Origin of the sequence: Microbacterium capsulatum (assembly GCF_030865425.1) — a bacterium.
GTDB lineage: Bacteria > Actinomycetota > Actinomycetes > Actinomycetales > Microbacteriaceae > Microbacterium > Microbacterium capsulatum.
Genome location: NZ_JAVFCB010000002.1, coordinates 450701 through 506227 on the forward strand (window position 1 = coordinate 450701; position 55527 = coordinate 506227).

At 70.6% G+C, this 55527-nt stretch carries 59 protein-coding genes and 1 tRNA gene (2 of these 60 only partly in view); 33 read left to right on the top strand and 27 right to left on the bottom strand.

What is annotated here, in order from left to right; all coding sequences use genetic code 11:
• From rpsB to RBR11_RS05110, 9 genes are all read left to right on the top strand, one after another.
• A protein-coding gene (rpsB, locus tag RBR11_RS05070) for a 30S ribosomal protein S2 (RefSeq protein WP_308488213.1) crosses the window boundary here: on the top strand, positions 1–106 show its end. It extends 707 nt beyond the left edge of the window; only the last 106 of its 813 coding nucleotides appear in the window; the start codon falls outside the window, past its left edge; the stop codon is at positions 104–106.
• Between the two features lie 46 nt (positions 107–152).
• Entirely contained in the window at positions 153–980 is an 828-nt protein-coding gene (gene tsf, locus RBR11_RS05075) for a translation elongation factor Ts (RefSeq protein WP_308488214.1), read from the top strand.
• A 174-nt stretch (positions 981–1154) separates the two neighbouring features.
• Positions 1155–1874: a UMP kinase gene (pyrH, locus tag RBR11_RS05080; protein ID WP_308488215.1), complete on the top strand. Its 720-nt coding sequence runs from the start codon at positions 1155–1157 to the stop codon at positions 1872–1874.
• A 96-nt stretch (positions 1875–1970) separates the two neighbouring features.
• Entirely contained in the window at positions 1971–2525 is a 555-nt protein-coding gene (gene frr, locus RBR11_RS05085; RefSeq protein WP_308488216.1) for a ribosome recycling factor, read from the top strand.
• A gap of 8 nt (positions 2526–2533) precedes the next feature.
• Complete coding sequence (locus tag RBR11_RS05090) at positions 2534–3625, top strand: phosphatidate cytidylyltransferase (protein WP_308488217.1); 1092 nt, start codon at positions 2534–2536, stop codon at positions 3623–3625.
• On the top strand, positions 3622–4194 hold the full coding sequence (locus RBR11_RS05095; protein WP_308488218.1) for a DivIVA domain-containing protein: 573 nt from the start codon (positions 3622–3624) through the stop codon (positions 4192–4194). The genes RBR11_RS05090 and RBR11_RS05095 overlap by 4 nt, the downstream gene beginning before the upstream one ends.
• 229 nt (positions 4195–4423) lie before the next feature.
• On the top strand, positions 4424–4924 hold the full coding sequence (locus RBR11_RS05100) for an aggregation-promoting factor C-terminal-like domain-containing protein (protein ID WP_308488219.1): 501 nt from the start codon (positions 4424–4426) through the stop codon (positions 4922–4924).
• A 13-nt stretch (positions 4925–4937) separates the two neighbouring features.
• Entirely contained in the window at positions 4938–5222 is a 285-nt protein-coding gene (locus tag RBR11_RS05105; protein WP_308488220.1) for a hypothetical protein, read from the top strand.
• A 1-nt stretch (position 5223) separates the two neighbouring features.
• Entirely contained in the window at positions 5224–5937 is a 714-nt protein-coding gene (locus tag RBR11_RS05110; RefSeq protein ID WP_308488221.1) for an alpha/beta hydrolase, read from the top strand.
• Positions 5938–6027: 90 nt separating this feature from the next.
• Here the strand turns inward: RBR11_RS05110 and RBR11_RS05115 are convergent, their stop codons facing one another.
• Positions 6028–7089 carry an AI-2E family transporter gene (locus RBR11_RS05115; RefSeq protein ID WP_308488222.1) on the bottom strand — a complete coding sequence of 354 codons (1062 nt, stop codon included), beginning with the start codon at positions 7087–7089 and terminating at the stop codon, positions 6028–6030.
• A 166-nt stretch (positions 7090–7255) separates the two neighbouring features.
• Between RBR11_RS05115 and RBR11_RS05120 the strand changes: the two genes are divergently transcribed.
• From RBR11_RS05120 to RBR11_RS05130, 3 genes are all read left to right on the top strand, one after another.
• Positions 7256–9121 carry a DUF8094 domain-containing protein gene (locus tag RBR11_RS05120; RefSeq protein ID WP_308488223.1) on the top strand — a complete coding sequence of 622 codons (1866 nt, stop codon included), beginning with the start codon at positions 7256–7258 and terminating at the stop codon, positions 9119–9121.
• Between the two features lie 5 nt (positions 9122–9126).
• The gene (locus RBR11_RS05125) at positions 9127–10044 is read left to right on the top strand and encodes a tetratricopeptide repeat protein (protein WP_308488305.1); all 918 of its coding nucleotides are present in this window, start codon (positions 9127–9129) and stop codon (positions 10042–10044) included.
• Between the two features lie 124 nt (positions 10045–10168).
• Positions 10169–10846, top strand: coding sequence for a DsbA family oxidoreductase (locus tag RBR11_RS05130; RefSeq protein ID WP_308488224.1), 678 nt, complete (start codon positions 10169–10171; stop codon positions 10844–10846).
• Positions 10847–10958: 112 nt separating this feature from the next.
• Here RBR11_RS05130 and RBR11_RS05135 read toward each other — a convergent pair whose 3' ends face one another.
• Positions 10959–11450: a glutathione peroxidase gene (locus RBR11_RS05135; protein WP_308488225.1), complete on the bottom strand. Its 492-nt coding sequence runs from the start codon at positions 11448–11450 to the stop codon at positions 10959–10961.
• Positions 11451–11507: 57 nt separating this feature from the next.
• Here RBR11_RS05135 and dusB point away from each other — a divergent pair, with 57 nt between their 5' ends.
• The 5 genes from dusB to RBR11_RS05160 all read left to right on the top strand — a co-directional run bounded on the left by dusB (position 11508) and on the right by RBR11_RS05160 (position 17828).
• Entirely contained in the window at positions 11508–12662 is a 1155-nt protein-coding gene (gene dusB, locus RBR11_RS05140) for a tRNA dihydrouridine synthase DusB (protein ID WP_308488226.1), read from the top strand.
• Positions 12663–12699: 37 nt separating this feature from the next.
• Entirely contained in the window at positions 12700–14064 is a 1365-nt protein-coding gene (locus tag RBR11_RS05145; RefSeq protein WP_308488306.1) for a deoxyguanosinetriphosphate triphosphohydrolase, read from the top strand.
• Complete coding sequence (gene dnaG / locus RBR11_RS05150) at positions 14064–15938, top strand: DNA primase (RefSeq protein WP_308488227.1); 1875 nt, start codon at positions 14064–14066, stop codon at positions 15936–15938. Before RBR11_RS05145 ends, dnaG begins: the two co-directional genes overlap by 1 nt.
• Before the next feature lie 36 nt (positions 15939–15974).
• Positions 15975–16745: an ATP-binding cassette domain-containing protein gene (locus RBR11_RS05155; protein ID WP_308488228.1), complete on the top strand. Its 771-nt coding sequence runs from the start codon at positions 15975–15977 to the stop codon at positions 16743–16745.
• 285 nt (positions 16746–17030) lie between these two features.
• The gene (locus RBR11_RS05160; RefSeq protein ID WP_308488229.1) at positions 17031–17828 is read left to right on the top strand and encodes a tyrosine-type recombinase/integrase; all 798 of its coding nucleotides are present in this window, start codon (positions 17031–17033) and stop codon (positions 17826–17828) included.
• Between the two features lie 199 nt (positions 17829–18027).
• Here the strand turns inward: RBR11_RS05160 and RBR11_RS05165 are convergent, their stop codons facing one another.
• From RBR11_RS05165 to RBR11_RS05205, 9 genes are all read right to left on the bottom strand, one after another.
• The gene (locus tag RBR11_RS05165; protein ID WP_308488230.1) at positions 18028–18339 is read right to left on the bottom strand and encodes a hypothetical protein; all 312 of its coding nucleotides are present in this window, start codon (positions 18337–18339) and stop codon (positions 18028–18030) included.
• Between the two features lie 9 nt (positions 18340–18348).
• Positions 18349–18501, bottom strand: coding sequence for a hypothetical protein (locus RBR11_RS05170; RefSeq protein WP_308488231.1), 153 nt, complete (start codon positions 18499–18501; stop codon positions 18349–18351).
• Positions 18498–19424, bottom strand: a complete 927-nt coding sequence (locus tag RBR11_RS05175; protein WP_308488232.1) for a hypothetical protein — start codon at positions 19422–19424, stop codon at positions 18498–18500. Before RBR11_RS05175 ends, RBR11_RS05170 begins: the two co-directional genes overlap by 4 nt.
• The gene (locus RBR11_RS05180) at positions 19424–19681 is read right to left on the bottom strand and encodes a hypothetical protein (protein WP_308488233.1); all 258 of its coding nucleotides are present in this window, start codon (positions 19679–19681) and stop codon (positions 19424–19426) included. The genes RBR11_RS05175 and RBR11_RS05180 overlap by 1 nt, the downstream gene beginning before the upstream one ends.
• Before the next feature lie 14 nt (positions 19682–19695).
• Positions 19696–21780, bottom strand: coding sequence for a hypothetical protein (locus RBR11_RS05185; protein ID WP_308488234.1), 2085 nt, complete (start codon positions 21778–21780; stop codon positions 19696–19698).
• Between the two features lie 86 nt (positions 21781–21866).
• A complete protein-coding gene (locus tag RBR11_RS05190; RefSeq protein WP_308488235.1) occupies positions 21867–22028 on the bottom strand; it encodes a hypothetical protein in 162 nt (53 codons plus the stop codon).
• Between the two features lie 203 nt (positions 22029–22231).
• Positions 22232–22354, bottom strand: a complete 123-nt coding sequence (locus RBR11_RS05195; RefSeq protein ID WP_308488236.1) for a hypothetical protein — start codon at positions 22352–22354, stop codon at positions 22232–22234.
• A gap of 103 nt (positions 22355–22457) precedes the next feature.
• The gene (locus RBR11_RS05200) at positions 22458–22790 is read right to left on the bottom strand and encodes a hypothetical protein (protein WP_308488237.1); all 333 of its coding nucleotides are present in this window, start codon (positions 22788–22790) and stop codon (positions 22458–22460) included.
• Between the two features lie 92 nt (positions 22791–22882).
• On the bottom strand, positions 22883–23782 hold the full coding sequence (locus RBR11_RS05205; RefSeq protein WP_308488238.1) for a replication initiation factor domain-containing protein: 900 nt from the start codon (positions 23780–23782) through the stop codon (positions 22883–22885).
• 908 nt (positions 23783–24690) lie between these two features.
• On the opposite strand from RBR11_RS05205, the gene RBR11_RS18345 reads away from it, so the two are divergent.
• Positions 24691–24963: a helix-turn-helix domain-containing protein gene (locus tag RBR11_RS18345; protein WP_373889773.1), complete on the top strand. Its 273-nt coding sequence runs from the start codon at positions 24691–24693 to the stop codon at positions 24961–24963.
• Here RBR11_RS18345 and RBR11_RS05210 read toward each other — a convergent pair.
• From RBR11_RS05210 to def, 3 genes are all read right to left on the bottom strand, one after another.
• A tRNA-Asn gene (locus RBR11_RS05210) sits at positions 24925–24997 on the bottom strand. The two genes, RBR11_RS18345 and RBR11_RS05210, sit on opposite strands and share 39 nt — an antisense overlap.
• 104 nt (positions 24998–25101) lie before the next feature.
• A complete protein-coding gene (locus RBR11_RS05215) occupies positions 25102–25611 on the bottom strand; it encodes a septum formation family protein (protein ID WP_308488239.1) in 510 nt (169 codons plus the stop codon).
• A gap of 104 nt (positions 25612–25715) precedes the next feature.
• Positions 25716–26282: a peptide deformylase gene (def, locus tag RBR11_RS05220; protein ID WP_308488240.1), complete on the bottom strand. Its 567-nt coding sequence runs from the start codon at positions 26280–26282 to the stop codon at positions 25716–25718.
• Between the two features lie 43 nt (positions 26283–26325).
• Here def and RBR11_RS05225 point away from each other — a divergent pair, with 43 nt between their 5' ends.
• Positions 26326–27480 (top strand): DMT family transporter, encoded by a 1155-nt coding sequence (locus RBR11_RS05225; protein ID WP_308488241.1) that lies wholly within the window; start codon positions 26326–26328, stop codon positions 27478–27480.
• 8 nt (positions 27481–27488) lie between these two features.
• On the opposite strand, the gene pgl is transcribed toward RBR11_RS05225, so the two are convergent.
• Genes pgl through tkt form a run of 6 tightly spaced genes read right to left on the bottom strand, consistent with a single transcriptional unit; the run spans position 27489 to position 35640 of the window.
• Positions 27489–28268, bottom strand: coding sequence for a 6-phosphogluconolactonase (gene pgl / locus RBR11_RS05230; RefSeq protein ID WP_308488242.1), 780 nt, complete (start codon positions 28266–28268; stop codon positions 27489–27491).
• A 1-nt stretch (position 28269) separates the two neighbouring features.
• A complete protein-coding gene (locus tag RBR11_RS05235; protein ID WP_308488243.1) occupies positions 28270–29205 on the bottom strand; it encodes a glucose-6-phosphate dehydrogenase assembly protein OpcA in 936 nt (311 codons plus the stop codon).
• Positions 29202–30749 carry a glucose-6-phosphate dehydrogenase gene (gene zwf / locus RBR11_RS05240; RefSeq protein WP_308488244.1) on the bottom strand — a complete coding sequence of 516 codons (1548 nt, stop codon included), beginning with the start codon at positions 30747–30749 and terminating at the stop codon, positions 29202–29204. The genes RBR11_RS05235 and zwf overlap by 4 nt, the downstream gene beginning before the upstream one ends.
• Positions 30750–30785: 36 nt before the next feature.
• Positions 30786–32405 (bottom strand): glucose-6-phosphate isomerase, encoded by a 1620-nt coding sequence (locus tag RBR11_RS05245; RefSeq protein WP_308488245.1) that lies wholly within the window; start codon positions 32403–32405, stop codon positions 30786–30788.
• Positions 32402–33514 (bottom strand): transaldolase, encoded by a 1113-nt coding sequence (tal, locus tag RBR11_RS05250; RefSeq protein WP_308488246.1) that lies wholly within the window; start codon positions 33512–33514, stop codon positions 32402–32404. Before tal ends, RBR11_RS05245 begins: the two co-directional genes overlap by 4 nt.
• Positions 33515–33537: 23 nt before the next feature.
• The gene (gene tkt / locus RBR11_RS05255) at positions 33538–35640 is read right to left on the bottom strand and encodes a transketolase (RefSeq protein ID WP_308488247.1); all 2103 of its coding nucleotides are present in this window, start codon (positions 35638–35640) and stop codon (positions 33538–33540) included.
• A gap of 240 nt (positions 35641–35880) precedes the next feature.
• Here tkt and RBR11_RS05260 point away from each other — a divergent pair, with 240 nt between their 5' ends.
• Together RBR11_RS05260 and RBR11_RS05265 are read left to right on the top strand one after the other, a co-directional pair.
• Positions 35881–36813, top strand: a complete 933-nt coding sequence (locus tag RBR11_RS05260; protein WP_308488307.1) for a heme o synthase — start codon at positions 35881–35883, stop codon at positions 36811–36813.
• Positions 36814–37018: 205 nt separating this feature from the next.
• Positions 37019–37990 (top strand): helix-turn-helix transcriptional regulator, encoded by a 972-nt coding sequence (locus RBR11_RS05265; protein ID WP_308488248.1) that lies wholly within the window; start codon positions 37019–37021, stop codon positions 37988–37990.
• 18 nt (positions 37991–38008) lie between these two features.
• Here RBR11_RS05265 and RBR11_RS05270 read toward each other — a convergent pair whose 3' ends face one another.
• On the bottom strand, positions 38009–38953 hold the full coding sequence (locus tag RBR11_RS05270) for a COX15/CtaA family protein (protein WP_308488249.1): 945 nt from the start codon (positions 38951–38953) through the stop codon (positions 38009–38011).
• 258 nt (positions 38954–39211) lie between these two features.
• Here RBR11_RS05270 and sufB point away from each other — a divergent pair, with 258 nt between their 5' ends.
• The 7 genes from sufB to RBR11_RS05305 all read left to right on the top strand — a co-directional run bounded on the left by sufB (position 39212) and on the right by RBR11_RS05305 (position 46012).
• Positions 39212–40630 (top strand): Fe-S cluster assembly protein SufB, encoded by a 1419-nt coding sequence (gene sufB, locus RBR11_RS05275; protein ID WP_308488250.1) that lies wholly within the window; start codon positions 39212–39214, stop codon positions 40628–40630.
• Positions 40631–41836, top strand: coding sequence for a Fe-S cluster assembly protein SufD (sufD, locus tag RBR11_RS05280; RefSeq protein ID WP_308488251.1), 1206 nt, complete (start codon positions 40631–40633; stop codon positions 41834–41836).
• Positions 41833–42168 (top strand): non-heme iron oxygenase ferredoxin subunit, encoded by a 336-nt coding sequence (locus tag RBR11_RS05285; RefSeq protein ID WP_308488252.1) that lies wholly within the window; start codon positions 41833–41835, stop codon positions 42166–42168. The genes sufD and RBR11_RS05285 overlap by 4 nt, the downstream gene beginning before the upstream one ends.
• Positions 42169–42215: 47 nt before the next feature.
• Entirely contained in the window at positions 42216–42986 is a 771-nt protein-coding gene (sufC, locus tag RBR11_RS05290) for a Fe-S cluster assembly ATPase SufC (protein ID WP_308488253.1), read from the top strand.
• Between the two features lie 9 nt (positions 42987–42995).
• The gene (locus RBR11_RS05295) at positions 42996–43325 is read left to right on the top strand and encodes a metal-sulfur cluster assembly factor (protein WP_159575921.1); all 330 of its coding nucleotides are present in this window, start codon (positions 42996–42998) and stop codon (positions 43323–43325) included.
• 168 nt (positions 43326–43493) lie between these two features.
• Positions 43494–44654 carry a MalY/PatB family protein gene (locus tag RBR11_RS05300; RefSeq protein ID WP_308488254.1) on the top strand — a complete coding sequence of 387 codons (1161 nt, stop codon included), beginning with the start codon at positions 43494–43496 and terminating at the stop codon, positions 44652–44654.
• Positions 44651–46012, top strand: a complete 1362-nt coding sequence (locus RBR11_RS05305) for an MFS transporter (RefSeq protein WP_308488255.1) — start codon at positions 44651–44653, stop codon at positions 46010–46012. Before RBR11_RS05300 ends, RBR11_RS05305 begins: the two co-directional genes overlap by 4 nt.
• On the opposite strand, the gene RBR11_RS05310 is transcribed toward RBR11_RS05305, so the two are convergent.
• The gene (locus tag RBR11_RS05310) at positions 45966–46529 is read right to left on the bottom strand and encodes a TetR family transcriptional regulator (RefSeq protein WP_308488256.1); all 564 of its coding nucleotides are present in this window, start codon (positions 46527–46529) and stop codon (positions 45966–45968) included. The two genes, RBR11_RS05305 and RBR11_RS05310, sit on opposite strands and share 47 nt — an antisense overlap.
• 79 nt (positions 46530–46608) lie before the next feature.
• On the opposite strand from RBR11_RS05310, the gene RBR11_RS05315 reads away from it, so the two are divergent.
• From RBR11_RS05315 to RBR11_RS05325, 3 genes are read left to right on the top strand one after another with little or no spacing between them, the layout of a single operon-like run.
• Complete coding sequence (locus RBR11_RS05315) at positions 46609–47220, top strand: biotin transporter BioY (RefSeq protein WP_308488257.1); 612 nt, start codon at positions 46609–46611, stop codon at positions 47218–47220.
• Positions 47217–47897, top strand: a complete 681-nt coding sequence (locus tag RBR11_RS05320) for an energy-coupling factor ABC transporter ATP-binding protein (RefSeq protein ID WP_308488258.1) — start codon at positions 47217–47219, stop codon at positions 47895–47897. Before RBR11_RS05315 ends, RBR11_RS05320 begins: the two co-directional genes overlap by 4 nt.
• A complete protein-coding gene (locus RBR11_RS05325; protein ID WP_308488259.1) occupies positions 47888–48487 on the top strand; it encodes an energy-coupling factor transporter transmembrane component T family protein in 600 nt (199 codons plus the stop codon). Before RBR11_RS05320 ends, RBR11_RS05325 begins: the two co-directional genes overlap by 10 nt.
• An 8-nt stretch (positions 48488–48495) precedes the next feature.
• On the opposite strand, the gene RBR11_RS05330 is transcribed toward RBR11_RS05325, so the two are convergent.
• Positions 48496–49905 carry a DUF3100 domain-containing protein gene (locus RBR11_RS05330; RefSeq protein WP_308488260.1) on the bottom strand — a complete coding sequence of 470 codons (1410 nt, stop codon included), beginning with the start codon at positions 49903–49905 and terminating at the stop codon, positions 48496–48498.
• 46 nt (positions 49906–49951) lie between these two features.
• Positions 49952–51172, bottom strand: coding sequence for an amidohydrolase (locus RBR11_RS05335; protein ID WP_308488261.1), 1221 nt, complete (start codon positions 51170–51172; stop codon positions 49952–49954).
• Positions 51173–51279: 107 nt separating this feature from the next.
• Here RBR11_RS05335 and RBR11_RS05340 point away from each other — a divergent pair, with 107 nt between their 5' ends.
• Together RBR11_RS05340 and RBR11_RS05345 are read left to right on the top strand one after the other, a co-directional pair.
• Positions 51280–52323 carry an Lrp/AsnC family transcriptional regulator gene (locus RBR11_RS05340; protein ID WP_308488262.1) on the top strand — a complete coding sequence of 348 codons (1044 nt, stop codon included), beginning with the start codon at positions 51280–51282 and terminating at the stop codon, positions 52321–52323.
• A gap of 93 nt (positions 52324–52416) precedes the next feature.
• On the top strand, positions 52417–54015 hold the full coding sequence (locus tag RBR11_RS05345) for an ABC-F family ATP-binding cassette domain-containing protein (protein ID WP_308488263.1): 1599 nt from the start codon (positions 52417–52419) through the stop codon (positions 54013–54015).
• Positions 54016–54127: 112 nt separating this feature from the next.
• Here RBR11_RS05345 and RBR11_RS05350 read toward each other — a convergent pair whose 3' ends face one another.
• The 3 genes in view from RBR11_RS05350 to RBR11_RS05360 are tightly spaced (each overlapping or abutting the next) and all read right to left on the bottom strand, a layout consistent with a single transcriptional unit that may run on beyond the window.
• Positions 54128–54955, bottom strand: a complete 828-nt coding sequence (locus RBR11_RS05350; protein ID WP_308488264.1) for an SURF1 family cytochrome oxidase biogenesis protein — start codon at positions 54953–54955, stop codon at positions 54128–54130.
• Positions 54952–55170, bottom strand: a complete 219-nt coding sequence (locus RBR11_RS05355; RefSeq protein WP_308488265.1) for a hypothetical protein — start codon at positions 55168–55170, stop codon at positions 54952–54954. The genes RBR11_RS05350 and RBR11_RS05355 overlap by 4 nt, the downstream gene beginning before the upstream one ends.
• Positions 55167–55527: the 3' portion of a DUF3099 domain-containing protein gene (locus RBR11_RS05360; RefSeq protein ID WP_308488266.1), read on the bottom strand. 2 nt of this gene lie beyond the right edge of the window; only the last 361 of its 363 coding nucleotides appear in the window; only part of the start codon is in view: it crosses the right edge, with 1 base visible at position 55527; its stop codon occupies positions 55167–55169. The genes RBR11_RS05355 and RBR11_RS05360 overlap by 4 nt, the downstream gene beginning before the upstream one ends.

The window sequence follows — 55527 nt, forward strand, 5'->3', positions numbered from 1 at the left end:
CGCGGAGCCGCTCGCCGAGTGGGAGCAGGAGCTGCTCGAGACCGGCGCGACCGCTGAGGCTGCCGCCGAGGTCGTCGAGGCTCCGGCCACCGCCGACGCCGAGTAATTCCGCAATCACCACGCACACACACGAAGCAAGGAGCCAGCACAACATGGCCAACTTCACCATCGCCGACATCAAGGCGCTGCGTGAGCAGCTCGGCACGGGAATGGTCGACACCAAGAAGGCGCTCGAGGAGGCCGGCGGCGACGTCGAGAAGGCCACCGAGATCCTGCGTCTGAAGGGCGCCAAGGGCAACGCCAAGCGCGCCGACCGCTCCACCAGCGAGGGCCTCGTCGTCGCTCGTGAGCACGACGGTGGCGTCACCCTGATCGAGCTCGTCTGCGAGACCGACTTCGTCGCCAAGAACGAGCGCTTCATCGCCCTCGCCGAGAAGGTCGCGGACGCCGCGGCCGCCGTCTCGGCCGACGACGTCGCCGCCGTGCTGGCCGCCCCCGCGGGCGACCAGACCGTCGAGCAGCTGATCTCGGACGAGGCCGCCATCATCGGCGAGAAGGTCGAGCTGCGTCGCGTGGCCACGATCTCCGGCGAGCGGACCGAGGTCTACCTCCACCGCACCAGCAAGGACCTGCCGCCGCAGATCGGCGTCGTCGTCGCCTACACGGGTGACGACGCGGACACCGCGCGCAGCATCGCCCAGCACATCTCGTTCGCGAACCCGTCCTACCTCACCCGTGAGGACGTCCCGACGGCCGACGTCGAGAAGGAGCGCGAGATCGTCACCGAGATCTCCCGCAACGAGGGCAAGCCGGAGGCCGCCCTGCCGAAGATCGTCGAGGGCCGCGTGTCCGCGTTCTTCAAGCAGGTCGCGCTTCTCGAGCAGGACTACGCCAAGGACAACAAGCTGTCCGTGGGCCAGGTCGCGAAGGACGCCGGCATCACGGTGACCGGCTTCGCGCGCTTCAAGGTCGGCGCGTAACAGCATCGAAGGGGTTCGGATCCGCCAGGATCCGGACCCCTTCGTCATGCCCCGGGAGCTCCCGTGCGAGTGCACGGCGCATCGCCCGGAGTCTTCCGTGCTGCGCACGGTGCATCGCTCATATTCTTCCGTGCTGCGCACGGTAGTTTGTTCACGGATGAGAGGAACCACCCCATGACCGAACGACAGAGCAAGCGGCGTCGCGTCGTCCTCAAGCTCTCCGGCGAGGCGTTCGGCGGCGGCCAGCTGGGGGTCAACCCCGACGTCGTCAGCCAGATCGCGCGCGAGATCGCCGCGGCCACGGATCGGGTCGAGATCGCCGTCGTCGTCGGCGGCGGAAACTTCTTCCGCGGCGCCGAGCTCAGCCAGCGCGGCATGGACCGCGGCCGCGCCGACTACATGGGCATGCTCGGCACCGTCATGAACGCGCTCGCGCTGCAGGACTTCCTGGAGCAGGCCGGCGCCGAGCCGCGCGTGCAGTCCGCGATCGCGATGACCCAGGTCGCCGAGCCGTACCTGCCGCTGCGTGCCGAGCGGCACATGGAGAAGAGCCGGGTCGTCATCTTCGGCGCCGGCGCCGGCTTGCCGTACTTCTCCACCGACACGGTGGCCGCCCAGCGCGCGCTGGAGATCGGCGCGGACGAGGTGCTCGTCGCCAAGAACGGCGTCGACGCGATCTACACCGCCGACCCGCACAAGGATGCGACCGCGGAGCGGATCGAGCAGGTCACCTTCCAGGACGCGCTGGTGCGAGGGCTGAAGGTCGTCGACTCCACCGCGTTCAGCCTGTGCATGGACAACGGCATGGACATGCGCGTGTTCGGCATGGAGCCCGCCGGCAACATCACGAAGGCGCTGCTCGGGGAGCCCATCGGCACCCGCGTCACCGCCTGAACGCCCGCGATCCCCGGTCCGGTGCACCGCCCGGACCGGGGATCGCAGCGCCTCCCCGATAGACTGAGACGAATCCCACTGACGATAGGAGCCACCGTGATCGCGGATGTCCTCACCGACACCACCTCCCGCATGCAGCGCGCCGTCGAGGCCGCCAAGGAGGACTTCAGCACGGTGCGCACCGGTCGCGCCAACCCGCAGATGTTCCAGAAGATCCTGGTCGACTACTACGGCACACCGACCCCGCTCGCGCAGCTCGCCTCGCTGGCCAACCCGGAGGCGCGCACCCTGCTCGTCACCCCCTACGACAAGACCGCGCTGAAGGCGATCGAGGCCGCGATCCGCGACATGCCGAACCTCGGGGCGAACCCGTCCAACGACGGCAACATCATCCGCGTCACGATGCCGGAGCTCACCGCGGACCGCCGCAAGGAGTACGTGAAGCTGGTCAAGTCCAAGGGCGAGGACGCGAAGGTCCACGTCCGCGGCATCCGCCGCAAGGCGAAGGACGAGCTCGACGCGCTCAAGAGCGACCTCGGCGAGGACGAGATCGCCCGCGGCGAGAAGGAGCTCGACGCCCTCACGCGCCAGCACGTCGACCTCATCGACGACGCCGTGAAGCGCAAAGAGGCCGAGCTCCTCGAGGTCTGAGGTTCCCCATGAGCACCCCTGGAGGGGATGACGAGCCGCGGATCCCCCCGCGCCCGCCACTTCCGCCGCGCACCCGCAGCGACCAGCGCCAGCGCGCCGGCGAGAACCCGCCACCGAGCAGCGGCGAGAGCGTGCCGCCGCGCACCGGCGACAACCTGCACGCGCAGTGGCAGGCGAGGAAGGCGGAGATCGAGACGCACGTCTCGCACGCACGCGATCAGATCGATCAGGCCAACGAGCGGATCATCCAGCGCACCGGACGCAATCTGGTGCTCGCGGTCGGCGTCGGACTTCTCTTCGGCGCGGTCGTGGTCTCGTCCCTCGTGCTGGCCAAGTGGTCGTTCGCGCTGATCGCGGTCGCGATCGTCGAGCTCGCGATCTGGGAGCTCGTGCTCGCACTGCGGGCCGGCGGGCGCAAGGTCGACCTCTGGCCGCAGCTCGTCGTCGGTGCGGCCCTCGTGGCCGGCGGCTACTTCGCGGATCCGTGGCTGACCTGGGTGATGCTGTTCGTCGCGGTGTTCGCCGTCGTCGTCTGGCGCACCTTCGGGCAGATGGTGGCGCGCGACGGCCGCATCTACGGCGACGTGCTGACGGACGTGCTGGCGGGCGGCTTCGTACAGGTCTACGTCGCCTTCCTCGGCGCGATCATCCTGATGCTGCTGCGCCAGCCCCGCGGCGAGTGGTGGGTCCTCGGCTTCATCATCGTCGTCGTGGTGACCGACACGGCCGCCTACGCCTCAGGGCTACTCTTCGGCCGTGGCGGGCGGCACCCGATGGCGCCGCGGGTGAGCCCCAAGAAGACGTGGGAGGGCTTCGCCGGTGCGGTGGTCGGCTCTCTCGCGGCGGGAGCGCTCATCGGCCAGTTCATGCTCGAGATCCCGTGGTGGGCCGGCTTGATCTTCGGCGCGGTGCTCGTCGCGTCGGCGACGCTCGGCGACCTCGGCGAATCCCTCCTCAAGCGCGACCTCGGCATCAAGGACATGAGCTCGTGGCTGCCCGGTCACGGCGGACTGCTCGACCGGCTCGACAGCATCCTGCCCTCGTCCGTGTTCGCGCTCGCCCTGTTCCACATCCTCACCCCCCTGGCGGGAGCACGATGACCTCTGCAGACCGGACCCGCGAAGACGCGGCGCCGAGCTTCCCGATCGCCCGGCGGCGTGCGAAGGGGTACCAGCGCGCCGCGGTGGACGCCTTCCTGAACAGTGCGCGCGGCGCCTTCGAGGAGGGCGCCAGGGGCATCGGCGCCGCGGACATCCGATCCGCGTCGTTCCCGCTGGTGCGGGGCGGCTACGAGATCGCGGCGGTCGACGCCGCGCTCGCCCGCGTCGAAGAGGCCTTCGCGCAGCGCGAGCGGGCGAGCGCCGTCGCGGCACGGGGCGCGTCGGCCTGGGTCGGCAGGGCGCGCACCGACGCGCAGCTGATCCTCGATCACCTGAGCCGTCCGCGCGGGCACAGGTTCGCGCGCACCGGCCTGCTCACGTTCGGCTACCGGATCGACGAGGTGGATCACGTCGCCTCCCGGATCGTGCGCTTCCTGCGCGACGGCGACGCGCTGAGCGTCGACCAGGTGCGTCAGACCGCGTTCCGGATGCAGCGCCGCGGCTACCGCGAGGAGCAGGTCGACGCGCTGCTGGACGCGACGATCGAGGTGCTGCTCGCCATCCGGTGAGCGTTTCTCATGGTCATTTCAGGTTCGTCTGGCTAAACTCAGAGCCATTGTGACTCCCGATAACGATTTGATTTCGGCGCGCACCCGAGGCGCCGCTCAAAAGGAATCAGCAGCCGGTACCCGTCGCGCGACGTCGCGGCACCCCCGGCGTCGCGCCGCTTCGGCGGTCCTCGCGGGCCTCGCGGTCGTCGGATTCTCCGTCGCGATCGTGGCTCCGGCCGGTTACGCGATGACGCGTCCGGTCGCCGCGGCCGCACCGGCGAACACGGCCTACTCGCTCGCCGCCCGCGACGCGCAGAACATCACCGTCTCGGTGCAGGGCGTCACGCCGCAGGCCCAGGCGCGCGACGTGTTCGAGGTCTACGTCAAGCCGAAGCCGGTCCCGCCGCCCGTGGTGGCGTCGTCCGACAGCTCGTCCGGCGGGTCCTCCGGGCCGCTGTTCTACACCGGCGGCGGCGCTCCGGCGCAGTGGATGGCCGCGGCCGGCATCGCCCCCGGTGACTGGGGCTACGTCGACTACATCGTCAGCCGCGAGAGCGGCTGGAACCCGAACGCGACCAACCGCAGTTCCGGCGCGTGCGGCCTGGTCCAGGCGCTGCCCTGCTCCAAGGTCCCCGGCAACGGCTACGACCCCGTCGACAACCTGCGCTGGGGCACCGGCTACGCCGTCGGCCGCTATGGCAGCTGGGCCGGCGCGCAGGCGTTCTGGGCCTCGCACAACTGGTGGTGAGTCGCACCCCCTCATGCCACGCTCGCACCGCCGACGTCCGGAGCGCCCCCGCGAGGACTCCCTGGACCGCCTGATCGCGGGGTGGAAGCGCACCGAGATGCGCGGCGGAGTGGAGTGGTACGTGCAGCCGCTGACGGCAGCCCAGGCGCAGAAGGAGTACACCTGCCCGGGCTGCTCCGGCCTCGTCCTGCCGGGCACGGCGCACCTGGTCGTCTGGCGCGCGGACGGCGTGCTCGGTGACGCCGCGGATCTCGCCGGGCGCCGGCACTGGCACAACGGCTGCTGGAAGAGGAACTGACATGGAGATCCGCGGACCCCGTGAACTGCCCGCACGACGCGAGGACGTCGAGCTGCGCACCGAGGACGGGCTGCGCCTGGTCGGCGAGCTCGCCCTGCCCGAGTCGCGCCCGCCTGTCGCGACCGTCGTCACGCTGCATCCGCTGCCCACGCACGGCGGCTTCATGGACTCGCACATCCTGCGAAAGGCCGCGTGCCGCCTTCCGGCCCTCGCCGACCTCGCCGTGCTCCGCTTCAACACCCGCGGCACGGCCTCGCCCCGCGGCAGGAGCGACGGATCCTTCGACGGCGGCGCGGCGGAGCGGCACGACGTCGCCGCGGCGATGGACCTCGTCCGCGAACGCGGCCTGCCGCGCCCGTGGCTCGTCGGCTGGTCCTTCGGCACCGAGCTCGCGCTGAAGTACGGGCGCGAGCACGACATCGAGGGCGTGATCCTGCTCTCGCCGCCGCTGCACCGCGCGACGGACGAGGAGGTCGCGGCGTGGGCCCAGGACCACCGCCGGGTGGTCGTGCTCGTGCCGGAGCTCGACGACTACCTGCGCCCCGCGGAGGCGGCGGAGCGCTTCGCCGCGATCCCTGACGCGCAGGTCATCGCCGTCGACGGGGGCAGGCACCTGTGGGTGGGGGAGAGCCAGACCCGCCGCGTGATGGACGAGATCGTCGCCGCCGTGAACCCGGCCGCCCTTCCACTGCCGCGGGAGTGGCCCCCGGCCTGAGGAAGGACCGCGGGTTTCGTCTCGCTGCGCTCGCTCAACCTTGCCGCGAAGCCGCATCAACGCCGCTTCGCGGCATTGCTCCGGCTCGTGTCAACGCTCGTTCATGCGCGGGATCAGCACCTGCCGGTAGATGATCAGCACGCTCGCGGCGACCGGGATCGCGATCAGCGCGCCCAGCAGCCCCAGCAGCGCTCCGCCGGCGAGGGCCGCGATGACGACCACGCCGCCGGGCACCGACACCGCGCGATTCATCACGCGCGGGGAGATGATGTACGCCTCGACCTGCATGTAGACGAGGTAGTAGATCCCGGCGATCAGCGCGGTCAGCGGGGACCCGAGCCCGGGGACGAGGCAGAGCAGCACGATGATCGTCGAGCCGGTCAGCGTGCCGACCAGGGGGATCAGCGAGAAGAAGAACGCGATGACGGCGAGCACGATCGGGAACGGCGCCCGGATGATCGACAGCAGGATGAGGCTCAGCACCCCGTTGATGACGCCCAGGGAGACCTGCCCCATCACGTAATAGCCCACGGAGGCGGTGATCTGCTCGGCGAGGTCGATGAACCGGTCCCGGCGGGACGCGGGGACCATCTGGTAGACGGCGCCCTTGAAGGACGGGATCGCGGCCGTGAAGTAGATCGTCAGGATCAGCACGATGAAGGCGCCCGCGATCCCCGCGAACAGCGCCCCGCCGATGACGAGCACGCCCTGCCCGATCGAGCTGCTGATGTCGCCGAGGTTCTTGTTCAGCCAGTCGCTGACGTAGCCGAACACCTTGTCGATCTCGATGTTGGGGAACAGCTGGGTGATCCAGTGCTTGAAGTCCTCGATGGCCTTGCCGCTGTTGATGATCGTGGTGACCTGCTGGATCAGCTGGGAGATCTGGCTGACCAGCGTCGGGATCACCATCAGCACGATCCCGGCGAACACGCCGAGCACCACGAGGATCGTCACGAGGACCGCCGCCCAGCGGGGCAGGCGCCGCCGGGTGAGCCAGCTCACCATCGGGTCGAGGCCGAGGCTGAGGAACAGTGCGGTCCCGACGTACAGCAGGATCGTGGACAGCGACTGCACGGCCTGGATGAGCAGGATCCCCAGTCCCACGCCGAGCGTCGCCACGAGGGCGGTGCGGAACGGGTTGTGCAGCTTCATGACGGAATCAGCGTAGCCGGACGAGGCGGCGGGGCAGCTGTGCACCGCCGCTGTCGCCGGGTTGGCACCGTGTGCCCTCGTGGCGGACTTTCAGCGACCTTCGCTAGTCTGAAACGTCGAGCGGAGATCCCGGGCGTCGGCCCGTGGATCGCGGAGGAGACATTTCGTGCGATTCGTATGGGCCGTCCTGGCCTTCGTGCTGGCGGCCGTCCTGATCGGGACAGGCATCGCGCAGCGAACCATCTTCCTCGGCCCGAAGGACGTCACCGCCGCGCTGAGCGTGAAGGCGCCGCAGCACTACACGATGATCGACGGCGCCGTGCTCCGCGTGCATCCCGGCGAGCAGACCCTGGTCGCGCACGGCGACGGCCAGATCGTGATCGCCCAGGCCCGCACCGCCGACCTCGAGGCCTGGCTCTCCGACAGCAGCTACAACCGGATCTCGCTCGCGAAGGACAAGACGCCGCAGGCGAAGGTCGTCCAGCCGAAGACCACGAGCGGCGACGCCGCGAAGACGCCGGACCGCAACCCGGCCGGCTCCGACCTGTGGCTGGACAGCGTCACCGACAAGAACGCCGCGATCGACCGCATGCAGATCCCGGACGGGGTGAGCGTGCTGGTGGCCTCGGACGGCAAGTCCGACGCGCCTCAGGACATCGCGGTGTCCTGGCCGCTCGACACGGCGACCCCGTGGGCGGGTCCGCTGATGGTCGCCGGTGGTGCGTTCATGCTCCTCGGCATCGTCCTGTACATCCTCGCGATCCGGCACTCCCGCCGAGGTCGCGGACCGCGCCGCAAGGCGCCGCCGCCCCTGCCCGTGACAGAGCCGATCGACGTCGTCGGCCGCCGCGCCGTCGAGGAGGAGGCGTCCTCGCCCGCTCCGGAGCCGGTCGAGACGCCGGACGGATCCGGGCAGAACCCCGCCGCGGCGGAGCGCCGTGCGGCCGAGCGGCGTGCGTCCGCGCCGCGGCGACGTCGCGCCCTGCTCCTCGTGCCCGCGGTCGGCGTGGCCGCCGCACTGCTGAGCGGGTGCACGCCCGACATCTGGCCGCATCCCGCGGTGTCGCCCACTCCCAAGCCGACGACCACGCAGGCCGCCGAGGTGGGACAGCAGGCGCCCGCCGTCACCGACGCGCAGGCGGCGCGGATCCTCGGGAGCATCTCCGCGACCCTCGCCGACGCCGACAAGAAGCTCGACACGAACCTCGCCGGAACCCGCCTGGACGGCCCCGCACTCGACGCCCGCAAGACCGCCTACGCGGTCCGCGGGAGCGTCGGCGACTTCGCCCTGCCGGCGTCGATCCCGGCCGACAAGATCAAGATCCTCGTGCCGCAGGCGTACGACTCCTGGCCGCGCACGGTCCTGATGCTGGTGGATCATGGCGCCGATCAGAAGGTCGCGCCCCTGATCCTGACCATGACCCAGAAGGACCCGTGGTCGGAGTACAAGATCGGCTACGTCGCCGAGATGCAGGCGTCCGCGAAGCTGCCGGACATGGCCCCGGCCTGGCTCGGCGCGAAGCTCACCCCGCCGGACTCGCCGTTCCTCGTCGCCGAGCCGAAGAAGCTCGGGGCTGACTTCGCCGATGTCATCGACAACGGCGACAAGAGCAGCTCGTACAAGTTGTTCGACAAGACCGCGCTCGACTTCGTCAAGGCTGTCCAGGACAGCCGGGCGAGCGTGCAGAAGGCTCTGAAGGACGCCAACGCCGACTCGACGTCGTCGCTCTCGTTCGCCGCGTCCGCCGGGACCGCGGTTCCCGTGGCGATGTCCAGCATCGACAGCGGTGCCATCGTCTCCGTGACGGTGCAGGACTCGCAGACGATCAAGCCGACATCCGCCGACGCCGTCATCAAGCTCGACAAGAACCCGTCCGCGAAGGCACTGACCGGGGTGGACTCCTCGGCCAAGGGCTTCGTGTCGGTGTACGGCGTTCAGCTGTTCTTCTCCGTGCCGGCGCAGGGGTCGAACGCCAAGATCACGCTGCTGGCCGCGTCACAGCAGCTGCTGAGTGTTACGGAGATCAAGTGACCGAGATGTCCGCCGCGGCCCTGCGGGGCGCCGTCGACCTGTCCTCGCTGCGCAACCGCCCTGCGGCGCCCGCCGCCGACGCCCCCGCGCCGGACGGACGGGCGACCCCGCTCATCGTCGACGTCACCGATGCGACGTTCGGGCAGGTGCTCGAGCTGTCCCGCAGCGTCCCCGTCGTCGTCGACCTGTGGGCCGAGTGGTGCGGCCCGTGCAAGCAGCTCAGCCCGATCCTGGAGAAGGTCGTCACCGAGCTCGCCGGGCGCGTGGTGCTCGCGAAGGTCGATGTGGACGCCAACCCGCAGCTCTCCCAGGGCTTCCGTGCGCAGTCGATCCCGATGGTCGTGGCGCTCATCGCCGGCCAGCCCGTGCCGATGTTCACGGGCGCCGTGCCCGAGGAGCAGGTCCGCGAGGTGTTCGCGCAGCTGCTCGAGGTGGCCGCGCAGAACGGCGTGACCGGGACCATCCCGGTCGACGGGGCCGAGGAGCCGGCCGAGCCGGTGGAGAAACCCCTCCCTCCGCTGCACCAGGCCGCGTTCGACGCGATCGAGGCCGGCGACTACGCCGCCGCAATCAGCGCCTACGAGAAGGCCCTGGCGGAGAACCCGCGGGACGAGGACGCCCGGGCGGGCCTCGGCCAGGTGCGGCTCCTGCACCGCACGCAGGACCTCGACCTGAACGCGGCCCGCGCCGCGGCCGCCGCCGCGCCGACCGACGTCGACGCGCAGTTCGCGGTCGCCGACCTCGACGTCGCCGGAGGACACGTGGCCGACGCGTTCGAGCGCCTGCTCGACCTGTTCTCGGCCGTGGACGCCGACGCCAAGGGCCGGGTGCGCGAGCGGCTGGTCGAGCTTTTCGGGCTCGTCGGAGACGCCGATCCGCGCGTCGTGACGGCCCGCAAGCGCCTGGCCGCACTGCTGTTCTGAGGCGGCACGGATCCCACGGGACCCCGCGTTCTGCGTGCAGGACGCGGGGTCTCGCCGTTCCCGCCGCGTCCGCGAATCGGCGACGAGCGGAATAGCGTCCGGATCCATGCGGTTGACTGGAGATGTGAGCGAACCCATCTCGATCGACATCTGGTCCGACATCGCCTGCCCGTGGTGCTACATCGGCAAGCGCAATCTCGAGGCGGGCCTGGCTGCCACCGCGGAGGATGACGACGCTCCGCAGGTGAGGATCACGTTCCACTCCTTCGAGCTCTCGCCCGACACGCCGGTCGACTTCGACGGCGACGAGGCCGACTTCCTGATGGGCCACAAGGGCATGCCGCGCGCACAGGTAGAGCAGATGCTCGAGCGTGTGACGGACGTCGCACGGGGTGCGGGTCTCGAGTACCGGTTCGACCTGCTGCAGCACACGAACACCGTCAAGGCGCACGAGCTGCTGCATCACGCGAAGAGCCAGGGCCGCCAGCACGACATGGAGGAGCGGCTCATGTCCGCGTACTTCATCGAGGGGCGCCACGTCGGCCGGATCGACGATCTCGCCGACCTCGCCGCCGAGATCGGGCTCGACCGCGCCGACGCGCACGAGGCGCTGACCAGCGGCCGCCACCTCGGCGACGTCCGCCAGGACCAGGCGCAGGCGCAGGCGTACGGGATCCAGGGCGTGCCGTTCTTCGTGATCGACGGCCAGTACGGCGTGAGCGGCGCCCAGCCGCCCGAGGCGTTCGCGAACGTGCTCCGCGAGCTCTGGGCGCAGCGCGCCGCCGAGGTCGTCGAGGCCTGACGCGCGTGCCTGCGGCGTCCTGACCGCGAGACCGAACTTGCGGCGCGAGACCGTGCGCAGTTTCGCCGGTCTCGCGCCGTAGGTTCGGTTTCGCGGGGAGCAGTGTGCAGCGTCAGGCGAGCGCGTCCTCGATCGCGGAGACGATCTGCGGATCGTCGGGCACCTGACGGGAGCGGAAGCGCTGCACGGATCCGTCCGGCGCGACGAGGAACTTCTCGAAGTTCCATTCCACGCGGCCGGCCTTGCCGCGCCCGTCGACCGTCCGCGTGAGCACCTTGTACAGGTCGGCGGCGCCTTGCCCGTTGACCTTGATCTTGTCGTTGATCGGGAACGAGATGCCGTAGGTCGTCGAGCAGAACTCGAGGATCTGCTCCATGGATCCGGGTTCCTGGCCGAAGAACTGGTTGCAGGGGAACCCGACGACCGTGAGCCCGCGTTCGCCGAACCTCCGCTGCAGCTCCTCGAGCTGCTCGTACTGCGGCGTGAGTCCGCACTTCGAGGCGACGTTGACGACGAGCACGGGGCCGTCGCCGTAGTCGTCGAGCGTGCGGGTCGTGCCCTCGGCGTCGGCGAACGGGATCTGGCGGAGTGGGGTCTCAGACATATTCACAGCCTAGGCAGGGCGGGCGGAACCGGCTCCGGATCTGGGAGAATGGACAGGATGACTCTCGCCACCGCTCCCGCCCGCCCGCTGCAGATCGGGCCGCTCCGCATCGACGTCCCCGTCGTGCTCGCCCCGATGGCGGGCATCACGAACACCGCGTTCCGCCGCCTGTGCCGCGAGTACGGCGCCGGCCTGTACGTCAGCGAGATGATCACCTCGCGCGCCCTGGTCGAGCGCAACGCGATCACGATGCGCCTCATCCAGCACCACGAGAGCGAGACACCGCGCTCGATCCAGCTCTACGGGGTGGACCCGGCGACCATCGCCGAGGCGGTGCGCATCATCGTCGCCGAGGACCGCGCCGACCACATCGACCTGAACTTCGGCTGCCCGGTGCCGAAGGTCACCCGCAAGGGCGGGGGAGCGGCGCTGCCCTGGAAGATCGGCCTGTTCGCCGACATCGTCGACCGCGCCGTGAAGGCCGCGGGCGACGTGCCGCTCACGGTCAAGATGCGCAAGGGCATCAACAAGGACCACCTGACCTTCCTCGACGCCGGCCGCGCCGCGGAGGACGCGGGTGCGGCCGCGGTCGCGCTGCACGCGCGCACCGCCTCGGAGTACTACTCCGGCCACGCGGACTGGTCCGCGATCGGCGAGCTCAAGCAGGCCGTCACATCCATCCCGGTGCTCGGCAACGGAGACATCTGGTCGGCGGACGACGCGGCGCGGATGATGACGGAGACGGGCTGCGACGGCGTCGTGGTCGGCCGCGGCTGCCTGGGCCGCCCGTGGCTGTTCGGCGAGCTCGCGGGGGCCTTCGGCGACGAGAGCGCCGTGACGGTGGACGCCACCCTCGGCTTCGTGTCGGCCGCGTTCCGCCGGCACGCCGAGCTGCTCGCCGAGTTCTTCGAGGACGAGGACCGCGGCTGCAAGGACGTCCGCAAGCACGTCGCGTGGTACTTCAAGGGCTACCCGGTCGGCGGGGAGACGCGCGCCGCGCTCGCCCGCGTCTCGACCCTGCAGGAGATCGACGACCTGCTCGGCACGCTGGGCGACGCGCCCTACCCGGGGGCCCCGGCCGAGGGCCAGCGCGGCCGTGCAGGCACGCCGAAGCGCACGGCGCTGCCGGACGGCTGGCTGGACTCCCGCGATGTCGAAGCGTCCACGACGGACATGATGCGCGGCGCGGAGGTCGAGAACAGTGGCGGCTGACCCGTCGGCGGATTCCGAGGTCGGCCCGTCGGCTGCCGTGCGCGCCTTCGCGGACGGATACGGCGCGCACGATGCCGCCCGGTTCTTCTCCGAGACGCACCGCTCCGAACGCGACGACTTCGCCCGCGACCGCGCCCGCGTGCTGCACTCCGCAGCTCTCCGCCGCCTCGCCGCGAAGACCCAGGTGCTGAGCCCGGCGAGCACCGCCGACTTCGCGCGCAACCGTCTCACGCACTCGCTCGAGGTCGCGCAGGTCGGCCGTGAGCTCGCCGTGGCGCTCGGCGTGTCGGCCGACGTCGTGGACACCGCCTGCCTCAGCCACGACCTCGGCCACCCGCCGTTCGGGCACAACGGCGAGCGGGCGCTGAACGAGTGGGCCGAGCACATCGGCGGCTTCGAGGGCAACGCTCAGTCGCTGCGGATCCTGACCCGGCTCGAGGCGAAGGTGCTCGACGACGGCGACCGCTCGGTGGGCCTCAACCTCACCCGCGCGAGCCTCGACGCGACCTGCAAGTACCCGTGGACCGCGGACCACCCGCTGCCCGACCCGGGCGGCCGGCTCAAGTTCGGTGTGTACCCGGACGACGAGGACGTGTTCCGGTGGATGCGCGAGGGCGCCCCGGGACGGCTGCGCTGCATCGAGGCGGAGATCATGGACCTCTCCGACGACATCGCGTACTCCGTGCACGACTTCGAGGACGCGGTCGTGAACGGCTACCTCGACGTCGCCCGGCTCGCGGATCCCGCCGAGCACCACGCGCTCGTCGGACGGATCCAGCAGTGGGTCGGATACGACTTCACCCGGGAAGACCTCGCGGACGCGCTGTACCGGCTCACCCGGCAGCCGATGTGGCTGAGCTCCTTCGACCGCTCCCGGCGGGATCTCGCCCGGCTGAAGAACCTCACCAGCGACATGATCGGCCGGTTCGCCCGCGCCGCCGTCTCGGCCACCCGTGACGCCTACCCGGGGGCCAGCCTGGCCCGGTACAGCGCGCACGTCGTCGTGCCCCGGGTCATCGAGGCGGAGATCGCGGTGCTGAAGGGCATCATGGGCCAGGCGATCGTCACGATCGACGCCCGCCGCGGCGTCTACAAGGAGCAGCGCCGGGTGCTCAAGCGGCTCGCCGACGCGCTCTGGTCGACGGACGCGCTGTGGACCGCGGGCGCGGACGTGCTCGAGCCCGCGTTCGCCGCGGACTTCCACGACGCCGCGAACGACGCCGAGCGGGCCAGGGTCGTCGTGGACCAGGTCGCGAGTCTCACCGACCAGACCGCCGTCGACTGGCACAACCGGCTCGTCGGCGACATCGACCCCGCCGAGGTCGGGATCTGGTCGCCGCGGCACGCCAGGCCCGGCGCTCGCACGCACGCCCCGTCCTCCGTCGGCGCCGAGGCGCGCTGATGCCCCGGATCAGCCAGGCGGACGTCGACGAGGTCAAGTCGCGCACGAACATCGCGGACATCGTGGGGGAGCGGGTCTCCCTGAAGTCCGCCGGGGTCGGCTCGATGAAGGGGCTGTGCCCGTTCCACGACGAGAAGAGCCCGAGCTTCCACGTGCGGCCGCAGGTCGGCTACTACCACTGCTTCGGCTGCGGGGCCTCGGGCGACGTGTACTCCTTCCTGCGCGAGATGGACCACGTCAGCTTCACCGAGGCCGTGGAGCGGCTCGCGGCCCGGGTCGGCTATACGCTGCACTACGAGGACGGCGGGCCCGCCCCGGAGACGAGCGGACGCAGCCGCCTGTATGCGGCCAACACGGCCGCGGCCGAGTTCTTCCGGGGCCGGTTGCTGAGCCCCGAGGCAGAGTCGGCGCGGGCGTTCCTCGGCCAGCGCGGCTTCGACGCCGGCGCCGCCGCGCACTTCGGCGTCGGCTACGCGCCCCGCGGCTGGGACGGCATGCTCAAGGCGCTGACCGCGCAGGGCTTCACCCGCGACGAGCTGACCGCCGCCGGGCTCGTGTCGACCGGGCAGCGCGGCGTCTACGACCGGTTCCGGGGGCGCGTGGTCTGGCCGATCCGCGACGTCACCGGGCAGACGATCGGCTTCGGCGCGCGCAAGCTCTACGACGACGATCAGGGCCCGAAGTACCTGAACACGCCGGAGACGCCGATCTACAAGAAGGCCCAGGTCCTCTACGGCCTCGACCTCGCCAAGCGCGACATCTCCCGGGGGGACCCGAAGCGCGTGGTCGTCGTCGAGGGCTACACCGACGTCATGGCCTGCCACCTCGCCGGCGTCACCACCGCGATCGCCACCTGCGGCACGGCGTTCGGCGCCGAGCACATCAAGCTGCTGCGCCGGGTGATGGGCGACGACTCCGCCGCCGGCGAGGTCGTCTTCACGTTCGACGGCGACGAGGCGGGGCAGAAGGCGGCTCTGCGCGCGTTCACCGAGGACGACCGGTTCAACGCCCAGACGTTCGTCGCCGTGGCTCCGGACGGGCTGGATCCGTGCGACCTGCGCCTGCAGCGCGGCGATCAGGCGGTCCGCGGGCTGATGTCGACCAAGGTGCCGATGTTCGAGTTCGTCATCGACCGCAAGATCTCCTCGTTCGACCTCGGCACGGCCGAGGGGCGGGTCGGCGCCCTGCGCGCCGCGGCGCCGATCGTCGCGGAGATCCGGGACGCCCTGCTGCGCCCGGAGTACGAGCGGATCCTCGCCCGTCGCCTGGGCATGGACCCGACCGACGTACACGCCGAGGTGCGCCGCCACGAAGGCCGCCGTCGGCACGGCGAGTCCGAGCCGCGCGAACGCACGGCGGCCCCCGCAGCCGGCCCGGGCGCGCCTGCCGAGACGCCTGCCCTTCCGGCCGTCACCCTGGCGACGCTGCCCCGCTCGGGCGACGCCCCGCTCGAGCGCGACGCGCTGATGGGCGCCCTGCAGTACGGGCACCAGCTGGAGCCCGACCTGCTGCAGCGCGCCGTAAGCGTGCCGTTCGCCGTCCCGGCGCTGGACGCCGTCCGCGAGTCCATCGCGCAGATCGCCGACCGGCAGCGCCCGGGCTGGGCTCTGCAGGCCGTGGACGCGGTCAGGGAGCCGTATCGCTCGCTGGCCGGCGAGCTGCTCATGGCGGCCTTCCCGGCGCGGGACGAGCAGAGCGCGATGGCCTCCGCGACCGATCTCTGCCGACGGCTCATCGGCCGGGCGCTGAGCCGGGAGAAGAGTGAGCTGCTGGGTGCGATCCAGCGGGTTCCGCCCGACTCCGACGGAGGCCGCGCCCTGCGGATCCGGCTGCGCGACATCGATGCGGAACGGCAGCAGTTCATCGAGTCCTGATGCCCGACCGCGCTCGCGCAGGGCAGGATGGAACGCATGGCACGTGCAGCGGTTGAGGAGTCGGACGCGATCGTCTGCGAGGACATCGTGATCGACCGGATCGGACACTCCGGGCCGGTGCGGGCGATCGACGGCGTGACCTTCACGCTTCCGGCCGGCGAACTCATGTGCATCGCGGGCGCGACAGGGTCCGGCAAGTCGACGCTCGTCGGCGCCCTCGCCGGAGCCGCGGATCCGTCCATCCGGGTGGCCGGCGGCGCCGCCCGCGTATGCGGCATCCCGGTGCGCCACCCCGGCCGCCGGCTGCGCGAGCTCACCTACCGGACCGGCTACCTGCCGCAGAACGCCGGGGCGCTGCTCACGCCGCAGCTGACCGTGCAGGAGATCATCGCCGAGCCGATCCTGCAGCGCGAGCGGCGCGTGAACGTCAAGGCGCTGGCGATCCGGGTGGCGACGCTGCTCGACGAGCTGCACCTGCCGCTCGGTCTCGCCACGTCGTTCCCGTACGAGCTCAGCGCGGGGATGCGGCAGCGCGTCGCGATCGCGCGGTCGTTCGTGCTCGACCCGAACGTGCTCATCGCGGACGAGCCGCTCGCGAACCTCGACGTGGAGGTGCGCCCGGTCGTGTTCGACGCGATCACCCGGCGCCGTAAGGAGCGCGGTATGGCGGCGCTGCTGGTGAGCAACGACGCCGCCTTCGCCCGCGAGCTGGGTGCCGAGACCCTGATGATCCGCGCCGGCGCCGTCGTCGCCCGGGGTGCCGGCTCCGATCTGCTGTGGACCCCGGGCGCCCAGTCGGGGCGTTGACGGGTGGCGCCCTGGTGCGGGCTGGTCGTGTTGCGTGCGTCACGGCCGTCTCCGCCGATCGGGTGCTGCCTGCCGCAGCGCCGGGCGCCGTCTTCCGGGTGCTGCCCGCCGCTTCGGCACCCGGCGAACGACGAAGGCCCCGTCGTGATGACGGGGCCTTCGGGGGATCGCTCCCCGGCTTGGACTCGAACCAAGAACCTGCCGGTATGCGCAATAGCACGCTCCGGTATCTGTACGCCGCATAACACGCGTGCAACACCTGGCAATCTCCTGCAAAATACCGGAATGAGCAACACCGCACTTCTCGCCGAGTACCGCGTGTACCTACTCGGTTCCGACCGCCGAGACGGCACCATCGCCCTCCGACTCCGCGAAATCGAGAAGCTGGCGATCACCCACGACCTCCGCACCGTCACCGAAGACGACCTGATCGCGATCCTCGCTCAGCGCCGCCACCAGGCGCCAGAAACCCGAAAGAGCATGCGCGCCTCATGGCGAGTGTTCTTCGAATGGGCGCACCGCAAGGGCCACCGCGCCGACGACCCGACCATCGGCATACGCCCCATCCGGATACCCGCCCGAGTACCACGCATCGCAGACGACGCCGCGATCCTCGCCGCCCTCGGCACAGAGAACCCGCACTACCGGGCCATGATCCTGCTCGGGAGAGGCGGATGGCTCCGCCTCTCGGAGATCGCATCCCTGCACACCAGCAGCCGGACAGGCCGCATGCTCACCATCCGCGGCAAGGGCGGGAAGGAGCGCAGTGTGTCGATCAACGACGAAGTAGCCGCGGCGCTCGACGTGCTCGAACCCCTGCAAGGCCCCGGCTACTACTTCCCAGGCTCTCGAGGCCGCGCCTACTTCCACCCGATCAGCGTCAACAAGATCATCACCCGACTCACCGGCTACAACCCGCACGCCCTCCGCCACGCCGGAGCAACAGCCGCGTGGCGAAAGACCCGCGACCTGCGCACCATCCAAGACATGCTCGGACACGCCTCGATCCGCACGACGCAGATCTACGTGCACACCGACGACGAACAGCGGCGCGCGGTTGCCGATGCCTCGCTACTCCGCTGAGGACGACGGGATGCCCAGCGCAAAAAGTTGCGAGAGATCTCTCACGACTTTTTGTGCATAGGTTCGCTAGCCGCGGGAGCCCCCAGCACTACCGGTTTCCGCCATGCCCCCGCCGTCACCATCGTGCGGCTCGAGACTCTGCGCCTGCAGTCACCGCACTCACGAAGAACGCCCCAGAGAACCCGGGGCGTTCTTCGTGTCACCAGTCCCGTGGACCTCGACCACGATCGCGGAACACCGGGAACGAGTCACGCGGAGGAGCCTTGTACCCCTTCGGCTTCTTGACCGTGCCGGTGGACTGCCAGCGGGCCGCATCCATCAGCGCGTGCCGGACCGCGAGGCGGATGAGCCAGTACACGCCCCAGATCACGAGGAACGTCGCGCCGAGGTACAGCAGCAGCGCGAGGATCCCGAAGCCGAGCAGCCCCGCCGCGATCCCGCCAACCGCCCCCGGATCCGGCGACAGCGGCTCGACCGGGAAGGGCTGAACAGGTATCGGCGTCGGATCCATGCCCGAAAGCTACCGGTCAGCGCGACGCCGCCGCAACATCCACCAGCCGAGCAGTGCTCCCGCGGCGACGACGGCGACCCAGGGGAGGGGCAGCGCCCACATGCCGCGGAAGATCGCGGCGTGCACGATCCATCGGAGGATCAGGCCCGGGATGTCGTTCACTTGTCGCACCGGCAGACGGGGACGGACCGACGGCCGCCGCAGTGCGCGCAGCGTCCGCCGTCGAGGACGTCACCGACGCGCGAAACGGCGTCGTAGGTGTCGTACGAGGCGAAGACGCGGGAGCGGGGTCCCCACCACCACTGGACCACGGACGGGCGCAGGGGGCGGACGGCGCCCTTGTCCTGGGATGCCTTCGCGGCGGTCCACTCGTCGAAGTCGACGGCGGCGAACGAGCGAGCCTTGAAGAGCCGCTTGGGGAGCCAGGCCGGGGGAGCGTCGCCGCGCAGCAGTTTGCGATCGGGGAGCCACCCGCGGCAGTCGGTCACGAGTTGGGTGCAGGATCGGATGATGCTGTCGGCGCGGGACCAGGACGGCGCGGACCACGACATCGGTGTGTCGGCGCGGCGAAGCTGGTTCAGCTTGTTCTGCACGACCACGGGCATGCCCATCGACTCGCGGGATCCGGCGATGCCGGTCACCTCGTCGAAAAGGATGTCGCAGTGCTCCGCCTCAAGGACCTGCGTCCACTCGGTGAGCCGGTCGCACAACGGGTGAGGGAGCCCGGTCCGCTCGTCGTACAGCTGCACCGTGGACAGGACCCGCCGCCAGCCCTCGGTTTCCCCGCGCTGAGTGTGCAGGTGAGCCGGGTTCGAGCACCGCCAGTACTGCCCGTCCAGGACCGGGAGCACGTCCATCACCATCAGCGCGGTCTTGCCGGATCCGTTCGGGCCGATGTACGCGCGGATCGAGGATTGCCGTCGCCGGTGGACCTTCTTCTTCGCCTTCGCCTTGAGTGGGCGCGGCGGCGGGCCGGGGGGCGCCGGGACCTGCGGCCCCCCGGCGCCCCCCGGCCCGCCGTCCCCGCCCGCTCCGTCGAGATCGATGCCGAGCTCTGCGAGCGCGGTCGCCTGGAATTCGACCATTAGCCGTTACCTCCGAACAGGGGGACATGCGAGAACAGGGCGCGGAACACCTTCACGACGAACGCGCCGATGTAGAAGAGCATCACGATGGGGAACACGATCGCGAGGGTGTCCCACGGCATCCACGCGCCGATAGACGCGGCACCGGCCAGGATCGGGCCGAACGCGTTTTGCGCGGTCACGATCAGCCCGTGCGCGCTATCGGTGTTCGGGAGAAGACCGATAAACCAGGTCGCCAGGTTCTGTGCGAGGCTCATGAACCATTCGGTGATCACTTGAACCTCACCCCCGCCGGGCTCTGATCGTGGTCACCCAAGCCGAGGCCGAGGCCGACGAACCCGAACACGCCCGCCCCGTACCGGATCACCGCGAGGAACCCGCCCAGGGCGATCACACCGGTCAGGATGCCGCGGACGACGGCGGCGACACCGGCCCACGGCTCGGAGCACGCCTCGAAGAGCCGCCCGTGGAAGGACACCCCGAACGCGTCGAACCCGAACGGGAGCCCCGAGCACCCGGACGAGGTGCTGAAGATCGCGCCCATCGATCCGACCGACGCGAGCAGTTGCCCCATGCTCGACGCCTCCCAGGCGCGGCTGATGTTGCCCTTGACGTTCTCGACCTGCGAGGCCCGCGGCACGAACGCCCATTCCAGGGCGCACTTGATCGGCACGAACACCCAGTCCACCGGATTCCAGGAGATCGCGCCCGCCCAGCAATTCCGGTTCGCTTCCGGGTTCCCCGGTTGGGTGCCCGGTTCCAGCGTCATCTGCGGGGAGGTCGTCGCCGTCGGCGCCGATGCCGGGTTCGAGGCGCCCGGCTGCGGGTATGCCGTGCCGGTCGCGATCGCGTTCGGTTCGAACAGCCGCGAGTAGTAATAGCACTCGGACAGGTCGAGCACCTGCCCCCCATAGGTGCATTGGTAGAGGGTGCTCTTGTTCGGGTCCGAGTACCAGCCCGCGCACGACAGCGGGTTGACCAGGCACGACCCCACGCCCTGCTTGATCAGGTCGAGTTTCAGCAGCGTGCCGTTGCCCGGCTGATAGGTGCGCTGCCAGTCGCGGATGACCTGCGGAACCTCGGAGGTGACTTGTGTGCGGGTCGGGTTCGATCCGGGGATGTATCCGGGCTCGTCGGCCGGGACGACCTCCACGATCCGTTTCGTCTCGATCTCGGACGGCGGCAGGGTCGGCGCGCACGGCTGCGGGACCAGAGCGTCCGTCTCCAGGAACGTGGAGGTGCGGCAGGAGAACGTGTGGCCCGACTCGGCGAAGACCGTCGTCATCAGCTGCACCGGCTTGACGCCGGGCGAGTAGGTCGGCGCGCCGAGGTCGGGGGAGTTGTACGGCATGGGGTTAAGCGTCGTCCACGACCCCGAGGAGTTCGGGCGGACGTGGTAGACGTACGCGTTCCAGTCGAGCCGGGCGCGCCACTGGTACTTCGTGCCCGACGGCATCGTGAACCCGGCCACACTGTCGGAGGAGGCGAGCTTGTCGAGGATGACGCAGTTGACGCACCCGGGCCGCGCGGACTTGTAATCGACCTTCACGCTGGCCCGGTCCACGTCCAGCGGCACGGACACGCTGATGTAGTTACCATCCGTGGTCGTGCCGTACGGCCCCGACGTGGACACGAGCCGCATCTCGAGCAGGATCGAACCGGTCCCGGTGGCGAGGGTGCCCGATACCGGGATCACCCACCCCTCTTTCCGGGCGACGTTCAACGGCGGCGTGGTCCCGCTCGCCGGAACCGTCGTGTCCGACCACTGCGGCACGCCGAACGTGATCCCCGCGAACGTCAGCGGAAACTGCGCGATCCCGGCCGGAATGGTCACGTTCTGCGGCTGATAGCTCGGGTTCTTCGCCTGCTTCCAGCTCGCCCGGATCGCGTTGCAGTCCACCCCGGATCCGCCGATCGGTGCGAGCGACGACAGCCAATCGTGCACGCCCGTGAAGAACTCATCGAACGGACCACCGACCCGGGCGCAGTTGTCCCAGTCCGACTGGGAGATGTACGACGGTTTCGGGGAGTCGTGACTGTAGTCCACAACCTGCTCGGTGCCCTGCCCGGCGCCGTACTGCACCAGCAGCGACAGGCCACCGAAGAGCCCGTTCGCCGCTCCGGTCGCGATCCGCGTCGGCGCGACGTTATAACTCCCCGGCGCGAGAACCCCGCTGCGCGTGTTCGAGACTTCCTTCGTGATCTGCTCCGGGCTCAGCCCCGACCCGTTCAGCACCGACGCCGGGAGCGTCTGCGCATAATCACCCGGATCCGTGCCGATCGTCGCGTGCGCCCCGCTCGGAATTGCCACCGCGGCCGCGGTCACGAACGCGACCACCGCGAGAGCACTACCCAACCTGCGCATGCTGACCCTCCAGGGACGAGCCCGTTAAGTGCGACCATGCCCGCCCCAAGGTGCGTAGGGCGGGCATGGCGGGGGCCTCAGGAAACGAGGCGCTTCGCCCAGCGGAAGACGAAAGGCACGCCGAACGCGATCAGGCCGATCGCGAGCAGCGCGGGGGCGTTCGTGGTCAGGTAGCCACCGAAGTCCGCGAACGCGGTGGCGACCAGCCCGCCCGGGTCGGTTGCAACGAGGGGGACCATTTTTCACCTCCTTTCGGTCGTCGGCCCGCCGGTCAGCGGACGAGTCGGATAGCCACGCCGACGGCGAGGCCAAGCAGGAAGAAGCTCAAGATTTCCGCGATCACCGCAGGAGCCGTTTCGCCCACGTCCACACCCACACGAACGCGTAGGCCAGGGCGACGGAGCCGACCAGCGGGGCGGCGAGGAGATCGAACGTCGGCATCTCATGCCTTCGCCGCGATCAGCACGCCCACCGCGAACGCCACGATGCACAGCCCCGACCAGATCGCGTCGAACCGGTCGCCGGTCAACCCGACGACCTCCGGGGGAACGTCCGCCCACCGCATCAGTACCGCCCATCGACGACCACCGCCGCGCCGACCACCACGAGCGCGAAAGCGCTCACGATGCCGACGAACCAGACGATCACATCGAACACGAGTCCGGCCCCTACTTCGTGGCCGGCTGCATCAGCGCGTGGAAGGCCTCCAGCTCGTCGCCGGTCACGTAGCCGACCACGGTCAGGCTGGAGCCCCACTCGCGCGACTCCCCGAGCTCGACCATGAGGCCGATGACCTCACCCACACCCGGGACGGGCGGCGCGTCCGGCCGGTTCGGGAATCGCACGTCCGCGACCGAGAAGCCCTCCTGGAGCAGCTTCACGTCGCGGCGACCGACGTTGCCGGTCTTCTTGCCCTCGCGGTCGTACTCCGGCTGGTTCTCGATCCCGAGAACGGTCCCCCGGATCAGCATCGACGGGCGGACGGGCTTGCTCACTGCCATGATCTCAACTCCTAAAATTGGTGCCCCGGTCCATCGCCGGAAGCTCTACTAGGAGTTTAGAAACCGCAGATCAGACTACTTAAATGGCAAATTCAGGCCGCCGCGGGTTCACCCGCGTCACGCGCTTTCAGCACCCGGCGCAGCAGATCCGCGCCGAGCTTGTCCCAGTCCGGCCCGCGGCGATCCCCGAGATTCGCGGCCAACGTGGACAGGTGCTCGCCGTACTGCTTGACCATCCACGAGAGCGCCCGCTCGAGATCCGACTCGCGGCGTTCCCGAATGTGCACCCGCTCGACGTTGGCCTCGGTCAGCCGGCGCAGCAGATCCCTCGACCAGTCGGCGTACCCGTACGCGTCCTCGGGTGTGCCCTTCGCGGCCACCCAGCGGGAATCCTTCTCCGGCCTCACCTGCACTTCGACGCGACACAGGTTCCGGTCATGCACCTCCGGCAACCCCTGCTTACGCGCGATCTCGTTCAGCTGCTTGCCCTTCTCGTACAGGCGCGCGCGCACCGCCGACTTTTCCGAGCCGACATAGAACGTGCGACCCGTGTGCTCCGGATCCTCCGCATCCCGCATCCAGTCGCCAGCCTGCGAGATCTTCAGCCGACGCCGCGTCACACGCTCCGGGTCAAGGTCCGGATCCGACACCGCGCACATGATCTCGAGCAGCTTGTCCCAGGTGCCGACGCCCTCGCAGATGTCCTCCGCGGCATCGACACGCGTCGCGTAGTGATCTTCCGGCCACAGACCGCGGATCATCGGCACCACCTCATCGCAGTCGTCGGACGAGACGATCAGGTGAGGATCCCCGTTCGCCCCGCCGAAAAGGATCGTGCAGAGCGTGGAGTCATCACGACGGATCAGCGCGCCGAACTCGTACCCGTTCCGGGGCCGGCCATTCTCGACCGTCGCGCGAAGCGCGGACGCGACCTGATGCAGCACGGCGTACGAGTCGTCCCGGATCGTGGCCGAGTACCAGTCGAAGCGCACTTGCGGCCCCCTTCCCTCTCCCCAGCGGGGAGGCTATGGATTGGGGGTCTAGACCCCCGTGTTACAGAACGGGGGTCAACCAGCCTGAGCCGACCCCAGGGCGCCCGTCAGGAGCCCTCGAGCGCACCCCTGACGGTGCGCCAGCAGATCACCGACACCGACCAGCGGGCTCCCGCAGCCGAGGCACCACACACGCCCGTCAGCACGCCGGAAACCGTCGCGTACGCCCCTCTCCCAGCCGCACTCGAGACACATCACCGAACCGGCGTACTCGACCCGCGTCCCGTGCTCGCAGGCGCTCACAGCGACCGCCACATCAGATACGCGACACCCGCCAGAAACAGCAGCGGCAGCGCCAGAACCCCGACGATCGCAGCAGCCAGGCTCACAGCACCAACCGCCGCATCACGTCATCCCGACCAGCCCAGCCCTCCGGACGAACCGCCGCAATCCGCACATACGCAACCACGCACAGGACACCGTGCCGCTCCGCAGCCGCCAACGCGTCGCGCGCTGACTCCCAAGAGATCTCCCACCCGCACCGGCACGATGAGACGAACCGCGGGCTCACAGCGGCAGCCGATCGCCCGGGCATCGCCACGCGATGACCGCCGCCTCCGTGAACAGACGCGCACCGAGCGGGCCTGGAAGCTGAGCCGCGACCTCAAGCCTGCCTTGCCGGGCGGCGAGGTTCACGCACTCACGTGTCACCCCGAGTCGTCGCGCAACTTCGCGCGATGTCAGGAGTTCCCCAAAGTCCTGCACTTGCACAAGTCCGACCATGGTCAGACTCTAGGGCTATACCTTGCAATTGCACAACTCCGACACACATCGGATATCGACAACCGTCAGAACGGGTGCACACTTAACCCATGTCCACCAACACCATGCATGATCAGCGCTTCGAGATGAACAAGGCCGACCGCCTGAACCTCGCGTTGCGCCGCTCCGGCCTCACCGCTCAGCAGCTCGCCGCGAAGATCGACATTTCGCGCGCGACGATCAGCGCATGGATCAACGGACGCAACGAGCCGCGCCGGAAGGAGTTGGCCGCGTTCGCCCTGGCGACGGGCTACCCGGTGCGCTGGCTGGAGACGGGAGAAGCCCCGATCCAGGGCGGACCTGGATCGGGGCTTCGTGGGCTCCCCGGCTTGGACTCGAACCAAGAACCTGCCGGTTAACAGCCGGCTGCTCTGCCAATTGAGCTACCGAGGAATGCTTCCCGCTGCGCGGGCAACTCGTCAACTATAGCAAAGGTTGTGCGCTTCCCCCGTCATCGGCCGGGACCCCGGGCGCGTCGCGTCCGGGGCGCCGCGGGACTACTTGGCGGAGCCCCTCAGAGAGCCTTTCGTCTGCCCTGCGGGGTCCGAGACGATGCACTGCACGAGGCGGTCGTTCATCTTCTCCCAGGTGTCGCGCGTCGGCGTGATCGAGTTGACGTCGAGGGCGGAGGAGTCGAACGCGACGCCGATGAAGTCCGTGAACGGGGCGCCGTCGCACGTCTCGGCGGCGGTCCCGATGGCGCTCTCGTCATAGGGGCCGTCGGGCAGTGCGAACTCGTAGAACACCTCCTCGTCGTGCGGCTGGTCGCACGGCACGACGTCGGTGCCGCTGATCTGCGCACCGGCATCCTTGAGTTTGCAGTCGCCCACCTTCAGGTTGAAGATGTCGATGTTCGAGCCCGCGGTGACCTGGCCGCTCGCGCTCGCGCGCGGCGCGTCACTGCTTCCGCCGAGCCCGCCGCTCAGCACGCTGCAGCCGCTCAGGCCCGTGGCGAGCAGCATCGCCGCGCCGATGACGGTCGCGCGCCCGAGAACCCTGCCATTCATGCGATCCCCCCTCCGGAAGCACCGACCGCGCTCGTGGCGCGGCCACAGACGACGGTACCGGCGGGGGAGCGGCATACCCAAACCCGCGGGATCTCGAGACCCGGTCAGCCCTCGAGGTCGTCGACGCCGGGGAGCCAGCTCGCGCCGGGCCGGCCCCAGCCGCGCTTGCGGGCGATCTTCTGCACGGTCTTCCAGTCGCCGTCGTCGAGACGGTCGACGTAGAGGATCCCGTCAAGGTGGTCGAACTCGTGCTGCATGATCCGCGCCCGCCAGCCGTCCACCTCGATCCGCACGTCGTTGCCCTCGAGGTCGATGCCGGTGACCAGCACCCGCTCCGACCGGCGCAGCGCGAACCGCTCGCCGGGGAACGACAGGCAGCCCTCGGACTCCAGATCGGGGTCCGGTGCGCCCGGTTCGAGCGGGGCCATCCAGAGCACCGGGTTGATGATCTCGCCGCGCCACGGGTTCTCGTCGTCGTCGACGTACGAGTAGACGTAGATCCGCAGTCCGACGCCCACCTGCGGGGCGGCGAGCCCGACCCCCGGGGCGAGGTCCATCGTCTCGAACATGTCGGCGACGAGCGTGCGGATCTCGTCGGTGATCTCGCCGACCGGGTCGGCGAGGGAATGCAGGACGGGATCGCCCATGATGCGAATCGGAAGCACTGCCACGCGTCAACCCTAGTCGGCGCGCAGGGGCGGGTAAGGTCGAAGGGTGAACGGGGACCTGGCGCTGGGCGCCGCGGTGGACAACGTCGGCGAGCATCTCGCCGGCGTGTTCCAGAACCCCGGCCTGCTCCTCGGCATCCCGCTCGCCCTCGCCGGCGCGGTGTTCATGTCGCTCGGCGCCCAGTACCAGCACCGCGGCGTCGAGAAGGTCGAGCGGCTCAGCGGATCCGACGCGGCCACCGGTCTGACCTGGGCGCAGGTCAGGGGCCTGCTGACCCGGCCGTCCTGGATCGTCGGCACCCTGATGCTCGGCCTCGCGGTGATCTGCCAGCTCGCGGCCCTGACCAAGGCCCCGCTCATCGTGGTGCAGCCGCTCGGAGCGATCGCGCTCGTCATCACGACCCTGCTCAACGCCCGGGTCAGCGGGATCTCGCCGACGAGGCGCTCGCTCGTGTCGATCATCGCCTGCGTCGGCGGCATCTTCGTCTTCGTGCTGTTCGCCGCGCTGTTCGCGGCGGAGCACCAGATCAGCGAGAACCAGCTGTTCATCATCCTGACGATCCTGCTGCTCGTGATCATCCTGCTCGGCACCTGCTGGCTGATCCTGCGACACCGCATGCGCGCGCTCTTCTACGTCACCGGCGCGGGAATCCTGTACGGCTTCGTCGCGACCCTGGCGAAGGTGGTCATCACGCGGATCCAGTACGCCCAGTTCGACTGGGTGACGCTGGTGTGCGTGATCGCGCTCATCGCGGCCGCGGCCGCCGGCGCCTACTTCGTGCAGACCGCGTACGGCTCCGGCCCGCCGGATCTCGTGATCGCGGGACTCACCGTCATCGACCCGATGGTCGCGGTGCTGATCGGCCTGCTGGTGCTGGAGGAGGGCTCCGCCGCGCAGCCCTGGGTGTTCTTCGTGTTCGGCGTGGCGGGCGTCGTCGCCGGCTGGGGCGTCGTCACGCTGGCGCGCTACCACCCGCAGGTGATGAGTGAGAGCCAGGAGCTCCCGATCACCCGCGGCTCGGACGACCACGTGACGCAGAACCCGTCCGAGCCGACCGCGCGCGGAGAGGGCTGGGGCGACCCGTGGCCGTCGAACGTCGCGCCGATCCGGTGCCCGGAGGCGGAGGATCCGTCCACCGGGCAGCCGCCGAAGACGTCCGGAGACGACCGGCGGAACGGGTCGGACGGCCGCCCCGAGTAGAGCCGGCGTCAGTAGTCGACGTCGATGAGATCCGGCGCGACCTCGGCGGCCGCGGCCTCGTCCACGAAGAACACCGTGCGCTTGCGGCCCTTGGCGCCCGCGGCCGGCACGTTCTCGTAGTTCGCCCCGGCGAGGGCGAGGCCCAGCGCGGAGGCCTTCTCCGCGCCGGTGAGCACCAGCCAGACCCGCTTCGACGCGTTGATCACCGGACGGGTCAGCGTGATCCGCTCCGGCGGCGGCTTCGGCGACTCGCGCACCGGCAGCACGGCCGCATCGGTGACGCGGATCTCGTCGCGGTCCGGGAACAGCGACGCGATGTGCCCGTCCGGTCCGACCCCGAGGAAGCAGACCGCGAAGGACGGCCAGGCGCGGCGCCCGTCGCCGTAGACGGCGAGTTCGTCGGCATAGGCGCGGGCGGCGTCGTCGAGGCTCAGCCCGGCGTCGCTCGCCGCCATCTCGTGGATGTTCTCCGCCGGCACCGGGATCCGGTCCAGCAGGGCCTCACGGGCCTGCAGCGCGTTCCGGTCCGGATCCGCCGCGGGCACGAAGCGCTCGTCGCCCCACCAGAAGTGCACGAGCGACCAGTCCACCTCGTCCGCGCGGGGGTCCTCGGCGACGGCGCGGAGCACGGCGGAGCCCATGCTGCCGCCGGTCAGCGCGACGTGCGCGATCCGGCCGTCCGCGATCCGCGCCTTCACGCGGATGAGGAAGCGGTCCGCCACGGTGCGGGCGAGCGAGGACGGGTCCGCGCCGATCACGACGCGCTTGGCGGGGGAGTCGGACGCCATCTCAGACCGCCGGCTCGGGAGCGGCGAGCATCTCGAAGCCCTCGGTGATCACCCGGCCGTAGAGCACGTCGGGGTCGAGGCGGCGCAGCTCCTCCGCGAGGCACTCGCGCAGCGTCCGCCGCGGCAGGTGCAGCTCGTGATCCGGCTGTCCGGGCTGGGTGAGAACGGCGGATCCGGGCACCGGCCGCTCGAGCAGGATGTCGCCGCTCGCGCGGGTGAGCCGCACCGACTTGATGCCCTCCTGCCAGTGCTCCGGGTCCTCGTACGCCCAGCGCACCGGGACGTCGAGGGCGAGCCGCAGCCAGCCGGCGAGCAGCGCGGTCGACGGGGAGGCGGCGGCGCCGCGCACCTCGGCGGCGACGACCTCCTCGTACGGCGGCTGGTCGAGCACGGCGGCGAGCTGCTCCCGCCAGTGCGTGAGCCGGGTCCAGGCGAGGTCGGTGTCGCCCGGCACGTGCGTGTGGCCGAGCAGACCGAGCCGGGCGCGCACGTCGTAAGCCGTGGCGGCGTCGGTGATCCGGCGCTGAGCGATCCGGCCCAGCGGCGACTCCGCGGGCGCCTCCGGGGCCTCCTGCGGCCACCACACCACGACGGGGGCGTCCGGGAGGAGGAGACCGGTGATCAGGCTCTCCTCATTGCTCGCGGCCTCGCCGTAGGCGCGGAGGACGACGACCTCGCTGGCGCCCGCGTCGCCGCCGACCCGGATCTGCGCGTCCAGCCGGGAATCGCCGGGACCGGTGGTCAGCACGATCACGCGCATCGGATGCTCGCGGGACGCGTCGTTCGCCGCGTCGATCGCGGCCTCGGCGATGCCGTCCGTCGCCGCGATGACGAGCGTCAGCACGCGTCCGAGGGCGACCACGCCGCCCTCCTCGCGGGCCTTGACGAGGTTCTTCGCGACCTGTCCGGTCGTGGTGTCGGGGAGATCGATGATCACGGGCGCCTCCAGACACGTCCGTCGCGGGCGAGCAGGGCGTCGGCGGAGGCCGGGCCCCAGGATCCGGGGGCGTACTGCTCCAGCGGGCCGCCCTCGTCGGCCCAGAAGCGCTCCACCGGGTCGAGGATCTTCCAGGAGAGTTCGACCTCCTCATGGCGCGGGAACAGCGGCGGGTCGCCCAGCAGCACGTCCAGGATGAGCCGCTCGTACGCCTCAGGGCTCGCCTCGGTGAAGGCGTGGCCGTAGCCGAAGTCCATCGTCACGTCGCGCACGTTCGAGCCGCTGCCGGGGACCTTGGATCCGAAACGGATCGTCACGCCCTCATCCGGCTGCACGCGGATCACGAGCGCGTTCTGGCCGAGCTCCGAGGTCTGCCCGCGGCCGAACAGATGCTCCGGCGCGCGCTTGAAGACGACGGCGATCTCGGTGACGCGACGGCCCAGGCGCTTGCCGGTGCGCAGGTAGAACGGCACCCCCGCCCAGCGGCGGGTGTTGATCTCGAGCTTGACCGCGGCGTACGTCTCGGTGGTGGAGTCGGGGTTCATCCCCTCCTCGGCGAGGAAGCCGGTGACCTTCTCGCCGCCCTGCCATCCGCCGTCGTACTGGCCGCGCGCGGTGGCGAGGGAGAGATCGGCGGGGAGCGAGACCGCGGCGAGCACCTTCTCCTTCTCGGCGCGAAGGTGGGCGGCGGAGAGGCTGATCGGCTCCTCCATCGCGGTCAGCGCGAGCAGCTGCAGCAGGTGGTTCTGGATGACGTCGCGCGCGGCGCCGATGCCGTCGTAGTAGCCGGCCCTGCCGCCCACGCCGATGTCCTCGGCCATCGTGATCTGCACGTGGTCGACGTAGTTGCGGTTCCAGATCGGCTCGTACAGCTCGTTCGCGAAGCGCAGCGCGAGGATGTTCTGCACCGTCTCCTTGCCGAGGTAATGGTCGATCCGGAAGATCGAGTCGGCCGGGAACGTGCCCTCAAGCGCGTCGTTCAACGCCCGCGCCGAGGCGAGGTCGTGGCCGAACGGCTTCTCGATGACGACGCGGCGCCAGTGGTCCGCGTCCTGTTCGCCGTCGACGAGGCCCGAGTCGCGCAGCTGCCGGGCGACGAGCGGGAACGCCTTCGGCGGGATGGACAGGTAGAAGGCGTGGTTGCCCATCGTGCCGCGCTCGACGTCCAGCGTCTCGACCGTCTCGCGTAGCCGGCGGAACGCGTCCGGATCGTCGAATTCGCCGGAGACGAAGCGGATCCCCTGGAGCAGCTGCGCCCAGGTCTCCTCGCGGAACGGGGTGCGGGCGTGCTGCTTCACGGCCTCGTAGACGACCTGCGCGAAGTCCTGGTCCTCCCAGTCCCGGCGGGCGAAACCCACCAGGCTGAACCCGGGAGGCAGCAGGCCGCGATTGGCCAGGTCGTAGACGGCCGGCATGAGCTTCTTGCGGGACAGATCGCCGGTGACGCCGAAGATCACCAGGGCGCTCGGGCCCGCGATCCGGCTCAGGCGACGATCGTCGGGGTCGCGCAGCGGGTTGTGTCCGCGGGAGACGGGAACGGTCATCAGTGGGGGATTCTCCTGGATGTTAGGCGCCAGCGGTCACTGAGCGGCTTCGAACAGGTCGAGCACGTCGTCCTGCGGCTCGGTGATCGTGAGGGTCACCACAGGCCGGCCGTGCTCGGCGAGCACCGCCGCGTCGCCGGCGGCCTGGGCCTCGATGAGCTGGCCGAAGGTGAACGGCCGACCCGGGATCTCCAGATCCACGTCGGTGCGCTCGATGATCTGCAGGAACACGCCCTGCGCCGGGCCGCCCTTGTGGTACTGGCCCGTGGAGTGCAGGAAGCGCGGACCCCATCCGAACGTCGTCGGACGGCCGGAATCGGCGGCGACGAGCTCGCGCAGACCCTGCAGCTGCGGCATCTCCAGACGGTTCACGTACGCCTGGATGGCGACGTAGCCGTCCCCGGGGACCTGCGCCCACAGCGCGTCGAGCACGCCGGCGATCGTGCCGGAGGCGACCAGGGCGGGATCCGTCGCGCGGACCTCGACCCCGTCCGCGACGAACGCCGCCGGCGCGGGCTCCGGGCGCGCGTCCAGCAGGCCGCGGGCGGCGTGCTTGGCCGACTCGACGTCCGGCTGGTCGAACGGGTTGATCCCGAGCAGGTGCCCGGCGATCGCGGTCGCGTACTCCCACACGACGAACTGCGCGCCGAGCGTGCCGCTGACGAGGATCTCGCCGGGGTGGCGCTCATGCATGTGGAACTCGTTCGCGTCGTCGACGAGACGCACGAGCTGCAGGTCGGCCGGCACGGACTCCACCTCGGGGGAGACCGGGAGCAGCACGACGGGCAGGATGCCGGTGCCCTCCTTGCCGGTGGACTCCGCGATGAGCTGCTCGATCCAGTCCGGCAGGCCCACGATGTGCGTGCCGTCGGTGATCAGGCCGAGCTTGTCGCGGCGCCGTGCGACGACGGCCTCGCCGTGCGCGGCGATGGCCGCGCCCAGGCGCAGGGCGGGGTTCTCCGCCGAGTCGACGGCGACCTGCAGCAGCGTCGCCTCCGCCTCGTCCAGGAGCTCGGCGATGTCGACGCCGGCGAGCCCGGCGGGGACCAGGCCGAACGCGGTGAGCGCGGAGTAGCGGCCGCCGACGTCCGGGTCGGCGGTGAAGACCCGGTACCCGGCGGCCCGGGCGGACTCCTCCAGGGGGGAGCCGGGGTCGGTCACCACGACGATGCGCCCGGCCGGGTCGATGCCGACGTCGCGGAACGCGGCCTCGAACGTGCGCCGCTGCGAGTCCGTCTCGACGGTGGATCCGGACTTCGACGAGACCACGAGCGCCACGTCCTCCAGGCCGGAGTCGAGCGCGGCGAGCACCTGTCCCGGCGAGGTGGAGTCGAGGATCGTGAGGTCGACTCCGGCGGTCTGCGCGATGACCTCGGGCGCGAGCGAGGATCCGCCCATGCCTGCCAGCACGACGCGCGTCACGCCCCGGGCGCGCAGCTCGTCGCGCAGGGCGAGGATCTCCGGAACGAGCGGGCGGGAGATCGAGACCGCGTCCACCCAGCCGAGCCGCCGGGACGCCTCGTCCTCGGCCGCCTCGCCCCAGATCGTCGGATCGCCCGCGGTGATCCGCGACGCGATGAGGTCGCCGACGAGGCGGGGCACGATCGCGTCGATCGCGGCCCGCGGCGCCCCGGAGGTGTGGATCTCGAAGCTCACTTGTGGGCGTCCAGTCCCGCCCGGACCTGACCGAGCAGCCCGTGCCACGAGTCGATGAACTTGGCGACCCCCTCGTCCTCCAGGACCTGGGTGACGTCGTCGAAGTCGACGCCGACAGCCGCGAGGTCGGCGAACACGGCCCGCGACTGCTCGTAGGCGCCGGTGACGGTGTCGCCGGTGACGACGCCGTGGTCGAAGGTGGCCTCGAGGGTCTTCTCCGGCATCGTGTTCACGACGTCCGGGGCGACGAGCTCGGTCACGTACAGGGTGTCCGGCAGGTTCGGGTCCTTCACCCCGGTGGACGCCCACAGCGGGCGCTGCTTGTTCGCACCGGCGGCGAGGAGCGCGGCGGCGCGGTCGCCCGCGAACACCTGCTCGTACAGCTCGTACGCGAGGCGGGCGTTCGCGAGCCCGGCCTTGCTGCGCAGCGCGGTCGCCTCGGGGGTGCCGATCGCGTCCAGGCGCTTGTCGGTCTCGGTGTCGACACGCGACACGAAGAACGACGCGACCGAGCGGATCGTGGACAGGTCGATGCCGGCCGCCTTCGCCTGCTCCAGGCCCGCGAGGTAGGCGTCGATGACCTCGGCGTACCGCTCCAGGCTGAAGATCAGGGTGACGTTGACGCTGATCCCGGCGGCGATCGATGCGGTGATCGCGGGAAGGCCCGCCTTCGTGGCGGGGATCTTCACGAGCAGGTTCGGGCGGTCGACCTTCGCCCAGAGGTCGGCTGCCTGGGCGATCGTGCCCTCGGTGTCGTGAGCGAGGTCGGGGGAGACCTCGATCGACACGCGGCCGTCCACGTGGCCGGACGCCTCCCAGACGGGGCGGAACACGTCGAGGGCGTCCCGGACGTCCCGCGTGGTCGCCTCCATGATCGCCTCCTCCGGGGTCGCGCCGCGCTTGGCGAGCTCCTCGGTCTCCGCGTCGTACGACGTGTCGTCGGGGTTGGTCATCGAGTTCGCGAAGATCGTCGGGTTCGTCGTGACGCCCACGACGTTGCGGGTGGCGATCAGTTCCGCGAGGTTGCCGGAGTGGATCCGGGTGCGGGACAGGTCGTCGAGCCAGATGCTGACGCCGGCGGCGGAGAGGGCTGCGGTGGGGGTGGTCATGCGTGTCTCCAAACGTTCTGTGCTCAGGCGGCCGCGTTGGCGGCGAGGGTCTCGTGGGCCGCCGCGACGACGGCCTCGGCGGTGATGCCGAACTTCTCGAACAGCGTCTTGTAGTCCGCGGACGCACCGAAGTGGTCGATCCCGACCGTGCGTCCGGTGGATCCGACGATGCCCTGCCAGGTGAGCGGCGAGCCGGCCTCCACCGACACGCGCGCCTTCACCCCGGCCGGCAGCACCTGCTCGCGGTACTCCGGGCTCTGCTCGGCGAACCACTCCAGCGACGGCGCCGACACGACACGGGCGTTCACGCCCTCGGCGGCGAGCGTCTCGCGGGCGGCGACCGCCAGCTGCACCTCGGATCCGGTCGCGATGAGGATCACGTCCGGGGTGCCGTTCGGCGCCTCGGCGAGGATGTACGCGCCCTTGACCGCGTTCTCGGCGGAGGCGAGCACCTCGCCCGCCGCCTCGCCCTGGCCGCGCTCGAACACCGGGATGTTCTGGCGGGTCAGCGCGATGCCGGCGGGGCCGGCGTGACGGCGCAGCATCTCCAGCCACACGACCGAGGTCTCGTTCGCGTCCGCCGGGCGGACCACCGTGAAGTTCGGGATCGCGCGGAGCGTCGCGAGCTGCTCGATGGGCTGGTGGGTCGGGCCGTCCTCGCCCAGCGCGATCGAGTCGTGCGTCCAGACGAAGATGCTGGGGATGTTCATCAGCGCGGCCAGACGCACCGAGGGGCGCATGTAGTCGCTGAAGATGAGGAACGTGCCGCCGAACGGACGCGTCGGGCCGTGCAGCACGATGCCGTTGACGATCGCGCCCATCGCGTGCTCGCGGATGCCGAAGTGCAGGACCCGGCCGTAGGGGTTGCCGCTCCACTCGTGGGTCGACCACTGCTGCGGGATGAACGACGCGGCGCCCTTGATCGTGGTGAGGTTCGACTCGGCGAGGTCGGCGGATCCGCCCCAGAGCTCGGGCAGCTCGGCGGCGAGGGCGTTGATCACCTGTCCGGAGGCGGCGCGGGTGGACACGTCCTTGCCGGCCTCGAACACGGGCAGCGCGCCCGCGATGCCGTCCGGCAGCTCGCGCGCCTCGACGCGGTCCAGCAGCGCCTTGCGCTCCGGGTTCGCCGCAGCCCAGGCGTCGAACGACTCCTGCCAGGCGGCGCGGGCCGCGGCGGCACGGTCGCCGAGGCCGCGGGTGTGCGCGATCACGTCGTCCGCGACGACGAAGTGATGCTCCGGGTCGAAGCCGAGTACGCGCTTGGTCGCGGCGAGCTCGTCGGCGCCGAGCGCGGAGCCGTGGATCTTGCCGGTGTTCTGCTTGCCGGGGGACGGCCAGCCGATGATGGTCTTGAGGATGATGAGCGACGGCCGGTCGGTCTCGCCCTGAGCCGCCTCGATCGCCGCGTGGAGCTCGGCGACGTCCTCGACGTACTGGCCGGTCTGCTTCCAGTCGACCGTCTGCACGTGCCAGCCGTAGGCCTCGTAGCGGGCGGCGACGTCCTCGGTGAACGCCACGTCGGTGTCGTCCTCGATCGAGATCTGGTTGGAGTCGTAGATCGCGATGAGGTTGCCGAGCTGCTGGTGTCCGGCCAGGGAGCTCGCCTCGCTGGTGATCCCCTCCTCCAGGTCGCCGTCGCTCGCGATCACGTAGATGAAGTGGTCGAACGGGCTGGTCCCGGGCGCCGCATCCGGGTCGAACAGGCCACGCTCGTAGCGGGACGCGTAGGCGAAGCCGACGGAGGACGCGAGGCCCTGGCCGAGCGGGCCCGTGGTGATCTCGACGCCCTTCGTGTGCCCGTACTCGGGGTGTCCGGGCGTCAGCGAGCCCCACGTGCGCAGTGACTCGAGGTCGCCGAGCTCCAGGCCGAATCCGCCCAGGTAGAGCTGCACGTACTGGGTGAGCGAGGAGTGTCCCGCCGAGAGGATGAACCGGTCGCGTCCGAGCCAGTGCGTGTCGGCGGGATCGTGCCGCATCACGTGCTGGTAGAGCAGGTAGGCCGCAGGGGCCAGGCTCATCGCGGTGCCGGGATGGCCGTTGCCGACCTTCTCGACGGCATCCGCCGCCAGGACCCGCGCGGTGTCCACCGCACGCCGATCGATCTCATCCCACAGCAGTTCCGACACTCCAGAGCCTTTCCAAGACGGTGAGAGCGGCCCGCAGTCTGCGCGCCGACCGCGAATTCACGGAAGGGCGGGGGACGTTGACGGGCGCGCGAGTGTTTTCAGCATAGTGCGGTCGCCGACGGCACGCCCGGGCGGGGCGAACTGTTGCGGACCCGGGGAGACGGGTCGAGGGGAGGGGTGCGTGAGGCGCCCCGAGAGGGATTCCGCGGTGGCATAAGATGGAGGTGTTCCCGTGTGCTCATGAAGGAGGCGGTCAGCATCGCGACCACCATCGATCCCGTCTCCGCCGAGCGCTCCCTGAAGCGGACGCTGAAGGGCTATCTCGAGCTGACCAAGCCGCGCGTGCTCGAGCTGCTGCTCGTGTCGACGGTGCCCGTCATGTTCCTGGCGCAGCACGGGCTGCCGAACCTCTGGCTGGTCGCCGCCACCGTGATCGGCGGCGCGATGAGCGCCGGATCCGCCGCGTCGTTCAACATGTACCTCGATCGCGACATCGACGCGCACATGCACCGCACGGAGAACCGGCCGCTGGTCACCGGCGACGTCTCGCCGCGCGGCGCGCTGATCTTCTCCTGGGCGCTCGCGGTCCTGTCCACGGCGTGGCTGTGGCTCACCACGAACGGGCTGGCCGCGGCGCTGTCCGCCGGAGCCATCTTCTTCTACGTCGTGATCTACACGATGATCCTGAAGCGGCGCACCGAGCAGAACATCATCTGGGGCGGGATCGCCGGATGCTTCCCGGTGCTGATCGGCTGGTCGGCCGTCACCGGCTCGCTCGACTGGCCCGCCTTCGTGCTGTTCGTGCTCGTGTTCCTGTGGACGCCGGCGCACTACTGGCCGCTCTCGATGAAGTACAAGCACGACTACGAGGACGTCGATGTGCCCATGCTGGGCGTCACCCGCTCGGCTCCTCAGGTCGGCCTGCAGGTGATCCTGTACGCGTGGGCGACGCTGGCCTGCTCGCTGCTGCTGATCCCGGTCGCCGGGATGGGACTGGTCTACACGGTCTCCGCGCTGGTGTTCGGCGGCTGGTTCGTGTACGAGTCGCACCGGCTCTACACGCAGGCCGTCAAGGGCGCCGCGGCGAAGCCGATGCGCGTCTTCCACGCGTCGATCACCTATCTGACGCTGGTCTTCCTCGCCGTCGCGGTCGACCCGCTGCTGCCGTTCTGATCGCACGGCTCCGAGCCCCGGCGACGACGCGTCCGTCGGAGGGGGTAGGTCCCGGCATTTCGGGTACCGGGACCCGCGTCCCCAGCGCTTGCAGACGGGGCTCTGTCCCCATCGCCGTCCTCCTGCTAGCGTCCATGATCATCAAACTGACCTGATCAGGACGACGCAAGGACCGGTTCGTGCGTTGTCCGGAAGAGGACATGTTGTGACGGACGACGACCTGCTGGAGCTCCTGCATCGGGAGCGGCTGCACGACCTCGACGCCGTGTCCGCACGGGCCGGGATCAGCGTCGCCGAGGCCCGCGCGCGGCTCGCTCGGCTCGCTCGCGACGGGCATCTGTCGCTGCAGGACAGCGTGATCCTGCTCAATGCGCCGGCCCATGCGGCCGCGCTCGCGATCGAACGGCTGCTGCAGACCGAACGGGCCGAGGCGGCGGAGCGCAGCGCCCGGCTCGCGGCGATCGTGGACGGGATCGCCCGGCGCACGTCCGCATGGAGCTTCGGTGAGGCGATCGCTCAGGACCGGATCCCGTTGCAGACCGCGCATGGCCCGCATGCCGCGGAGGACCTCTGGTTCGCCGTGCAGTCGTCGCGGATCACCCCGGGCGGTTCGGTCTGCGCGGTCCTCACCGACATCGAACGCTACCGCGCGAGCGGCTCCGAGCGGATGCGCGCCTTCGCCGACGCCATGTCGGCCTACGACTCGGTGCGCGCGATCCTGCCCGCCGTCACGCTCGACGAGCGGCTGGAGGAGCTGCTGCGGATCTACGAGGACTCCTCCGTGGAGTTCCGGATGCTGTCCAACCCGCCGAGCTGGTTCTGGGTGGACGACGACGACGTCACAGCCCTGCCCATGATGTGGGGGGATCAAGCGCCGCACAGCGTGATCGCGGTGTCCAGCCCGGTGATCGCCGGCCTCGCCCGGGACTGCTTCGCGCTCCTGTGGCAGCAGGCGCACCCGATCGAGTCCGATCCGGGTGGCTATGGCGCGCTGCTGCAGCGGATGCGGCGCGGGATGACCCTCGACGCGGCGTCGCGCTCGCTCGGGATCACGCCGCGCACCGGTCGTCGGCGGATCTCCGCCGCGATGGAGCGCTACGGGGTGTCGACCCTATTCGCCCTCGGGGTGGCCTGGGCGCAGGACGGCAGCCCGGGGGCAGGGCCGGCGCGCGGCTGAACGCAGCGCCGGTATCGATCAGGCGGCGGGGCGTTTCAGCGTCAGCACCAGGGCGCTGCAGGTCGCGACGAGGATCGCGGCGAGGACCATGTGCACCCCGACCGCGAGCGGCGGCAGGGCGTTGCGGGCCTGGTAGAGGCCGACGGCGATCTGCACGAGCTCGATGCCGAAGAGCGCGATGAGCCAGCCGCGGACCGCGGTGAGCCTGCGCACGGCGGCGATCACGAGCAGGACGATCGTCAGCGCGAACAGCGTGTAGGCGGGCCAGGAGTGCACGTGCTCGAGCAGGGTGGCGTCGAAGCCGTTGCGCAGGGTGACCTCCGGGTCGCCCGAGTGCGGCCCCGCACCGGTGGTGAGCACGCCGACGAGGACCGTGAGGGCGAGGACGAAGGAGGTGATGTGCGTGAGGATCGCGAAGACCTTCGGCACCGCTCTCTCCCGCGCGCCGCGGGGCTGCCCCATCCGCTGCACGAACGCGGCGGAGATCCCGACGAGCACGAGCGACACGATGTAGTGGAACGCGACCATGTTCGGGTGCAGCGCGAAGAGCACGAGGATGCCGCCGACGATGCCCTGCAGCAGCACGCCGCCGAACACCAGCCACGCCATCGTCCACAGGTCCCGCCGCTCGGCGCGGATCCGCGAGACGAACACGATCACGACGATCGCCGCGAGTCCCACGAAGAAGCTCAGGCCGCGGTTGCTGAACTCGATGAGGGAGTGGTAGCTCTGCTGTGCGGTGGGGAACAGGGATCCCGGCGTGCACAGCGGCCACTCGCAGCCGAGGCCGGAGTCGGTGAGGCGCACGGCGCCGCCGGTGCCCACGATCGCGATCTCCAGGATGAACGACACCCAGGCCGCAATCCGCACGCGCGCGTCCACCCGGTCGGGCAGCCATTCATGGACTCGGCCCATGAATCCGGGGCGGGTGCGGGCTGCCAGGGGGGTCTCGGTCTCGGGCATGGCTCCTCCGGCGCCCTCCGGGCGCGGGCACGGCGGCCCGGATGTCGGAGGGAACCTGTAGAATCAGGGGTGTTGGCGATGGTGGACACGAGCGCGGCTTGCAAGCCGCCTGTGGCTCCGCCATCGACAACACAGTTTAGGCGCGAACGCTATGCGTCAAAGATGAGGGCCCAGAGCGGCACCCGTCTCCCTGCAGACTCGACGGGAGCGACGGTGTGCCGGGGCGGCTGAACCGTTACGGCCCAAGAGGAGAGTGTGATGTCGGATGTGCTGATCGACCGCCCGGAGCTGGAAGGTCTGGGGGTGTACGAGTTCGGCTGGCACGACCCGGATGCTGCCGGTGCCAGCGCCCGCCGTGGCCTTTCCGAGGCCGTGGTGCGGGACATCTCGGCTCTCAAGAGCGAGCCCGAGTGGATGCTGAAGAACCGTCTGAAGGGTCTGTCGCTCTTCGGCCGCAAGCCGATGCCGACCTGGGGCGCCGACCTCAGCGAGATCGACTTCGACAACATCAAGTACTTCGTCCGCTCCACCGAGAAGCAGGCGCAGAGCTGGGAGGACCTCCCGGAGGACATCCGGGCGACCTACGAGCGCCTCGGGATCCCCGAGGCCGAGCGCCAGCGCCTCGTCGCCGGCGTCGCCGCGCAGTACGAGTCCGAGGTCGTTTACCACCAGATCCGTGAGGACCTGGAGCAGCAGGGCGTCATCTTCATGGACACCGACACCGCCCTGCGCGAGCACCCCGAGTTCTTCGAGGAGTACTTCGGCACCGTGATCCCGGCCGGCGACAACAAGTTCGCCGCGCTGAACACCGCGGTGTGGTCCGGCGGATCGTTCGTGTACGTGCCCAAGGGCGTGCACGTCGAGATCCCGCTGCAGGCCTACTTCCGGATCAACACCGAGAACATGGGCCAGTTCGAGCGCACGCTGATCATCGCCGACGAGGACAGCTACGTGCACTACATCGAGGGTTGCACGGCGCCGATCTACAAGAGCGACTCGCTGCACTCGGCCGTCGTCGAGATCATCGTGAAGAAGAACGCCCGCGTGCGGTACACGACGATCCAGAACTGGTCGAACAACGTCTACAACCTGGTCACCAAGCGCGCCGTGGCGCACGAGGGCGCGACCATGGAGTGGGTCGACGGCAACATCGGCTCCAAGGTGACGATGAAGTACCCGTCGATCTACCTGATGGGCGAGCGCGCCAAGGGCGAGACCCTGTCGGTCGCCTTCGCCGGTCCCGGCCAGCACCAGGACGCCGGCGCGAAGATGATCCACATGGCGCCGTACACGCAGTCGTCGATCGTCTCCAAGTCGATCGCCCGCGGCGGAGGCCGTGCCGGCTACCGCGGTGAGGTCCGCGTGGACGCGAACGCGCACCACTCCGCGAACACCGTGCGCTGCGACGCCCTGCTCGTGGACACCCAGTCCCGCTCCGACACGTACCCCGCGATCGACATCCGCGTGGACGACGTCCAGCTCGGCCACGAGGCCACGGTCTCGAAGGTGAGCGAGGAGCAGCTCTTCTACCTGCAGTCCCGTGGCATGCCCGAGGACGAGGCGATGGCGATGATCGTGCGCGGCTTCATCGAGCCGATCGCGCGCGAGCTGCCCATGGAATACGCGATGGAACTGAACAAGCTCATCGAGATGGGCATGGAAGGATCGGTCGGCTAGATGACCGCCGCTACGACCGCGCCCGCCGAGGCGCAGGACACGCACGCCCACGTCGACCCGGCCGCGCAGCTCGCGGACGCCGGCAAGACCGTCCCGGTGCAGACCCGCTCCGAGCGCCCGCACTCGTTCGACCCGGCCGACTTCGGCGCCCCCACGGGCCGCGAGGTCAACTGGAAGCACACCCCCGTCGCGCAGCTGAAGGGGCTCTTCCAGCCCGCCGGTTCCGTCGACGGCGTCTCGTTCGAGATCAGCGACGAGGCGTTCGTGCGTCCCGCGCTGGGCTTCGGCGACGCCCCCCGCGGCGAGGTCTTCCGCCCGGAGGACATCGTCTCCGCCGTCGCCTGGCAGGGCAGCGCCGAGGCGCGCCACATCGCCATCCCCGCGAACGAGGAGGTCGCCGAGCCGATCTTCGTGCAGCTCACGGGTCGCGGCGCCGACCTCCGCGCCGACGAGCACTTCGTGATCGAGGCCGGGGTGAACAGCTCCGCGACCGTGGTGCTGCGCCACGCCGGCTCCGCCCAGCTCGCGCAGAACGTCGAGATCCTCGTCCGCGACGGCGCCCGGCTCACGCTCGTGACCGTGCAGCAGTGGCAGGACGACGCGATCCACGCGGCCTCGCACCAGGCGAGGATCGGCCGCGACGCGCACCTCACGCACATCGTCGTCAGCTTCGGCGGCAACGTGGTCCGGGTGAACCCGAACGTCGAGCTCGACGGCGCCGGCGCCGAGGCGCGCCTCTACGGCCTGTCCTACGCCGACGCCGGACAGCACCTGGAGAGCCAGGTGTACCTGCACCACAAGGGCCCGCACACCACGGGCGACGTGCTCTACAAGGGTGCGCTGCAGGGCGAGAGCGCGCACAGTGTGTGGGTCGGCGACGTGCTGATCGGCCCGGGCGCGGTGGGCACCGACTCGTACGAGGCGAACCGCAACCTGGTCCTCACCGAGGGGGCGCGCGCCGACTCGATCCCGAATCTGGAGATCGAGACGGGCGACATCCTCGGCGCGGGCCACGCCAGCGCCACCGGTCGCTTCGACGACGAGCAGCTGTTCTACCTGCAGGCCCGCGGGATCGGCGAGGAGGAGGCGCGACGACTCGTCGTGCTGGGCTTCCTCAGCGACATCGTCCAGCGTCTCGGCATCCCGTCCCTCGAGGCGGAACTCCTCCAGGAGATCGAGGCCGAGCTCGCGGCGGTCAGCGCGTGACCGCCCAGCGTGCCTGCGCGGTCGCCGACCTGCAGGAGGACACTCCGCTGCGCGTGGAGCTCGACGGCGTGCCGATGGCGGTCGTCCTCGACTCCGAGGGAACGATCCATGCGATCGGCGACACCTGCACGCACGGCGACATCTCTCTGTCGGAGGGGTTCGTCGAGGGCACCACGCTGGAGTGCTGGGCGCACGGCTCGGCGTTCTCGCTGTGCTCGGGCAAGCCGCTGAACCTGCCGGCCTACGAGCCGGTCCCGGTGTACACGGTCGAGATCGTCGGCGACGACGTCATGATCGACCCCACCGTCACGAAGGACGTGTCGGGCCTCTGAGCCCCCGTCCGCACACGAAGCTTCACGAAACCACGAAGGAATCATCCATGTCTGTCCTCGAGATCCGCGACCTGCACGTGACGGTCGAGACCGAAGCCGGCACCACGCCGATCCTGAACGGGATCACGCTCACCATGCGCACCGGTGAGACCCACGCCATCATGGGCCCGAACGGGTCCGGCAAGTCCACCCTGGCGTACACGATCGCCGGTCACCCGAAGTACACCGTCACCGGCGGCACCATCACGCTCGACGGCGAGGACGTCCTCGCGATGACCGTCGACGAGCGCGCCCGCGCTGGCCTCTTCCTCGCGATGCAGTACCCGGTGGAGATCCCCGGCGTCACCGTCACCAACTTCCTGCGCACCGCCAAGACCGCGCTCGACGGCGAGGCCCCCTCGATCCGGCAGTGGACGAAGGACGTCAAGGAGGCCATGTCGAACCTGCGCATGGACCCGAAGTTCGCGCAGCGCAACGTCAACGAGGGCTTCTCCGGCGGCGAGAAGAAGCGTCACGAGATCCTCCAGCTCGAGGTGCTCAAGCCGAAGATCGCCGTGCTCGACGAGACCGACTCCGGGCTCGACGTCGACGCGCTGAAGATCGTCTCCGAGGGTGTGAACCGCGCCAAGGAGCACACCGACCTCGGCGTGCTGCTCATCACGCACTACACGCGCATCCTGCGCTACATCCACCCCGACTTCGTGCACGTGGTCGTCGGCGGCCGGATCGTGGAGGAGGGCGGCCCCGAGCTCGCCGAGCGTCTCGAGGACGAGGGCTACGACCGCTTCCTCGACCCCAGCGCCCCCATCGAAGCGTAGGCTGAAGTCATGACCGCAACGCTGACCGGAGAGAAGTACGACGAGGTCACCGAGGCGCTCAAGGACGTGGTGGATCCCGAGCTCGGGATCAACGTCGTCGACCTCGGTCTCATCTACGATCTCTCCTGGGACGAGGAGAACGACGCCCTCGTCATCCACATGACGCTGACGAGCGCCGGCTGCCCGCTCACCGACGTGCTCGAGGAGCAGACCGGACAGGCGCTGGACAACGTCGTCGACCGGTTCCGCATCAACTGGGTCTGGATGCCGCCGTGGGGCCCCGAGCGGATCACCGACGACGGGCGCGACCAGATGCGCGCCCTCGGCTTCGCGATTTGACACGGCTCGGATCAATGCCGCGCAGCGGCGTTGATGCGAGATCGTGTCAAGGGTGAGCGAGCACGCCGGAGGCGAGCGAGCCGAAACCTTCGCAAGCCTCCTCCGAAGGCCTGACGCCGTATGACGGCGCCAGGCCTTCGTCGTCCTCCGGCTCGATAGGCTCGTCCGGTGACGATCGCTCCGCTCCAGGCCCTCCCGCTCGAACAGCTCCGCCGCCGGTCCAGCACCAAATGGCGCACGTACCCCGAGGACGTGCTGCCCCTGTTCGTGGCGGAGACGGACTTCCCGCTCGCGGACGCCATCACCGAGCGCCTGCGCACCGCGGTCGAACTCGGCGACACCGGCTACACCCCGCCGGACCCCGGGATCCGCGACGCGTTCGCGGCGTACGCCCGCCGCCGGTTCGGGTGGGAGGTGCAGCCGAGCCGGATCCGGTCCACCTGCGACGTCATGATGGGCGTCGTCGAGATCCTGCGCGCGGTGCTGAAGCCCGGGGACCGGGTGATCGTCGCCCCGCCCGTGTACCCGCCGTTCTTCGACTGCGTCGAGGAGGCCGGCGGCGTCGTGGAGCGCGTGCCACTCATCGACATCGACGGATCATGGCTGCTCGACCTGAACGGCATCGAGCAGGCGCTGGCCGGCGGGGCGAGGGCCGTGCTGCTGTGCAACCCGCACAACCCCACCGGCACCGTCCACTCGCGGGCCGTGCTCGCCCGCCTGGCCGAGATCGCCGCCGCGCACGGCGCCGTGGTCGTGAGCGACGAGATCCACGCCCCGCTCGTGCAGCCGGGCATGCACTACACCCCCTTCCTCACCGCCTCGCCGGTCGCGGCGGAGATCGGCTACGCCGTCACCAGCGCGAGCAAGGCGTACAACCTGGCCGGGCTCAAGTGCGCGGTCATGGTCACCGCCAGCGAGAAGACCGACGCCGTCGTGCGCGCCCTCCCGGAGGAGGTGGAGTGGCGCACCGGGCTGTTCGGAGCCCTCGCCGCCGTCGCCGCCTGGAGCCCGGAGAGTGATGCCTGGCTCGACTCCCTGCTCGCCGCCCTCGACCACAACAGGCGGCTGCTCGCCGAGCTCCTCGCAGAGCACCTGCCCGACGCGGACTACCGGATTCCGGACGCGGGTTACCTGGCCTGGGTGGACCTCCGGGGCCTCGGCTGGGGCGACGACCCTGCGGGCCGGATCCTGCGGGACGCCCGTGTCGCCCTGAACCGCGGCCCGACGTTCGGCGCGGAGGGGCGCGGGCACGTCCGGTTCAATCTCGGCTGCGCCCCCGAGGTGCTCACCGAGGCGGTGCACCGGATCGCGGCCCTGCTGCGGGGATGAGCGCGGTCGAGTCGATCTGGCGGGGGCGCCGCGGAGGCGTCACGATCGGCGCTTTCGCACTGATCTTCCTCGCGGCCGTCGAGTCCTTGGCGGTCACGACGGTCATGCCGATCGTCAGCCGCGACCTGCACGGCGAGGAGCTGTACGCCGTCGCCTTCGCGGGCACTCTCGCGACCGGCGTGATCGGGATGGTCGCGGCCGGCGCGTGGTGCGACAGGGCGGGGCCGCGCGGCGCGCTGTACGCGGCGACCGGGCTCTTCCTCGCGGGCCTCGTGATCGCCGGCGCCGCCACGACGATGCCGGTGCTTCTCGTCGGGCGGCTCGTGCAGGGGCTCGGCGCAGGCGCGCAGACGGTCGCGCTGTACGTGGTCGTGGCGCGGTTCTACCCGCCGGCGGTGCACGGACGGGTGTTCGCCGCGTTCGCCGCCGCCTGGGTGGTGCCGTCGATGGTGGGGCCGTTCCTCGCCGGCGCGGTCACGGAGTACCTGCACTGGCGATGGACGTTCCTCGGCGTCGCGGTGCTCGTGGCGGCCGCGTTCGTGCTCGTCGTGCTCCTGCTGCGCGACGTCGACCTGGGCGGCGGCGAGCACGAGGGGGCGGGCAGGGGTATCGGGCGGCGCCTGCTGTTCGCCGTGATGGTCGCCGTCGGTGCCGTGGCGATCGGTTTCGCGGTCGACGCCCCGGAAGCGTGGCGCTGGCCTCTCGCCGTGCTCGTGGTGCTCGTGATCGCCGTGTCGATCCGACCGCTGCTCCCCGTCGGGGCGCTGCGCGCGGTCCGCGGCCTGCCCAGCGTCGTGCTGATGCGCGGGGTGGTCTCGGGGAGCTTCTTCGCCGCCGAGGCGTACATCCCGTATCTGCTCATCGCCCGGTTCGACGTGCCGCCCACGGTGGCGGGGCTCGCCCTCACCCTCGCGGCGATCGCCTGGTCGACGGCGTCCTGGCTGCAGGGGCGGTTCGGCGACATCTGGGGGAGCACCCGGATCGCGGCGAGCAGCCTCGTCCTCCTCGGGATCGGGATGGCCGCGGAGCTGCTCGTCGCGCTCGGCGTGCTGCCGCCGGCGGCCGCGATGATCGGCTGGGGGTTCGCCGGCGGGGGGATGGGCCTGCTGTATCCCCGTCTCACGGTGCTGACCCTCGCCGACTCCACGCCGACGGATCAGGGCTTCAACTCGTCCGCGCTGTCGATCTCCGACTCCACCGGTTCCGCCGTGGCGATCGCTGTCGCCGGCATCGCCTTCGGCTCCGCGCTCATCGCGGGATCCGGCTTCCCGATCGTGTTCCTCATCGCGGGAGGGCTGGTGCTGCTCGCGGTCATCCCCGGGCTGCGATTGGATCCGCGGCACCCGCACCGCGGGTGAGCATCAGGATCCCCGCGTCGAACACCGCGGCGTCCTGATCCGGCGCATCCGCCGCGGCGCCGTGGCTCTCGCCGTGCATGCGCTGCTGAACGAGCGACGTGTGCCCCAGGATGAACTGCAGCACGGCCGTCGCCGCGATGTCGGCTCCGCCCGGCGCGCTCTCGCCCAGTGCGGCGCGGAGAGCCTCGTGCGCGCGGGAGGGGCCGGGGCGCAGCGCGGCGGAGCTCAGTACGACCTCCGCGCCGTCCCGGTACGCGAGCAGGGCGTCGCGCACCCGCCGTGCGGTGGCGAGCAGATCGCCCTGCGGGGCGGGGATCCGCTCCAGGATCCGGTCCGCGACCGCCGCGAGGAGGTCCTGCTTGCTCGCGAAGTGCCAGTACAGCGCGCTGGGCTGGACCTCGAGCTCGGCGGCGAGGCGGCGCATGGTGAGATCCGGGAGCCCGTATCGGTCGAGGAGATCGAGTGCGACGCCGACGATGTGCTCGCGGTCGTGTCGTCCATTCCGGGCTGGGGTCATGGTCTGAGTATACTGAACGCCGTTCAGGTGAACACTGTTCAGGAAGACCTGCGCAGAACCCGCGAAGACGAGGAACCCGATGACCCCGCAGACCCCCCGATCCGTTTCGTCCGGCGCCCGCCTCGGCGCCGCCGACCTCGCCCGCATCGCGGTGTTCGCCGCGCTCATCATCGTGCTCGGCACGATCATCGTGCCGATCGCCGGGGGAGTGCCGGTGACCGGACAGACTCTCGGCGTCATGCTCGCGGGCACCGTGCTCGGATGGCGCCGCGCGCCCTGGGCGGTGCTGCTGGTGCTCGTGCTCACGGCGGTCGGCCTTCCGGTTCTCGCCGGAGGACGAGGGGGGCTCGGCGTGTTCGTCGGCCCGTCGGCGGGGTATCTGGTCGGCTGGGTGGCCGGCGTCCTCGTGATCGGTGCGATCGCCCGCTCCGGCCGGCTCTCCTGGTGGCGCGTCGCACTGGCGAGCGTGGCCGGCGGCATCGGCGTCGTCTACCTGTTCGGCGTGCCGGTGCAGGCGCTCGTGCTGGGCACCCCGCTCGGCGCGACCGCGCTGTCCAGCCTCGTGTTCCTGCCCGGCGACCTGCTCAAGGCCGCCCTCGCCACGGCGCTGACGCTGGCGCTCGCGCGGGCGTACCCGCCGGCGTTCGGCACCCGTTCCGCGGGTGCGCCCGCGCGGGCCGTCTCGCAGTGACGGAAGCACGGATCCGGCTCGACGCGGTCGACGTCGTCCGCGACGACCGTCGGATCCTCGAGGGGATCGACCTCGACCTGTCCGCCCGCCGGATCGCGGTGATCGGGGCGAACGGGTCGGGGAAGTCCACCTTCGCGCGCCTGCTGAACGGGCTCGTCGAGCCGACAGCGGGTGCGGTGTCGGTGCACGGGCTGGATCCGCAGAGGGACCGGCACGAGGTGCGCCGCCGTGTGGGCTTCGTGTTCACGGATCCGCAGGCGCAGATCCTCATGCCGACCCCCGCTGAGGACCTTGCGCTGTCACTGCGCGGCATCGATCGCGGGGAGCGGGAGCGGCGGGTCGCCGAGACCCTGGCCGAACACGGCCTCGCCGGGCACGCGGATGCCCCGGCGTCCGCGCTGTCCGGCGGGCAGAAGCAACTGCTGGCGCTCGCGTCCGTGCTCATCACCGCGCCCGCGCTGCTCGTCGCGGACGAGCCCACCACGCTCCTCGACCTGCGCAACGCCCGGCGGATCGGCGATCTGCTGCTCGCCCAGGCCGCGCAGCTCGTCGTCGTGACGCACGACCTCGAGCTCGCGACGCGCTGCGATGCCGCCGTGCTCTTCGAGGACGGCGGCGTCGCGGCGGTGGGGGAGCCGGCCGAAGTGGTCGCCGACTACCGGAGGCGATGCGCGTGATCCAGCTGTACCGCCCGGGATCGAGCCTGGTGCACCGCCTGCCCGCGGGAGCGAAGCTCGCGATCGTCGCGGTGACGGCGCTCGTCGTCTCCGCGGTGCCGCTCGGTGCGGTCGGTGTCGGAGCCGCGCTGGCCGTCGTCCTCCTCCTGTACGGGCTCGCGCGGCTGCCAGCGGCGGTCCTCGGTGCGGAGATCTGGCGGCTGCGCTGGCTCGTGCTGGTGCTCGCGGCGGCCCTGTGGATCTTCGCCTCGCCGCTCGCCGCCTGGATCAGCACGGGCCGGGTGGTCGCGCTCGTGCTGCTCGCGAGCCTGCTGACGATCACGACGCGGATGGGTGACCTGCTCGCCGTGCTGCAGCGGATCCTGGAGCCGCTGCGCCGGTTCGGCGCGGATCCCGACGCCGTCGCCCTGGCCCTGTCGCTCACGATCACGATGATCCCGGTGGTCGCCGGGTTCGCCGCCGAGGTGCGGGAGGCGCAGCGCGCCCGCGGCGTGCGCCTCGGCGTGCGCGGCGTGGTGCCGCTGCTGGTGCGCACGCTCCGGCACGCGGACGACGTCGGCGACGCCCTGTCCGCGCGCGGCCTCGGCTGACTGTGAGGTCAGCCGGTCGTACGCAGCACGAGTTCGGCGACGAGGACGGACAGCACGAACGACGCGGTGATGGCCACGAAGCCGACGGGCAGGATCTTCCAGCCGATGCTGCGCAGCATCGGCAGGTCCTTGCCCAGGCTGAGACCCGCGAACGTCAGCACGAACGTCGTGATCGAGAGGAAGTCGACCGCGTGCGCCATCTCGAGCACCCATCGCCCGACCGGCGAGAACGGTGATGTGGAGAGGATCCCGACCGTCATGACCGTCACGATGGCGGGGACGCGGCCCCGGGTGAGCCGGGACAGGCCCAGGGCGGCCAGCACGATGACCGCGATCACGCCGTACCCGACCAGGATCGTCCAGGAGAACGCCTTCGTCGCGACGATGCTGAGGACGACGCCGACACCGAGCACGACGGTCAGCGAGGTCCACAGCGGGAGCGACACGGGCGACTTCCCGATCAGCTTCTGCACCTTGATCTGGGTGGTGCTGGGCGCGGGTGGGGTCGCGGCGGGGACATCCGCGGGGCCGATGTCCGATCCGCCGAACTCCGCACCCGCGAGCGCCGCCGCCGGGATCCGGCGCGCGAGGGCGTCGTCGCGGCCTCGGGTGAGCACGCGGTAGAACCGTTCCGCGAGCGGGAGCGCCACCCACACGCCGACGTACAGGCCGAGCACGCTCGTGATGAGGTTCGAGGTCGCCGCGAGCGCCAGCACCTGCTGGGAGAGCTCGGGGTGGTTCGCGACGACGGCCGCCGCGGCCGCCGCCATCATCGATCCGGATCCCACGCCCGCGCCCATCGCGAGGGCGCGCGGGTCGAAGATGCCCAGCGACGAGGTGACCGAGGCGATGAGGCTCACCAGCAGTGCGCCGAACACCGTGCCGAACACGTACATCGACAGCACGCCGCGGTACTGCGGCGAGTCGGCGCCGTAGCGCTCGCTCACCATCGCGAACGAGGTCTCGCGGTCGATCGAGAAGGTGGCGCCGATCGTGGCGGGGCCCATCTTCAGCAGCACCGCGAGCGGCAGGGCGAGCGCGATCGTGCCGAGCATGTGCCCGAGCTCCTGCAGCAGCAGCGCGGGCCCCGCCTTCACGACGAGTGGCAGCTGCGGGCCGATCTCGAACGACAGCCGGACGGCGAGCACGAGCACGCCGATCCCCATCAAGGTCGTCGCGGCGTGCTGCAGGTCGACGGGGAACGCCTTGACGCGCTGCCCCGACACCACGGCGCCGGCGACGAGACCCCAGATCATCGGGAGCAGCGTCACCGACGCGATGCCGATCGGGATGACGAGCGGACCGATCAGCTGGGCGCCGGAGGCGAGCAGGACGGCGAACGCGATCAGGATCCACAGCTGCGGGGATCGGAGGGTCAGGCGCAGCTGCGTCGCGACGCCGGGGGAGGGAGCGGTCATGAGGTCTCCGAGGAGGTCGGGAAGGAGAGGGCGGGGAGGAGGCGGATCAGGTCTCGATCGTGACCCGGGTCGCGCCGGCGGGGCGTTCTGCGCGACGGCGCTGCAGGTCCGCCCGCAGCGACGGATCGACGGCGGCGTCGAGCGCGGTCCACGCGAGCAGCAGCGCACCGTCGATCGCGGCGTCGTCGCCTCCCTGCGTGACCGCGGAGGCGGCGAAGTCCGGGTTGTGCGGCACGGCCGTCTCGCCGAGGAATGCGATCATCGGGTGGATCCCGGGCACGACCTGCGTGACGTTGCCCATGTCCGTGGATCCGCCGCCGAGGCCGCGCTCGGTCGAGGGGGTGCGCCCGAGGGCGGGCATGTTGGCGTCCCAGAGCCGGGCCAGGTCGGGGTCGCTCTTCACGGGCGCGTACGGGTACTCCGTGGACCGCCAGCTCCAGTCGCAGCCCGTGGCGATCGCGGCGCCCTCGAAGCAGGACAGCACGCGCTTCTTCGTGCGGCGCCAGACGTCGACGTCGGCTGCGCGCACCTCGGCCTGCACGACCGTGCGGTCGGGGATGATGTTCGTGGCATCGCCGCCGTGGCTGATGAACGCGTTGATGTTGACCTCGGGCCCCATGTGCTGGCGGAACAGCGCGATCGCGGTCAGGGCGAGGGTCGCGGCGGCGCCGGCGTTGACGCCCTTCTCCGGAGCCGCGGCGGCGTGCGCGGTCAGGCCGGTGAACTCGACTTCGAAGCGCTCCACCGCGGTCGAGCGGAACGCGTCCGCGGAGAAATCGACCCCGGTGTAGCCGTGCACCATCATCGAGAAGTCGCTGTCCTCCCAGGCCCCCGCCTCGAGAAGAGCGACCTTGCCGCCGCCGTGCTCCTCGGCCGGCGTGCCGAGCAGCTTCACCCGCAGGCCCGCGGCCTCGGCCACCGGCACCAGTGCCAGCGCGGCGCCGACGCCCGCGGTCGCGATCACGTTGTGGCCGCACGCGTGGCCGACGCCCGGCAGCGCGTCGTACTCGGCGCACAGCGTGACGGTCAGGTCGCCGTCGCCGTAGACGGCCTCGAACGCGGTGGGGACGCCGTACGCGCCGACCTCGACGGCGAAGCCCGCCCCCTCCAGGATCTCGGCGATGCGCGCGACCGCGCGGTGCTCCTGCCAGGACAGCTCGGGGTCGGCGTGGATGGCGTGACTGAGGGCGAGCAGCTGCTCGCGCCGGGCGCCGATCTCGGCCTCGGCCCTCGCCTTGAGAGCGACGTCGGTCGTGGATGCGGTCATCGCGGCTCCTTCGCGTCGGATGCCGCGGTGCGCGGCCGGTCCCTTCCAGTGTGAGGAAGCCGGATCTCGATGGGTGATATCGCACGGAATCTGCGGGAAGATGGATCATGCCGCACGAAACCGTGCTCGATCCTCTCGATCGCCGACTCCTCAACGCGCTCCAGGTCGAGCCGAGGGCGACCTGGACGGCGCTCGCGCCGGTCGTGGGCGCCGACCCGGCCACCCTGTCCCGGCGCTGGCAGCGGCTGCACGAGGACGGCATCGCCTGGATCACGGGGCGGTTCGGCGGGGCCACGCTCCCCGGCGCCGCGATGATCGAGGTCGAATGCGCGCCGCGCCGTGTCGAGGAGACCGCGGCGGCCCTCGCCGAGGACGCCGAGGTCCTGGTGCTGGATCAGACCGCCGGCTCCCGCGATCTCCTCGTCACGGCGTCGTGCGGCAGCATCGATGCGCTGGGCGAGTATGTGACCGGGCGGATCGCGGCTCTGCCGGGGGTGCGGTCGCTGCGCACGCACCCCTGGATCGACCTGCTGCTCGAGGGCGGCGACTGGCGCCTGCGGGCGCTGAGCGATCAGGAGCGCCTGGCGCTGCCGGCCGTCCCGCCGCCGAGGCCGCGGGCGGCCGCGACGGTCTCGGCGCCGCTGCGGGAGATCCTCCGGTACGAGCTCGCCGTCGACGGGCGTGCGACGGCGGCGGCGATCGGGGAGCGCTGGTCGGTGAGCCCGCAGCGGGTCGTCGACGCCATCGCGACGCTGCGGCGGTCCGGCGAGCTGCGGCTGCGGACCGACATCGCGCGACGGTGGTCGGACTGGCCGGTGTACGCCTGGTATTTCATCGAGGCGCCGGCGAGCATCGTCGAGCAGCTGCGCACCGAGCTCGGCAGGGTTCCGCAGATCCGGCTCGCCGCGCTCACGGCGAGCCGGTACAACCTGATGCTCGCCGTGTGGGTGCGCGACCTCGCGGCGATCCACACGTTCGAGGTGGCCTTCGAGCGGGCGGCTCCCGGTGCGCGCATCCAGGATCGCTCGCTGGTGATGCGCATCGTGAAGCACATGGGGCGGATCCTGGACGAGAACGGTCAGGCGACGGGGAGGATCGTCCCGTACGAGCCTTACCCGGGGCAGGCGCCGCGCGCGCCGCACTCCGCCTGAGCGCCCGCGCAGGATCGGCCCCGGCGCGGCCGCCTATACTGGGAGGCTGGCCATCCGGCCGCTCACCCCCCTGCGAAAGAACGGACGTCCGCTGTGCTCGCCGTGCACGACCTCGAGATCCGCGTCGGAGCGCGTCTGCTCATGGAGAACGTCTCCTTCCGTGTCGCCGACGGCGACAAGATCGGTCTCGTCGGCCGCAACGGCGCCGGCAAGACCACGCTGACGAAGGTCCTCGCAGGGGACCTGATCTCGTCCGACGGCTCCGTGACGCGCTCCGGCGAGCTGGGCTACCTGCCGCAGGACCCGCGCACGGGCGACCCGGAGATGCTCGCGCGCACGCGGATCCTGGATGCGCGCGGCCTCGGCTCGCTGCAGCTCGGCATCTCGCAGGCGTCGCACGACATGGCATCGGACGATCCCAAGATCGCCGAGCGGGCGATGCGCAAGTTCGGCAATCTCACCGAGCGCTTCGAAGCCCTCGGCGGCTACGCGGCCGAGGCCGAGGCCGCCTCGATCGCGCACAACCTGTCGCTGCCGGACCGGATCCTCGACCAGCCGCTGAAGACCCTCTCCGGCGGTCAGCGCCGGCGCATCGAGCTCGCCCGCATCCTCTTCTCCGACGCCGACACGATGATCCTCGACGAGCCGACCAACCACCTCGATGCGGACAGCGTGGTGTGGCTGCGCGAGTTCCTCAAGAGCTACCGGGGCGGGCTGATCGTCATCAGCCACGACGTCGAGCTCGTCGGCGAGACCGTCAACCGGGTGTTCTACCTCGACGCGAACCGCCAGGTCATCGACATCTACAACATGAACTGGAAGAACTACCTGCGCCAGCGGGTGGCCGACGAGGAGCGCCGGAAGAAGGAGCGCGCCAACGCCGAGAAGAAGGCCACCTCGCTGCAGCAGCAGGCCGCCCGGTTCGGCGCGAAGGCCTCCAAGGCCGCCGCCGCGCACCAGATGGTCGCCCGTGCGGAGAAGCTGCTGAGCGGGCTGGAGGAGATCCGCCAGGTCGACCGGGTTGCGAAGCTGCGCTTCCCGAAGCCGGCGCCCTGCGGCAAGACGCCGCTCATGGCGTCGGGACTGTCCAAGTCCTACGGATCGCTGGAGATCTTCACCGACGTCGACCTCGCGATCGACCGCGGATCGAAGGTCGTCGTGCTGGGCCTGAACGGCGCCGGCAAGACGACCCTGCTGCGGATCCTCGCGGGCGTCGACGCGCCCGACACCGGGCAGCTCGAGCCCGGCCACGGCCTGAAGGTCGGCTACTACGCGCAGGAGCACGAGAACCTCGACGTGCACCGGTCGGTGCTCGAGAACATGATGTCGGCCGCGCCGGACATCAACGAGACCGAGGCTCGGAAGGTGCTCGGATCGTTCCTGTTCACCGGCGACGACGTGCTCAAGCCCGCGGGTGTGCTGTCCGGCGGTGAGAAGACCCGTCTGTCGCTCGCGACGCTCGTGGTGTCCTCGGCGAACATGCTGCTGCTCGACGAGCCGACCAACAACCTCGACCCGGCCTCGCGCGAGGAGATCCTCGGCGCGCTCGCGCACTACGAGGGCGCGGTCGTGCTCGTCTCGCACGATCCGGGCGCCGTCGAGTCGCTGAACCCCGAGCGGGTGCTGATCCTGCCGGACGGCGTCGAGGACATCTGGTCGAAGGAGTACCAGGAGCTCATCGAGCTCGCCTGAGGCTCGTCAGGGTCGGCGAGGTCCCTTCGACGGGCTCACGGACCGATCGGGCGAGCCGCCTCCGGCGGACCGTCCCGGCCGTCGAACGAGCCGCCGGCGAGTCGGAACGCCGTCAGCGCGGCTCGACGGCGTCCAGCAGGGCGTCCTCGTCGTCCATGTCCCGGTCGCGGCGCCGGCGCGGCTCGCGCGGCGGACGGCCGGCCGCCTCGTCGCGGTGCTTGACGACCTCGGTGCGGATCACGTAACCGATGAACACGAAGCCCATCACCGCGAACAGGATCCACTGGATCGCGTAGGAGAGGAACGGGCCGGGGTCGTTCGAGGGGGCGTCGAACGCATACGGACGGGTCGCGGGCGCGGGGGACTCCTTGACGAGCTCGCCGTACGCCCCGGTGGCCACGGGCACGGATCCGCCGATGTCGTCCGCGACCAGCGGCAGGTTGATGCTGGGCACCTGGCCGTTCGGCGCCCCCCGTCCGGACGGCGGCAGCGGTTCGCCGGGTCGCAGCCGCGCGGTCACCGTGACCTCGCCGCGGGGCGGTGCGGGCACGGAGGTCGGCACGTCCTTGTCGCCCGGCGGCACCCAGCCGCGGTTGACGATGAAGATCCGGCCGTCGTCGGTCCTGAGGGGCACGAGCACCTCGAACGCGCTCGTCCCGCCGTGCGGACGGTTGCGCACGAGGAGCTGATCCTGTGGCTGGTACTCGCCGCGGATCTGCACCGGGTGCCACTCGTCGCCCGCGCGCATCGTCGCGCCGGGGGCGAGCAGACTCGCCAGCGGGACCGCCTTCGCGTCGTAGTTCTCCTGCACGAGGTCGAGCTGGGTCTGCCGCCCCTCGTTGCGGGAGAACTGCCAGTTCGAGAGGTACGCGCACACGAGCGCGAACACGATCGCGACGCCGAGGTAGCCGGCCCAGCGGAGCAGACGCTGACGCATCATCCGAGCTCGCCCTCTCCGATCGCGGTGTCCACCCGCACCGGGAAGTCCCGGGCGCGGAGGTAATCCTGCAGGAACGCGAGGTGCTCGTCGCAGGCGAGCCAGACCTTCTCCCGCTCGGGTCCGTGGATGCGCGGGTTGCGCCAGACGATGCGGTGCGTGGCGCGGGCACGGCAGCCCGCGCGCGAGCACTTCACCTCGGGACGAGCGGCGTTCACGGGTGCGACTCGGTGCCGTGCGCCGAGACCGCGCTCTCGTTCAGCGTGATGATCCGGGGCGTCGCCGGCGCGGTCGGCGGGGTGGTCGGCGCCGCTCCGATGCCCTGCTGCGGCGATTCCAGCGCGGTCTCGACCGAGTCGCCGCCGGCGTTCGCCGTCACGACGGCGATGTACGGGAGGACCGCGGCGGCGATCCCGAACACCCAGGTCCACCAGCCGAACGGCTGAACGAGGAACATCAGGAGGAAGCAGACGACGCGGATCCCCATCGTGATGACGTAATGGCGCACACGTCCGCGCTCCTCGTCGCGCGGTGCGCGCGGCAGGGAGGTCACAGCGGCGTCTGGAGTCCTCTTC

Excerpts from the sequence above, each read along its gene's own strand:
- RBR11_RS05125 (WP_308488305.1), top strand. The coding sequence starts at position 9,127 with ATGTCCGCCGCGGCCCTGCGGGGCGCCGTCGACCTGTCCTCGCTGCGC.
- tal (WP_308488246.1), bottom strand. The coding sequence starts at position 33,514 with ATGACCACCCCCACCGCAGCCCTCTCCGCCGCCGGCGTCAGCATCTGG.
- RBR11_RS05105 (WP_308488220.1), top strand. The coding sequence starts at position 4,938 with ATGCCACGCTCGCACCGCCGACGTCCGGAGCGCCCCCGCGAGGACTCC.
- pyrH (WP_308488215.1), top strand. The coding sequence starts at position 1,155 with ATGACCGAACGACAGAGCAAGCGGCGTCGCGTCGTCCTCAAGCTCTCC.
- RBR11_RS05350 (WP_308488264.1), bottom strand. The coding sequence starts at position 54,955 with ATGATGCGTCAGCGTCTGCTCCGCTGGGCCGGCTACCTCGGCGTCGCG.
- RBR11_RS05115 (WP_308488222.1), bottom strand. The coding sequence starts at position 7,089 with ATGAAGCTGCACAACCCGTTCCGCACCGCCCTCGTGGCGACGCTCGGC.
- RBR11_RS05335 (WP_308488261.1), bottom strand. The coding sequence starts at position 51,172 with ATGACCGCATCCACGACCGACGTCGCTCTCAAGGCGAGGGCCGAGGCC.
- sufD (WP_308488251.1), top strand. The coding sequence starts at position 40,631 with ATGACCGCCGCTACGACCGCGCCCGCCGAGGCGCAGGACACGCACGCC.
- RBR11_RS05330 (WP_308488260.1), bottom strand. The coding sequence starts at position 49,905 with ATGACCGCTCCCTCCCCCGGCGTCGCGACGCAGCTGCGCCTGACCCTC.
- RBR11_RS05215 (WP_308488239.1), bottom strand. The coding sequence starts at position 25,611 with ATGAATGGCAGGGTTCTCGGGCGCGCGACCGTCATCGGCGCGGCGATG.
- RBR11_RS05315 (WP_308488257.1), top strand. The coding sequence starts at position 46,609 with ATGACCCCGCAGACCCCCCGATCCGTTTCGTCCGGCGCCCGCCTCGGC.
- RBR11_RS05175 (WP_308488232.1), bottom strand. The coding sequence starts at position 19,424 with ATGGTCGAATTCCAGGCGACCGCGCTCGCAGAGCTCGGCATCGATCTC.
- tsf (WP_308488214.1), top strand. The coding sequence starts at position 153 with ATGGCCAACTTCACCATCGCCGACATCAAGGCGCTGCGTGAGCAGCTC.
- RBR11_RS05260 (WP_308488307.1), top strand. The coding sequence starts at position 35,881 with ATGAAGGAGGCGGTCAGCATCGCGACCACCATCGATCCCGTCTCCGCC.
- RBR11_RS05270 (WP_308488249.1), bottom strand. The coding sequence starts at position 38,953 with ATGCCCGAGACCGAGACCCCCCTGGCAGCCCGCACCCGCCCCGGATTC.
- RBR11_RS05200 (WP_308488237.1), bottom strand. The coding sequence starts at position 22,790 with ATGGCAGTGAGCAAGCCCGTCCGCCCGTCGATGCTGATCCGGGGGACC.
- RBR11_RS05135 (WP_308488225.1), bottom strand. The coding sequence starts at position 11,450 with ATGTCTGAGACCCCACTCCGCCAGATCCCGTTCGCCGACGCCGAGGGC.
- RBR11_RS05305 (WP_308488255.1), top strand. The coding sequence starts at position 44,651 with ATGAGCGCGGTCGAGTCGATCTGGCGGGGGCGCCGCGGAGGCGTCACG.
- sufC (WP_308488253.1), top strand. The coding sequence starts at position 42,216 with ATGTCTGTCCTCGAGATCCGCGACCTGCACGTGACGGTCGAGACCGAA.
- RBR11_RS05195 (WP_308488236.1), bottom strand. The coding sequence starts at position 22,354 with ATGCGGTGGGCGGACGTTCCCCCGGAGGTCGTCGGGTTGACCGGCGAC.
- RBR11_RS05165 (WP_308488230.1), bottom strand. The coding sequence starts at position 18,339 with ATGGATCCGACGCCGATACCTGTTCAGCCCTTCCCGGTCGAGCCGCTG.
- sufB (WP_308488250.1), top strand. The coding sequence starts at position 39,212 with ATGTCGGATGTGCTGATCGACCGCCCGGAGCTGGAAGGTCTGGGGGTG.
- RBR11_RS05310 (WP_308488256.1), bottom strand. The coding sequence starts at position 46,529 with ATGACCCCAGCCCGGAATGGACGACACGACCGCGAGCACATCGTCGGC.
- RBR11_RS05180 (WP_308488233.1), bottom strand. The coding sequence starts at position 19,681 with ATGAGCCTCGCACAGAACCTGGCGACCTGGTTTATCGGTCTTCTCCCG.
- dusB (WP_308488226.1), top strand. The coding sequence starts at position 11,508 with ATGACTCTCGCCACCGCTCCCGCCCGCCCGCTGCAGATCGGGCCGCTC.
- RBR11_RS05325 (WP_308488259.1), top strand. The coding sequence starts at position 47,888 with ATGCGCGTGATCCAGCTGTACCGCCCGGGATCGAGCCTGGTGCACCGC.
- RBR11_RS05110 (WP_308488221.1), top strand. The coding sequence starts at position 5,224 with ATGGAGATCCGCGGACCCCGTGAACTGCCCGCACGACGCGAGGACGTC.
- dnaG (WP_308488227.1), top strand. The coding sequence starts at position 14,064 with ATGCCCCGGATCAGCCAGGCGGACGTCGACGAGGTCAAGTCGCGCACG.
- RBR11_RS05095 (WP_308488218.1), top strand. The coding sequence starts at position 3,622 with ATGACCTCTGCAGACCGGACCCGCGAAGACGCGGCGCCGAGCTTCCCG.
- pgl (WP_308488242.1), bottom strand. The coding sequence starts at position 28,268 with ATGGCGTCCGACTCCCCCGCCAAGCGCGTCGTGATCGGCGCGGACCCG.
- RBR11_RS05295 (WP_159575921.1), top strand. The coding sequence starts at position 42,996 with ATGACCGCAACGCTGACCGGAGAGAAGTACGACGAGGTCACCGAGGCG.
- RBR11_RS05160 (WP_308488229.1), top strand. The coding sequence starts at position 17,031 with ATGAGCAACACCGCACTTCTCGCCGAGTACCGCGTGTACCTACTCGGT.
- RBR11_RS05090 (WP_308488217.1), top strand. The coding sequence starts at position 2,534 with ATGAGCACCCCTGGAGGGGATGACGAGCCGCGGATCCCCCCGCGCCCG.
- RBR11_RS05340 (WP_308488262.1), top strand. The coding sequence starts at position 51,280 with ATGCCGCACGAAACCGTGCTCGATCCTCTCGATCGCCGACTCCTCAAC.
- RBR11_RS05190 (WP_308488235.1), bottom strand. The coding sequence starts at position 22,028 with ATGGTCCCCCTCGTTGCAACCGACCCGGGCGGGCTGGTCGCCACCGCG.
- zwf (WP_308488244.1), bottom strand. The coding sequence starts at position 30,749 with ATGACCGTTCCCGTCTCCCGCGGACACAACCCGCTGCGCGACCCCGAC.
- RBR11_RS18345 (WP_373889773.1), top strand. The coding sequence starts at position 24,691 with ATGAACAAGGCCGACCGCCTGAACCTCGCGTTGCGCCGCTCCGGCCTC.
- RBR11_RS05155 (WP_308488228.1), top strand. The coding sequence starts at position 15,975 with ATGGCACGTGCAGCGGTTGAGGAGTCGGACGCGATCGTCTGCGAGGAC.
- RBR11_RS05100 (WP_308488219.1), top strand. The coding sequence starts at position 4,424 with ATGACGCGTCCGGTCGCCGCGGCCGCACCGGCGAACACGGCCTACTCG.